The sequence below is a fragment of the Cyclobacterium sediminis genome (assembly GCF_054781075.1).
Genome location: NZ_BAAGVC010000040.1, coordinates 1 through 47826 on the forward strand (window position 1 = coordinate 1; position 47826 = coordinate 47826).

The window sequence follows — 47826 nt, forward strand, 5'->3', positions numbered from 1 at the left end:
AGTTGCGCTGTATCTTTCATAGTATTTTATTCTGCAACCTTAAAATACAAAAAAGAAAACCCCGAAAAAAGCTTTAAACAGCTAAATTCGGGGTTTTTGTGTTATATTTTTGTTAATTATTCCGCTGGTTATCAGGCGATTAATAAATCAGCAAGAAGCCCTAATTATCCTATAATCAAACCTTTATATTATCAGGGCTTTAGGAATTCAACTTAACCTTAATCTTTTTTCCAGTTCTACTTTAGAATTATCAGAAATTGAAATTGTAAAATATTTCATTTCAAATTCCTTGCTCTTTGTCCAATCGGGAACTGGTCTTGGTAAAACCACATGGTTATTTATAATGCTCTCAATAAATTTTAAATTGATGAGGTACTTTCGGTTTAATCGAAAAAACCTATTTTCTAATAAATCCAAGTAATGCGTGAAAAACCCTTCAAGTCCACCATTTTGGGAAAACATGATTGGTGTTTCTACATCTAAATGATTGGCATGAATATAATGGTCATCAACCATTAAATAAATTAAAGTATTTAATTTGAGTTTTTTAAATTGATTTCTACCTGTTTTAACAAAAATAAAGTCATCACAATTAGCTCTAATTAGGGGTGCCTGAAAATTATTATTTCTCATTCGCTGGCAATTGGCATAAAGCAAGGTTCTTTTTAAAGCTTCAGAATCATATGGTTTTTTCAAGAAGGCAATAGGATCAGTCGTCATTGCTTTATAAAACCATTTATCATCCGGCAAGCCAGTAAGATACACAAGGGGGATGCGAGTAGTAGAATTTATTTGCTTCCCAATTTTCAAACCACCTTCAGGTTCGTTCTGCAAGTGAACATCTAAAATTGCTAAATCAGGCTTACTCTTTAATAGCGTTGCTTTTGCTGTATCAAAAGAAAATACAGGTCCCAAAATCTCGAATTCATTATTATAAAATAACTCATTTATGCTAGAAACTAAATCTGCCCCTTGCCTTGGATTATCTTCCACAATTAATAATTTTGCCATTGATTTTTTTTTTAGCTTCGGTAATAATTAATTAAATATCAAGGTATAAACCGCACCATTGTTAGAATCAGATTTTAGTTTCCCATCAATATAACTTGCCAATTCATCTATCAACTTATGGCCTATACCTGTTGTCTTTCCTTCCGGCAAACCTACTCCATTATCTGAAATGGATAATGAATTCAATTTTTTATTCCCCTGTAACGAAATTTTTATCTGCGGCTTTAATTGATCCTCTGAAAATGCATGCTTAATAGCGTTAGTAACTAACTCTGTCACAATTAATCCTATATTAAGTACTTTGTCTTCAGGTAAATAAAACTCAGACCTTGATTCTACTTTGATATTAATATTATTAAAGGTTCCCACATTATGCATTTCCATTAATTTTTCAGCCAATCTATTCAAAAATCGGCTTATTGGTACGCTCTTTTGATCTTCAATACTATAAAGAAATTCTTCCAAAGAGGCGGCTGTCAAAATTACTCGCTGGTTTTCCATTAACTTCTGTTTGGATTCTATGTCCAGCATACCTTTAACAGTTTTACCTAAGTTTCTATAGATAATGGATAGCAAATTATTAGTTCTATGTTTCAATTCCAACTGTTGGGTTTTAATAATTTTATTTTGCCTTATAGACCTTAAGAAGTAATAAATCAAAAAGGCTAATAAAACAACAAGTAGAACAATGCCAATGGCGAGATATAATGAATAAAAAATATTTCTTCGATATTGAATATCTATCAACTCCTTTTCTCTCCCAATCTTCTGATTCTCAAGCTCTTTCTCCCTAAGCAGATATCTGGATTCGACCTCTCTCACCTTTAACTTTTCTTCTTGGAATAATAACGCATTTAGTGAGTCCCATTCTTTATGAAGTGAAAGTGCATTTTGGTAGTCTCCTCTTTTTTCCATTAATACTATTTGGAGTTGAATGTTTTCTGAAAGTAATTTTTTTGAATCAATTATTTGTAATATTTTTTTTGCTGAGTCTAAAAAAATAATTGCTTTGTGATAATTATTTTTCTTCAGATTAAGATCTGCTAGGTTATTGTATGAAATGGCAACTCCTTTAACGTCATTCAATTCCTTATGAAGGATCAGGCCTTCATTCAAAAATCGCCTTGCCTTACTTAAGCTATCAAGGTTTAAATAATTAAACCCAATATTATTGACAGTAGAGGCTAACGAAAGTTTATCTCCCAGACGTCTTTTAATAGCCAGTGCTTTTGTATTAAAATACAAACTACTATCGTACTGATTTCTAAAGGAATATGTAATTGCTAAATTATTAAATGAATTAGCAATCCGCAAGGAATCAGCTAGACCCTCCCAAATTTTCAAAGTTTTGTAATTATAAAAAATGGCCTTTTCTATTTCACCAATTTCTTGATAAGTTAATGCAAGAGAATTAAAAATTTCAGCATAAAGTTTAGGTTCATCCAAGTGGCTTGAAATTGTCAATGCCTCTTTGTATTTTTCCAAAGCCAATGAATACATGCCTTGTTCTCTAAAATTTATCCCAAGGCTTTTTAAGGTTCCAATTTGTTGAATTGTATCCTTCATGGCTCTATTACCCACATTTGCCTTCGTGTAGTAAAAATTACTGCTATCAAATTTTCCCAGATAATAATAGCTGTACCCCAGATCTGTATGAATATCCCTAAGGTTGTGAGTACTTAACTCTTCCTTATTATTTTCAAGTAGTAGGTGAAGTATGGTTACGGCATTTTGGAATTTTGAAGAGTCTAAATAATCATTCACAAGATTCATTAAGGAGTCTTGTCTGACTTTAGCTTGATCCACAATTAGAGTCAATTCAGGGTTCGGCCTCCCAAATGAAAAACTCATACTTTCAAAGGAAGCAATTAAAAACAAAAGTTTGAAAAACCTTCTCACTCCAATTTATTAAAAGGATTTATAACAATCTCAATATATAAAATTTCTATATACTACCATAGAAATCTTCAAAACCAACAAATAACACATTTGCAGAATCTCCATACTATGACTTTTCCAAATATTTCGATGGGAAGACCAACATGTATTATTAGGGATTGATGGTTAAGTAAATCTGTTTTTCCTAAAAACCAAACTTACATTCTTAAGATTATATAAAAAAACGATTGGCCACCCAGTAAATAAGAGAAAAACCTCTTTAAAACCTTACTCTTTGTAAACTTTAAATGATATTAATTCCCCTCCTGCATGAACTTGAAGAAAGTACAGCCCGGAAGGGAGATTAAAATCCATCAGATATTCAATGGCCTGTTCTTGTTTGACAAAGGTTTCCTCCAATTTTCTTTTCCCTGTGACATCAAACAAGCTGATCTTTAATTCACCTAAAAAGTCATTATTGATAAACAGAGATAGCCGATTAGATACAGGGTTGGGGCCTATGCTATATCCTGCCCTGGTATTTGGACTCAGATCACCGGATCCGGATATGACAACCACATCGGAGATACGGTTGCATTGATTGTCAATTACCGCTACTTGATAGGTTCCTTCATCAATGGCTATATAAGACCTGGAAGTGGCATCTGCAATTGGCACCCCATTTCTGTACCACTGATAAGATGCTGCTGGCAATTGAGAACTTAATTGAGAACCATTGACCACAATTACTGGCCTGTCCAAGGTATTGGAAGATACGGATATGCTTTTTTGGAAAGTCTTAATTCCTGAGGGGCCAGCGGCTTCAAGGGTAACTTGATAAGTTCGGGAAAAGTTAAATACAAAGGTAGGATTTTCGAGGTTTGAGGTTCCAAGGCCGGCAAAACTCCAATTCAATGTACTAATATTCCCCTCACTTAAGTTTATAAATTCGGTAATCCCCCCGGCACAATTGAAGCGCACATCAAAGTTTACGAAAATAACATCTTCACAGGAAATATTACTCCAATTTTCGGCATTAACCACTGAAGACTGTGGATCCAGGTTTATGACTGCCTCTCCTAATAAATCCACATTCTCAACACTTAAACCTTCAAAACAATACTTGGTATACACGTCATGGAAAAGAGATGCATTACCGTTTGCAGTAATCAGTGATTTTCCTCCGGGGTTATTCTCATGACTAATATCTTCCAAAACAGAAAAGGTAGCTCCATCATTTAAAGTTAATTGAGCACCCCGTTCCAAAACCAGGCTATTAACAGTCGTGGAAAGCGGTTCTATTTCAGTATGTCCTGAAAGAAACAGATTTTCAAAATCACCAGATGCAAGGATCACCAAATTATCCCCTTTATTGGTAAGGTTGATGCCCGGTAATTTTTGCAGATCCTGATACATGCCATTTGTACCCCGAAAAAGCAAATGTATGGGCTGATTGACCATTGCATTTTCCTCAACCAACCATTGCTCACTAAATACAATTGTAGTTAAACTTCCACTGATTTCAGCCCCTTCCAATAAGCTGAAATCGTTTACAAATACACTGTCGACCAAAAATTCAACTTCCGCAGAATGAATGCTTAAAGCATCCAATTCAGGCAATGCCAATACCTGCCATCTCCCTGCAATGATCTCTACATCCACCTCCGAGAAGATAATTTGACCAAAGTCCACAATACTTTCTTTTTCATCCACTCCTTCCAAAAGTATGTTTCCATTTTTTACCTCCATATTTTGGTTACTAGAGCGGAATCCATTTATTACAATTAAATTTTGCTGGTTTAGATCCAGTACATGGTTTTGATCACCAAAAACATTTAGACTGAACACCTCCGCGTCTTCATTTAACTGTATTACCTCTCCATTATTAGGTTGATCAATCACAACCCGGGTGCCTTCATCAGGTATTATACCTGCACTAGGACCACTTGAAGAAAGGGACCAATTGTCAGGGTTCTCCCATTCCTCATTTCCTCCAATCCAATACAAAGTACTGGTTTGCCCATCGGTAACACCTGCAGAAAAAATCATACTAAAGTCTTGTTGCCCATTGACAAGGTTACCTTTATGATTGATCTGTAAAGTGTATTTCTGAGGGCTAGGGTTTTCAATCAGTATCTGTTCTACGTTGTCTCTGAAATTGTCTCTATCTCTTTCGGCCACTGCCCCTGAACCTTGTGCAGGATTTAATGACCAAGGATAATAAACTATTCCATTTTCATCCACAATTCTCATGTCCAGGTCATTAACCAGCATTAAATTGCCGGGGTTTAGCTGCACAGGTGCTGGGGAGCCTGCAGGATCTGTCCAGGCGATGGTAACCTTTATCGGATCCACCCCATTAGAAATAAATTCTATTTGATAATCCCCATTGTCCTCCAATTGTAATTCTCTCATCACTTTGGAGCTACCATCTTCATTAATGATTATATCTGCAGCGGCTTTTGCATCCAACAAACCCCAACCGAACATATAATCCGGTCCCGGATCAATACCTGCTTCCTTGGTAGTGTGGATGGCAAGTGCTTTGAGAGTGGCTGAACGCATGTACCTACCAGAATTTCTCTGATGATACAATTCCTGCAAAAGCATTAAGGTTCCAGTAACATTAGGTGAGGCCATGGAGGTCCCACTCAAGGTAGCATAACTGTCACCATTTCCGTCATTAGAAACAGCAGAACTAAAAACGTTTACTCCCATGCCTACAAAGTCCGGCTTAATACGACCATCATCTACAGGGCCCCAACTAGAGAAACTACTCATAAAAACATCCGAAGGGGTACTGTAGTCCTGAAGTAAGCTGACTGCACCTACAGTAATATTGTTTTTTGCTACTCCTTCCGGTCCTATCGTATCTTCAGGTCCATCCGAGGGTTTAGAGCCATCTCCCACATCTGAACGATCGTTTCCTGCAGCCCAAACAATGGTGTAATAGGGTTTGGCAAAGGTCAGCTCATCTATCTGTCTGGATTTGGAAGAATAGTAACCAAATCGATAATCCTCTTGGCTACTTACTCCTTCATTTCCTGCCCAACTCCAATTCTGATTATTGTCCCTATACCAACCAATAAGGTTACCATAAGAATGATTGGACACCAAATGTCCGCCGGGGTTAAGCTCAGGGTCATAGCTGTTTTGGGTCATTTTAGATATATCAGCATCCCAATTGAATGCCCAACCTGTCGCTTCTGTTGCCATTCCTTTGGCATTTGGATTGTTCCCTGCCGCCAAAATAGTCCCTGTGACATGGGTCGCATGATTACTTATTTCCTCGGTAGAACCATCTAATTGGGTTACCCTATTCCCAAACTCATTGTGATTGGGTTTAGGTCTAGTTTGATCATAGACCCCAACGATCATGTCCCGACCGGTAAGTCCTAAATTTAGGCTTCCCCCCTCTTGCAATGCATCGGTTTCTGTGGCATTGGCAGCTTTTAGATTAAATGTAGTAAAATATATGGGATGGGAAGTCTCATCTAAGTATTGAAAGGTAGCGGATTGATTATTGGCCAGATTGATCCGAAGTGGGATACCCATGGTCTTTGAAATGCGCTTCTTTTCATCATTAGTGAGGCTATGCCTGCCCACACTTTCCTGTAATTTTTGAAAAACATCGGATCGAACCTTTTGCATTCCCTCATTAGAAAATACCGGGTTTTGTCCATAGGACTCCCATGTTAATAAAAGAAAAATGACTAAAATGATACTCTTTCTCATCCGATTTGCTTTGTTTGATCGGTCACAAGGTTTTACAGAACCTCAATGCCTTTACTGTTTCACACAGTATTTCATCATTTTTTCCCCATCCTTCCACCAGCACAATACCAGGAATACCCGCTTAACCGCTAATGGCCAAGCCAAGGGCAAAGCGCTTAACCTTGCCCTAGAGGTTTAATCCTTTCTATATCCTTTGTCTGTATTTTTAACAAAGAACTCTTCTTTATCACTTCCATAACAATCAATTTCCCGAAGGGGTAAGGGTGGTAATACCACTCAGCTCGGCCACCTCATTTTCCCAACTAATCCTAATGGTTCCATCTGCATCTACCGTACCGGACCCTGTGAATACTGCTCTATCAAACACATTATCCGCTTGCTCTGTCATGGTTATTTCTCCACACAATTCTGAAAATACTGCAGGATTATCATTCTCTCCGTATAATTCAGAATAAACACCACCGGTGATGTCGGATATTCTATAGGTAAATGGCTCTAACTCTGTAATGGTTACTTGATAATTTACTGTTCCATAAGAACCTACAGTGACAGAAGTATAAATTCCGGCAAGGTCAGAAGGACACGAAAGCCTAATTTCTATCGTCAATTGGTGGTAATTGGTACTGATTTTAGTTTCACCTGCATCAATTATGGTCAATACAAGATCTGGTAGTTCATCACTTGCTAAATTTCCCGTAAGAATTTCTATCGGAACATCCACAAAGCTACTATTGGCCGGAATGGTAACTTTATTCGTTTCCAAATTGTAATGTACTCCTTCTATTGCCGTAGATGTAGGGTCCACGCCCAGCTCCACTTCAATTGGAGTATTGACCTGAGCCCCCACCAAGTTAATACGTATTTGCTCTTGGTCCACCTGGTTATCGCTGGACTTGGTTACAATTTTCTGAATGGCATTATTGGGTAATGAAGCCTCGTCAAATTCCACTTCCATCCCCTCCCAGAGGATATTAAAGCCTGAATCTTCCATGCAAGACATATTACTTACCATCAACCCCAGGAACAACGCCCATCCAAACACCTTATACTTTCTATCCTTTTTCATTAGTAGCCGGGGTTTTGTTCCAGTTTTTCATTCAATGTAATTTCATCCAAAGGTATATTCGATAAAATACGATAATCTGTGTAGGGCACATCCAGAAATCCATCATGTTTGGTAATGTCCTTCCCATTTCTCTTCAGGTCAAACCAGCGGTGTCCTTCTAAAGCAAACTCCAATCTCCTTTCCAATAAGATGCGATTGAGCAATGCATCACCAGATAAGAGATTATCAATTGGGCCCAACCCTCGTCTGGAACGCAAGGCATTAATATCTGCCCGTGCTCCGGCTGGATTGGTTTCATGCCTTGCTTCTGCCCTTATTAAATAGAGTTCTGAAGCCCTTAAAATAGGTAGGTTTTCCAAAAAATCTCCTTTATAACCAGTCCATTTCCTACTGGCATACACATCTCCTTCGATGCCCTCCCTAGTGGTTACTGACCAGCAGTTTTTTCGTACGTCTCCTTCTTCGTAGGCAGCCATCAAATCATCTGAAGCTCCAATAATAAACTGTGCTGCAGGCTCATTATCTGAAACTAGGGAGTTCAATGAGCTATTAACACCATCTCCACCTGACCAGTCTACGAGCCTTAATTCTAATTCAAACAAGGATTCCGGGTGGGGCGCTCTGGAAAAACCTTGAACGTATTGGTCAGCTTCCAGCAAACCTTCACCATTGGTAAGTAGGCCCATAATCCTCATCGCATTAGATGCAGCCTCCTCTGCTTCTGCCATTTTCCCCCAGTATAAGTAAAGTCTGGCCAAGAGGGTTAATGCGGCTCCGGTATTCGCATAATATACTCCATCAGAACCGATAGGGACGTACCCCACCAAGGGAATGGCTTCCAATAGATCACTTTCTATTTGTTCGTATACTTCTTCAACTGTTGATCTCGACTGGTACTCATTGGCCTCAGAGGCTACTAAAGTTGGGGTTAATCTCATAATTGGCCCCAAATTGAACCCATTTACTTCCCTACCGGGTTCATATCCATAAACTCTGCACAGGTCAAAGTAAAAAAGTGCCCGCATAAAATAGGCATCTCCCTTAATAAATGACTTCACCTCTTCTTCTCCTGAGACCTCTTCATCATCAATCCCTTCGATAATCAGGTTCGCATCATTTATTCCTCCATAGACAGCCAGTCCCCAAATATTGATATGGTCCCTGTCACTATTGGCCTCTTCTCCCTGATACCTTCCTGTATTGGCTATAGTTTTTAAATTATCCGACAATATTTCGGGGGCAATCATCATGGTTTGGCCATAATATCCGAAACTGGTAGCCCTATTGTACATGGAATTGGCTACAGACTGGTAACCGGATACATCATTTAATGCAATCTCCGGCGTTAGACTTTGCCGAGGATTGGTAGTTAAATCAGTGCACCCAAATAAAAGAAACGCTACTCCCGAATAAACTATTTTATTTATAACCCTATCTAACATCTCAATTTCAAAAGGTTAAGTTGATACCTGCTGTCATTTGTTTGGAGCTAGGGTAAGTCCCATAAGTGGTTCCCAATGAATTCACCTCCGGGTCTAAACCGTTGTATTTGGTGAAGGTCCATAAGTTTATTCCCTGAACGTATACATTTACTTCTTCAATCTTGACTTTGTTCAATAAAGTTTTCGGTAAATTATAATTCAAAGTCACCTGCTTGAGTCTGATATAACTCCCGTCAGAAACAAGTCTGGTTGAGTTCTGTTGGTAACCTGAATGACCGGGTATACGCCCTCCCTCATAAGGAATAGGTACATTGGTTATTTGTCCCGGCTCCCGCCAAAAATACAATTGATCTATCGTTTGGTTATCCTGTCCGAGGGACCCCGCTTGGGCCAAGTTATATAAATCCTGGTTGAAAGCTATATTTCCATATTGGTATTGGAAAAAGACCTCTAAACTCACCGGCCCATATCTAAAAGTATTAGAAAGCCCTCCGTAGGTCCATGGTAGGGTACTTCCCAGGTACTTCAAGTCATCATCTGTAACCAGGTAGGTATATTCACCATTTTCATCATAGTACATTGGGGAACCATTGGCCGGGTTTACTCCTGCATACTCATACCCATATAAAAAGGAAATGGGTTTTCCGACAATCAAGTCATTCCCTATCCTGTCTAAGCCTTCATATAGTTCTAGCAATTCATTGGAGAAAATAGAAGTATTGAAACCTGTGGACCATCTGAACTTACCTATGATCAAATTAGTGGTCTGCATATCAAAATCTATTCCTTGATTACGTAGTTTCCCTGCATTTCTTGTGATGCTTCCAAAGCCTGAATCCAAAGGTAGTCTGGTATCAAAAAGCAGCTTCCGGGAATCCTTTCTCCAAGCATCCAAGGTTACAATTATTCTTCCATTAAATAGGGTTGCATCTACGCCTAAATTAGTGGATACAGATTCTTCCCAAGTTAACAAGTCATTACCCAGTTGAACAAAACTTAAAGCTCCTCCGCCCAGGTATTGTCCTGCTGTACTAAGCAAGGTTCTAGATTCAAAATTGCCAATACTTGAATTACCCGTGACACCGTAAGATGCCCTTACCCTTAGGTTATCCACCCAATCAGCATTCTTCATAAAAGGTTCTGAAGAAATCCTCCAACCTGCAGACACCGCTCCAAAAGTCCCCCATCTGGCATTGCTACCAAATCTGGAAGAGCCATCTCTCCTTATGGTTAGGTCAAAATTATACTTGTCGTCATAATCGTATTTGGCCTGACCAAAAAATCCGGATCTTATGTATTCTGTATAAAATCCACCTACATAAAAAGGCTGGGTCGCATTTTGTAAATACCTTAAGGTAGGGTTGGGAAATCCCCTACCTTCTGCATCATTGGTTTCTTGGGTTTCCTTCTTATACTCATATCCTAATATTCCACTTAGGTATGTGCCTCAAAAAGCGTTTTATTCACATTAAAATTGGCATTGGCATTTGAATTAACAATCCTTCTGTCTGCAAAATATGAGGACCCACCATAACTGGCAAATACAGGTATAGTAGAAGGTCTATTGTTTTCATCCCGATTGTCTGAAAAATCCAAACCGGCAAATCCGGTAAATCCCAGCCAAGGCAATATTTTGTAATTCATATTCAAGTTAGACACTGACTGGTAGCTTGTCCCTCTTTTAAGCTCTTCATTGACACCTTGCACTATATTATAACCGAAAAGGTGTTCTGAAGGGTATTCTGCATACGTTCCATCCTCATTGTAAATGGGGACATTCGGTCTGGCTATATAACCGGCCACAAAGGGGCTGTTAACAAAATTCCCTCTATCAATCGACCCATTGGTTACCTGCTTTGCAAGAGAAAAATTGGCCCCTACGGTGAACTTTTCATTGACCTTGTGTGACAAGTTCATTCTGCCGGTAGATCTGGTATAATCCGACTGAATGATCTGCCCCTGGTGGTAAGTATGTGAACCTGAAATAAAAAATTTCGTGCGTTCATCACCTCCGCTTAAAGAAATATCATAAACACTCATTCGCCCATCTCTGTATAAAGCATCTATCCAATCAGAGTTTTGTAAATCAGCATCACTTGGGCTGCCAAAAATATTTTCTACTGTTCTATAATTGAGTCCTGCATTTATATAGGCCTGACGCTTAATGGATGCAAGTTCAGAGGCATTCATCACATCATAGAAATTAATGGGCTGAACGATCCCTTCTTGGGCTGAAAACCGAACCCTGGTTTTTCCTAGTTTACCTTTTTTTGTAGTGATTAAAACCACTCCATTGGCTGCCTGAGCTCCATAAATGGCAGCAGCTGCAGCATCTTTAAACACTTCAATGGATTCGATATCACTTGGGTTGATAGATGACAATGCATTTTGACTTCCCTGTCCGGAAAGGGCTCCCGAGGCAATCTGAACCCCATCTACGATATAAAGTGGTTCCGTTCCGGCATTAATGGAACCTACCCCTCTCACTTGCACCGTTAAAGTACCTCCCGGCTGCCCTGAACTGGAGGTAACTTGCACGCCGGCTACCCTACCCTGCATGGCCCTATCAAAAGATTGCATAGGTAGATCCTGAAAAATCTCTCCTTTAACTGAGGCTATTGCTCCTGTCACTTCTCTTCTGGTTTGGTCTCCATAGGAAGTAACCACTACCTCTTCTAAAGAGGTGACTTCCGGTCTTAGGCTGACATCAATTTTGCTCCTATTTCCGACGAGCTCCTCCTGGAACTCCATACCTACAAATCGAAAAACAAGCACATTTCCATTGCCTTCAATTGCTAATTGGTAGTCTCCGTCAATATCAGTAACCGTTCCATTCCCTGCACCTTTTACCTGAACAGTAACTCCGGGAATAGGCAAGCCATCTTCAAAAGATGTCACCGTACCACGTATGGTTCTGGTTTGGGAATGGACCAAAAAATTAACGGAAAGAAGGGTAATAACTATAAGTATGACTTTCCTCATATTGTAAAGTTGTAATTAACAATCAATCAATTTTATACAAATTCCTTGAATTTTCCAATCAGATTCCTTAAGCATAAGAAAGGTTAGGCTTATGATCGTCAAATATTAACAATGTAATCAGGATAGAGTTTAAAAAAAATTCCCTTCCTAATTTCTTTTATAGGATATAAACTTCTATTCGTCGGTTCAGTGCCCTATTTTCCTCTGTATCATTGGACTGAATCGGCTCAGTTGATCCCCTTCCCTCAATTTTCAGCCTTGTTGCAGAAATTCCCTCCTTCAGCAAATATTTTTTAACACTTTCTGCCCTACGTAAACTTAACTCTGAATTGTATTCTGAGTCCCCAATATTGTCAGTATGCCCTACAATTAAAAGATTGACTTCGGGATGGGCAAGTAAAAACTTTTTTAGTTTTTTAAGAGAGCTTATGGATGCTTTCTTTAAAATTGACTTGTCAAAATCAAAAAAAATGTTTTCAAAGATGAAATGTTTTCCGGAAGCTATGGGTTCCAGTAAAATCTGAAAGCCAACTTTGTTTCTTAAACTATCCCTATCCACATTATAAATCTTTGGCATGTACCCCTGCTTTTCTACATAGAGCCCCGTTTTTTCTTTGTCCGGATAAATCATGGTAAATGCGCCCTCTTTTCCATCTGATTTAAAACTGTACAAGGTACTGTCCCTTTCAAGATCCACTAATGATAGAATCGCCTCCACAGCCTCTCCTGTTTCTTCATTAATCACTTTTCCTCGAGTGACAACCAATTCATGCCCTAAATCAATTTCCTCGGGAAATTCAAAGCGATAAAGGAAAGAACTGTCCACTTTTCCAAGGTGATAACTGTTCTCTGTATAATAGGCAAAATCTTTTTGGGCTGTAATAAATAATGCCAACTGGTCTTTTTGGTCATTGATAGGAAAGCCCATATTGGAAGGCTTCCCGAAACCTGTTCGACCAATACTACTTCTGTAAATATCCTTTGCTCCAAATCCCGGATGTCCATCAGAAGCAAAAAAAAGAACAGTATTGTTAAAAAATATAAAAGGGGAAACCTCATCCTTTTTGGTGTTAATATTGGGACCTAAATTTTTGGCCTTAGACCAAGTGCCATCATCAAGTCGCTCAGAAACCCAAATATCAATCCCGCCTTCGCCCTCCGGCCTATTGGAAGAAAAGAACAATAAACTCCCATCTGCTGAAAGGGATGGTTGTGATTCCCAAAACCTGGTATTTACATTTCGCCCCATATTTATAGGACTTTGCCAAAGCCCGTCCACTCGTGCGGTGATGTACAAATCACAACTTCCATGGGAAGCAGGGGTATTGCAGGAAGTAAAAATTAAAAGATTTCCATCCGCGGAAATTGTACAGGTGCCCTCATTGTACCTGGTGTTGATTAATTCTGAGATGGACTCAGGACTAGACCAAGTCTCCCCATCGTAATCAGAGAAATAAATGTCTTCATCTTGCTTGGGGGACATGCCATCTCTTTTTGTAAAAAACAAGCGTTTACCATCGGCTGTCAGTACAGGGAAATATTGAAGTTTGAATTGATTTAGAGGATCAGGCAGTCGGTTTTTACTAATGCTTATCGGGTTTTTAATGCCTTCAGCGATGATTTCAAACTGTTGCAATTTTTCTAAATAATCAGGCGACTTCACAAAGCCCTCATCCAGAAAACCACGGTTGGCTTCAAAAGTATCCAAGGCCAACTGAAAATCACCTTGAGCCAAGTAAATCTGGCTTTCGATCCAGGCCAATTTACCTTTAAAAAAATCATTGGTTTTAATCGGAAGTCTTGATTGCCCTTTTTTTGTAACCCGAAGTGCTTCCTCCGGCATACCACTGCTTAACAAAACCTGAGCATGTTTGAGATAGGCCTCATAAAAATCAGTACTCCTTTCGTAGGCTGCTTGGTACTTCTCCCTGGCTTCAGGAAGCTGTTTCCTTTGCAAAAAAGCATTGCCTTCTTCAAAGTACTTTATGGCTTTTTTGTCAATAATAGAAAATTCCTGCCCCGTTGCTTGAAAACATAAACTTACAAACGATATGAGAATGAGGAATTTTCTAAACATGTTGTCCTAAGGTATTTCCATGTATTTATGAGTCTGAAGAGAAACCCTCCAAGCGGGATTTTCCTTCACAAAATCTATGATCAAACTAGTCATCTTTTCCGACTTTGACCATTCCGGTTGCAAGAGTAAATGACATTTCTCATTGACTAAACTGGCATGTTTAAGCGCAAAATCAAAATCACTATTATTGTAAACCACCACCTTTAGCTCATCAGCATGCGCATAAACCTCTGGCAATGGTTGCTTAAATTTCTTGGGTGACAAGCAAGTCCAATCAATTGTACCACTAAAAGGATGAGCACCTGATGTTTCCATGTTTATTTGAAAGCCCTTCTCTTTTAATAGGCGGGTCAATGGCCCTAAATCATGCATCAAAGGTTCTCCTCCAGTGATTACTACCAATCGTGTTGGATAAGAAGCCGCTTCTGCTACAATATCTTCAATGGCCACTTTTGGCCACCTTTCTACATCCCACGAGTCCTTCACATCACACCATACACATCCTACATCGCATCCCCCTAAACGAATAAAATAGGCGGGTTGTCCGGAGAACATCCCCTCACCTTGTATGGTGTAGAAAGCTTCCATCAATGGCAAATATTGTCCATTGGAAAGCATATTATTTTTGTCTTTCATAATTTTTGGTCTAGCGGGTAATTGAACCGCTTTGTTTACATTAATTTAAAACCCTATTGGTAAACTTCCCCTTTGGCTGCCAATAAAGTATTGTACAATAAAGAGGCAATGGTCATTGGCCCTACCCCTCCCGGTACAGGAGTAATGGCTGAGGCTTTGGCGGCGGCCTCTTGGAAATTGACATCACCAACCAACCTAAATCCATTCTTTTTTGAAGCATCAGGGATTCGGTGGATGCCTACATCAATCACTACGGCACCTTCTTTGACCATGTCTCCGGTCACAAAGCCTTCTTTCCCAATGGCTACAATCAGTATATCTGCACTTTGTGCAATTTCCTTTAAGTTTTGCGTCCTACTGTGAGTAATGGTAACTGTACAGTTGCCCGGGTAGGCATTTCTGGCCATCAAAATACTCATTGGAGAACCTACAATATGACTTCTACCAATCACCACACAATGCTTTCCAGATGTCTCTATTTCATACCGCTTCAATAACTCAACAATTCCATAAGGAGTGGCTGCAATATAAGCCGGCCAACCCAAAGTCATCCTTCCAACATTTGCCGGCGTAAAGCCATCTACATCTTTTTCCGGCTTGATCTTGGCCGTAACTTTTTCCACTGATATATGATCCGGCAATGGCAATTGCACAATCAGGCCATCAATGTCAGGGTTGTCATTTATTTTCTCGACCTCATTCAGCAACGCTTCCTCCGACACGGTTTCTTCCAACCTTACCAAGGTAGAACCAAAGCCAACTTTTTCACAGGCTTTTACTTTTGCGCCTACATAAGTTTGGCTGGCCCCATCGTTCCCAACTAGAATTGCGGCCAGGTGAGGTACTTTTTTATTGTTTTTTTTAAGTAAAACTACTTCCGCAGCTATTTCATCTTTAATGGTTGCGGATGTTTTTTTACCATCAATCCTTATTAATCCTTCTCTTTCTTGCATAGGTATTTTTTCTTACAAAATCTCCTAAAATATTAAGTAACTACAGGTTACCCTTTGTAATTTCTTTTTATTGATACTGTCAGTTTAATCCAGTTTAAGCACTGCCATAAATGCTTCCTGAGGAACTTCCACATTCCCTACCTGACGCATTCTTTTCTTACCTTTCTTTTGCTTATCAAGGAGCTTTCTCTTTCTGGAAATATCCCCTCCGTAACATTTCGCCAATACATTTTTTCGCAAGGCTTTCACCGTTTCTCTGGCAATAACCTTGGTGCCTATGGCTGCCTGTATGGCAATTTCAAACATTTGCCTCGGCACCAATTCTTTTAGCTTTTCACAAAGTCGCTTGCCCCATTCGTAGGCTTTGTCTCTATGGACTATCGCTGAAAGGGCATCAACAGGCTCACCGTTTAGCATCACATCCAATCTGACCATATGGGATTGCTTAAACCCTATCAATTCATAATCCAAAGATGCATAGCCTCTCGAAATTGTTTTAAGCTTATCAAAAAAGTCAAAAACGATTTCTACCAAAGGCATATCGAAGGTCAATTCCACCCTGTCTGAGGTCAAATATACTTGATTCTTTATTTGCCCTCTTTTCTCCATGCACAATTGAATAACCGGTCCTACATAATCTGAAGCGGTAATGATGGCCGCTTTAACAAAAGGCTCTTCTATATGCTTGAAAAGGTTTGGCTCGGGCATATCCGAAGGCGCGTTGACTACAGCAAATGTTTCATCATTCAGTAATGCTCTAAATTGCACTGAAGGGACAGTAGTAATGACAGTCATGTCAAACTCTCTCTCCAATCTCTCTTGAATGATTTCCATGTGAAGCATTCCAAGGAAACCACACCTAAATCCAAAACCTAAGGCTGCTGAAGTCTCCGGTTCCCAAACCAGGGAAGCATCATTGAGCTGAAGTTTCTCCATAGAGGCCCTTAGTTCTTCGAAATCCGTTGTTTCGACCGGGTAAATACCCGCAAAAACCATCGGTTTCACATTCTCAAAACCTTGGACTGTATTACTACATGGTCTTTTGACATGGGTAATGGTATCCCCTACTTTGACCTCCTTGGCCACTTTTATTCCTGAAATCAAATAGCCTACATTCCCGGCTTGTAATTCATCTTGTGGTTTTTGTTGGATCCCTAAAATACCAATCTCATCTGCCTCATACTCTCTACCGGTATTGACAAACTTAATTTTATCTCCTTTATTAATGGTTCCATTGAATACTCTAAACAGTACTTCTACTCCTCGGAAAGGATTGTACACGGAATCAAAAATCATGGCTTGTAATGGGGCATCTACATCTCCTTTTGGCGCCGGCACCCTTTCCACAACAGCATTTAAAATGTCTTCAATACCTATGCCTTCCTTGCCCGAAGCCAAGACAATGTCTTCTCGGTCACAGCCAATCATTTCCATTACCTCCTCAGCAACTACCTCAGGTTGTGCTCCGGGAAGGTCAATTTTATTTAAAACCGGAATAATTTCCAAATCATGTCCAATGGCCAGATAAAGGTTAGATATGGTCTGTGCCTCTATACCCTGGGAAGCATCCACAATCAACAGTGCTCCTTCACATGCGGCAATGGACCTTGACACTTCGTAGGAAAAATCCACATGACCGGGAGTATCTATTAGGTTTAAGGTATACTCTTCCCCTTTATATGGGAAATTCATTTGGATGGCATGCGATTTTATCGTAATCCCTCGCTCCCTTTCTAAATCCATACTATCCAATAGCTGGTCTTGCATCTCCCGCTCAGTCACCGTGTTGGTGAATTGTAAAAGTCGGTCTGCTAGTGTACTTTTGCCATGGTCAATATGGGCAATTATACAGAAATTTCTTATTTTATCCATGTTCATACTAAGTGCAAAAGTAGTAAATAGTTAGTGTTTTAATATGTTTTGTCCATATAAATTAGAAGTTTAACACCTGAAGCTTGACAGAGAAGACTTTCAAGCGATTGGGATAATGCTTAAATTTGAAAATAACTGAATATAATGCTTCAAATGAAACTTTATTTTCTTCTCATTACGCTATGGTCCCTTCTGCTTTCGATAAATGAACCTAGGGAGAAAAAAGAGGCTGTAAAAGGTGGTGTGGTTTCCATAAACCCCAATCGACCACTCAATTGGAATGACTTCAAAAAAGTCAATTTAATAGGAAACAGGTCCACAATCAATGCCATAACCCAAAGTACTTGTGAAATTGAAATTGTAAAAATCAATGATCAAGGTGACCATGTAAGTCTGGATATTGAGGTTAAAATAAATCTTCACAAAGAATTGAGCCAAGTGAAAAATGACTTTTTCAAAACTAGGGATGCAGCAACAAAGGAGCGTGTACTGCATCATGAAAATGGACACTATCTAATCGCTCAGATCATAGGCCATCGAATACTCAAAGCAGTAAACAATTATAAATTTGACAAAAAGAATCACAGAACTCAGTTAAACAAGATAATAAAAGAGAATTTTAAAGATTGGAAAAGACTGGATGAACAGTATGACGCTCAGTCTACCAAGCCTCACAACCCTGAAATGCAAGCCAGGTGGGACCGTTTTATCGCATCCGAGCTTCAGGCCTTAAAACAAGATTAGCAGACAAACACATGAAATCAATAGCTGACAAAAAGAAAAAAGAAAATATTATCGAATACATATTGTACTTGTATCGAATGGAAGACTTACTCAGAGCATACCAATTTGATATGAAAGAGGTCAATGAATATGTCTTGGGACACAAAAATGTCCAAGCCGAAGACAAAGAGGAAACTAAGTTATGGCTTTCAGGTATGATTCAGGAAATGGAACAAGAAGGAATTCAGGAAAAGGGCCACTTAAAAAAAACACAAAAACTGGTAGATCACCTAGCTAATATTCACTGGAAACTATTAAAAGAAGAAGCCGAATATGTGGCTGTTTACCGCAAAACCCAGCCCCACTTGCTACAATTAATAGCTGACAGCCAAGAAGCCGTTCCTGAACATGAAATCCAAATATTTATCAATACCCTCTATGGGATTTTGCTTAGTAAATTAAATGGGCTTGAAGTGCCTGAAGATATCATGACTGCAGCTTCAAGTTTCGGAGACACACTGGCTTTGTTAAACCATGCCTATAGGAGTGGTTATAAAGCAAAAATAGAATAAGGGCATTATTGATCCATAAATTCATAGATACTATGGTAAGCACCTTGTTCCTGTACAAAATCTAAGAAAGACTGGTAAAAATCATTGCTGCCTATGGTTGCACTGTCGCCTAAAACAATTAGTTTTCTTTTTGCGCGGGTCAGTGCAACATTCATTCTCCTGGTATCCGCTAAAAAACCGATTTCACCTTGCTCATTTGATCGGGTAAGGCTAATGAGGATAATGTCCCGCTCCTGGCCCTGAAAGCCATCCACCGTACTGATGGTCAAATTTTGATCCATTTGTTTGAGGAATAACCACTCCGAGTCTAAGGCTACCATTTCCTTTAATAGCCTCACCTGTGCACTGTAGGGAGCAATCAAGCCTACTTGCCAAGCCTGGTTTTCATTCTTATTTAACCCTACCCTCTTCAATAAATCCCTTAGTAAGGTAAGCAGCATAAAGGCTTCTTCTTTATTGCTTATGCTAAGGGTTTCCCTATCTCTGAATTCCAAAAACCCACTACCGGCAGTATCTACAAAGGCCAAAGACGCTTCCCCTTCTTCTAAATAATGTTTTTGGGTATTGGCTGCTGCGATAAGTTTATTGTCATAAAATGCAAGGTTTGAAAACCCCATAATTGCCGCTGCCATCCTATATTGTACGGACAATAGCTGGGCTGCTTCAGGTTGATTGGTAATGGCTTTCTCAAAGAGCGTGTTTTGAAGTCCTTTGGCTGCTTCTCTGGATTTGATCGTGGGAGGAAGCTGACAATGATCTCCGGCCAATACTATTTTTTGTGCTTTCGTTACAGGAATCCAGGTGGCCGGTTCCAATCCCTGAGCAGCTTCATCCAGAAATACAACCTGAAAAACCTTACTTTTCAGCAAATTAGATGCTGCACCCACCAGAGTGCAGGCAATCACTTGACAGGAGCCGAGAATGGAATGAGTCATGTAATCATACAACTGTCTTGCTTCTGCTTGACATTTACCGGCCTCATTGTAATTCATTTTCCGCTTCTCCCTTTCAGCATGTCCAAAATTGCGTTTAAACTTATTGGCTTTCCTTCGGTACTCCTCAGCCGCTTTACGTAATTTTTTATATTCTTTATAGGAGGGGTGTGCCAGAATTTTTGCATCCAAAGTTCGCTGAATTATTTTCTCATCTATTCTTGCCGGATGACCTATCCGCAACACATCCAGATTCACGTCACCCATTCTTTCCACCAATAAATCCACCGCCGCGTTACTAGGGGCACATACCAATACCTGGTCATACTTTTGCGTAGCAGAAACGATTGCCTGTACTAGGGTGGTGGTTTTACCGGTACCCGGAGGGCCATGTACTATCGCAAGGTCCTTTGCTTGCTCTATCAACTTCAAAGCCTTATTTTGCCCCTCGTTCAGTAGCTCCGACCCCCTATTTGTTGACGTTGTAAAATCAGGTTTTCGATGCCCCAAAATCACTTCTTTCAAATGGGCCAACCTGTTGTTTTCAGATGCAATAACCGCTTCCATGGTACTTGTCATTACCTTGTAGGTGGTGTCATCAAACATCAGGTTAACCCCTATACCCCCTTCATTTACCCAATCCGGAAGACGCTCGGTGTTCAAACTTAATGTCATCACATTTCCTTTAACATTGTTTACTACCCCATTTAGATAGGTCGTTTGAATGTCATTTTCCTCCACATTAGAAAACAAACTAATGGATTTACCTGAATGAAACCCATGGTTGGACAAAGCTTCTTTGACTGAAATCTCAATCACCAACTGATCTGAAAAAGTCCATTTTATTTTATTCAACTGCACAGGATACCAACAGACCCCTGCCTGTACTTTGTCCTTAATTGATTTTCTAAAGGTCAAACTTCTAAACTGGGCAAGGTCCTCAGCCCATTCCGCTCGTAAAAGTTTTGTGGTATATAATAATTCTTCCCCTATATTTGCCATTTGTTATTTACTGTATGAAGATTCTAGGTTAAGTAAATCATTCCTAAATTTAGTCAATCATTCCTTTTTATTCGCATGAATTTCTTAGCACATGCTTACTTATCCTTTGACCAGCCCAAAGTATTAATCGGTAACTTTATCGGGGACTTTGTAAGAGGGAAAATTGATGAGCAATTTGAAAGAGAAATTGTCACGGGAATCATGTTACATAGAGAAATCGACAGCTTTACAGACAAACATAAGTTGGTAAAAGAAGCCCAGGACATTTTAAAGCCTAAATTTTCAAGATACTCTTCTGTGATAACAGATATGTACTTTGATTACTACTTAGCCGTACATTGGAGAAAGTACAGTAATGTGCCTTTAGAGGATTTTACTCAATCAGTTTATGACTTATTAGAAGCCAACAGATCGATTCTTCCTCAAAAGTTTTTGTTGCCATTCAAGTATATGAAGAAAGAAAACTGGTTGACAGCCTATGGTACTAAGGCGGGAATACAGCGGTCTTTTACGGGACTGTCCTATAGAACATCTTTTGATTCTAAAATGGAATTAGCCCCTCAATTTCTTGAGGAAAACCATGCTGTTTTCGAATCTTATTTTGAGCAATTCTTTTCTGAATTAATAGATTTCTCAAAAAGAAAATTGAAACAATTACAAAATAGAGATGGTAAGTTGTAAACCAAAAAAAAGCACCTACATGTCTTTGGGATTTGTGGTCCTTTTATTGTTCATTGGCTTAAGTTATTTATTGTATGACTTTAACCAGTCACGCGAATTCCCCTTCCTTTTTTACCTGATTGGGAGCACCCTCATTACTATAGTGTTGTTACTTATTTTGGTAAAGATGATGGCCGGCTACAAATTTTTAGCTGCAGGAAAGGACAAGATAGAAATTTGGCTCCCGCTCAAAGGCCAGCGGAAAAAATACAGTGTGACGGACCTATTGGCTTGGCAAGAGGAGGAAGTAGTAGCCAATAAGAAAGTTTTCAAACAGTTAATATTGGTATTTACTGACAAATACTCCTTTTCTATCAGTAACCACGAACACTTGGGCTATGATGACTTGAAAAGGTACTTAGGAAAGAAGGCTTCGAAAAAGAAAGTGAAATCCTAAATCCCAATCACAAAGGTTGAGCAACCCAAACCACTAAGGTTGTCAATATTTCGAAAAAATGTCCCGCATTTAAGAAATACGGGACATTTATAAATTTCAATTTTACCTACGATTGAGCTTTAGCAGATCAATTCATCAGGAGGTTTGAGTAAAGCCAGTGCTTAATGCGACCAATCAAAGCCATCTATTTCTTCCAGGCTTGCTTTAAGAAGCTGAATGCTCGATTGAACATCTTCTTTATTTGCCATTTCAATAACTTGGTGCAAATGCCTTGTAGGAATAGAGATGGCTCCTGCAATGGCTCCTTTTCTTCCCATTCGCTGTACTCCGGCAGTATCTGTACCTCCGGCTGTTAAAATCTCTGTTTGAAAAGGTATGCTATTATTGGCTGCTGTCTTCTTTAAGAAGGCTACCATTCTGTAATCACAAATGGCTGAAGCATCCATGATTTTGATGGCAGTACCTTTGCCCAATTCCGTAATCTTTTCGTGCGCTGCAGCACCCGGAAGGTCAAAAGCAATGGTGGTATCTAGCGCAATGCCAAAATCCGGATCAATGTGGTGTGCCGAAACCTGGGCACCACGTATACCAACTTCTTCCTGAACGGTAAAGGTGGCATATACATCATAGGCAGGAGCTTCCAACACCCTCAATGCCTCCAATAAAATAAAAACAGCAATTCTATTGTCAATGGACTTACAATTGACACAATTCCCCATCTCCACCAACTCTCTTTCACGGGTAATGGGGTCGCCTACTTCAATCCATTTCTCAACCTCTTCCTTATCCATCCCAAGATCAATAAAATAATCTGAAATTTTAGGCAGCTTGTTTTTTTCTTCAGGGGTCATCACATGTATAGGCTTGGTACCCATCACACCCATTATATCCTTTTCTTTCCCATGGATAATTACCCGCTGCGCTGTGAGGGTTTTTGGGTCAAAGCCACCAAGGGTATGAAATCTCAAAAAACCATTGTCATCAATATGGGTAACAATAAAACCTATCTCATCCATATGAGCAGCCACCATTACTTTCTTCCCCTCAGGGTTTCTCTGCCCTTTCTTTATTGCAATGACATTTCCTAAATTATCTACAGCTACTTCGTCCACCAAGCCTCTGGCTTTTTCTACGATAAAATCTCTTATTTTTTTCTCAAAACCAGGAGCACCGGGTAATTCACAAATCTCTTTTAATAAAGCAACATCAATCATTTATACTTTGGTTTAATACGCCCTTTCTTCTTTTCCTTCCATATAATTAACAAAGGCCTTTTTCACTACACGAATTCCACCCTTGGTAGGGAAATTCCCTGTAAAATACCAGTCCCCACTATGGCCCGGGCAGGACGAATGAAGATTATCTACCGTTTGGTAAATTACATGAACGCCTGCCTTGATGTTTTCGGAAGTAATAATTGAAGCAATTTTATCGGAAATTTCCTGATCTGTAAAAGGTGCATAAATCTCTTTTACATAATTTTCATCTGACTCAGGGTTAGCTACACATTTGTCATAAACCCTTTCTAAAAGATTGTCCATCCCATCTTTGTCCTCTATCAATTGTACGGCAGCCCTAAAAGCGATAAAATCTTTCATCCTGGACATGTCAATACCATAGCAATCAGGGAATCTTATTTGGGGAGCAGAAGAAACAATTATTATACGCTTTGGCTCAAGCTTATCTAAGGTTGTGAGGACACTTTTTTCAATGGTGGTTCCTCTCACTATACTGTCATCAATTAAAACAATGGTATCTATCCCTGATCTGATTACCTCATAGGTTGTGTCATATACATTCGATACCATTACATCTCTATCAGAGTCATTGGTGATAAATGTTCGCAATTTGACATCCTTGCTAACCAGTTTTTCGACTCTCGGCCTGAAGTTTAACAACTCACCCAGATCATCCAAATGCGGTTTACCTTCTATCAAAATCTCCTTTCTTTTGGCACTGAGGTAATCTTCAAGCCCTTCTATCATCCCATAATAAGCAGTTTCAGCCGTATTGGGTATATAGGAAAAAACGGTATTCTTAAGATCAAAATCAATGGCTTTCAATATCTGAGGAACCAAAGCCCGCCCAAGATTTTTCCGCTCTTTATAAATATCAGGATCAGTTCCTCTTGAAAAATAAATCCTCTCAAAACTACAGGATTTTTTCTCCTTTGGAGGGATAATTTCAAACTCACCATACGACCCATCTTTATTAAAAATAAGCGCATTGCCAGGTTGAATTTCCTTTATCTGCTTGTAATCTATATCAAAAGCAGTCTTAATAGGTGGTTTTTCCGAGGCCACCACTACGATTTCATCATCCGCATAATAATAGGCCGGCCTAATTCCTATGGGATCTCTAACCACAAAGCCAGCACCATTTCCTATCAGCCCTGCCATGGCATATCCTCCATCAAAATCCCTACAACTTCGCCTCAATATTCTGGCAACATCGAGTTCTTGTTCGATTACTTCTGTAACTTCTACATTAGAAAATTTGTCTTTATACTTATCAAAAATCCTCTGATTTTCTTCATCGAGGAAATGACCAATTTTCTCCATTACCGTTACGGTATCTGTTTTTTCTTTGGGATGCTGCCCCAAATTTACAAGGATATCAAAAAGTTCCTCCACATTGGTCATATTGAAATTACCGGCCATGACCAAATTCCTACTTCTCCAATTATTTTGCTTCAAAAATGGATGACAGGTTTCAATGCTATTTTGCCCATGTGTACCATACCTAAGGTGTCCCAGCCAAACTTCTCCTGAAAAAGCCGAATTGTTTTTCACCCATTGCGCATCCATCAAATCTTCAGGTGATCCAAGCTTTTTGGCCTTCTTGTATTTCTTATTGATTTTTTGAAAAATCTTGGTAACTGCCTCAGGTTCTACTGACCTGTATCGGCTGATGTATCTTGTACCAGGAGGGGTATTAATTTTTATATTTGCCAATCCGGCGCCATCCTGCCCACGGTTGATTTGTTTCTGCATCAAAACATACAACCTATTGGCGGCATAAAACGGGGTATTGTATTTGTCAATATAATATTGCAATGGTTTTCTAAGCCGAATCATTGCAATCCCACACTCGTGTTTGATCTGGTCACTCATAACATTCTAAAGGAGTAAAATATGAACCAAAGTTACGTCTTTTTTTAAGAATTAGTTCCCCAAACTGCTCAAACTTAGACCGAGTATAAATTAGCTAAAAAATTTTAACCCAACGCATAAAACAATATAAACGTCAAAAAAAACTTACTCCCACAAAGGAAATTTTTGAAGTTTTATCTGTTTACCAAAGAAAAGCTTGGTGGTTTCCTCAAAAGAAACTGTGTAATCGGAAACCAAAAACTTGTCTTTTTGTCCTGAAATACGCTCAGCCAAAAGCTTGTTCTTTCGGAGTAAATTTTCCACCGACTTTGCTACGGTTTCTGATGCATCTATAATTTGAATCTTTCCCTCATAAAATTCCATTATTTGATGCTTGATCAAAGGGTAATGGGTGCAACCCAAAACCAATGTTTGAATTTCCTTTAATTCCGCCCGGTTTAAATAAGAAGCAATAATATCTTTACTTATATTTTGTAAATGAAAACCCTCCTCAATCATTGGAGCAAGCAAAGGAGTGGCCAATGATTTTATTTTTATTCCTTTACCAAGACCATTTACTTTTCGTAAATACACACCGGAAGTCACCGTCTGCTTGGTACCAATCAATCCCACATTTTCGCCTTTATGATTGTGGCCAAGAAAATCAACAACCGGATCAATAACATTCACAACCAAAGCTTTAGATGCTACATAAGCCTTTACTAAATCATAGGCTGCAGCGGAGGCAGAATTACAGGCAATTAAAATCATTTTGCAATTCTCCTTCAGTAAGGCATCAGCAATTTTTACGGAGTAGGCTTGAATAGCCGCCGTACTTTTATCTCCATAAGGCAAATGAGCTGTATCACCAAAATAAACGATTTGCTCATTTGGAAGCATTTTTTTCACTTCCTTGGCTACAGTCAACCCTCCTATTCCACTGTCAAAAATCCCTATGGGCGATTGTGCAACGATGGCCATAATTACTTAGAATTTTAAAAGCTTTTTATAGAAAAATAAATTCCCCGGATTCACGCACCCGGGGAAATGCAAGCGAAGGGTTAAACTAATTTAAAACATTTTGCACGCTAGCCATGGATTAAATCCCATGCACAAAGCATGCATAACAAAGTTAGTAAAGTTTTTCATTTCCCACAAGGGTTGTTTGAGGTCAGCAGTATGGGTACATTATACACAAAAATTTTCTGCAAAACACAAACCTTTCTACGCACTAAAGTTGGCACAATAAATGCATTAAAACCTCAATAACCTTTGGATTATGAGACGTGAAATTATTGCAGGGCTGGGAGTTGGTACATTGTTCATTTTATTCATATTCTCCATACTATTTAAATTTCAATGGAATAGCCATGAAATATTTAGGAACAACAAAGACAACCATCCAATTGAATCCTCCGTATACAGTACAACAAGCAGTTTGTATGCAGATTCTGTAAATATTGCTGTGGCCGATTTACCCCTGAATATCCAAAGGGTTATTCAGACTGACAGTTTAATTAACGATCTAGAAATACGAACAGTAACAAAAATCTCACAAAACGATGATGATTTCTACGATGTATGTTTTAAAGATGCCGATTATTTTAATATAATGGTGCTCTATGACGAAAATGGAATCATTGTTTCACAATAAAAATATAAAAACAGCTAAGCCAACGGTTACCTAAAAGCACTGATTGTGAAATCGGTGCTTTTCCTTTATATTTAAAATCTAATGCGTATTAATTATATATGTCAAAAATTCTTTTAATTGAGGATGACCTTACCTACTCTAAAATCATTAGCAAATTTTTAGAGAAAAATGGATATGAGGTAATGAATAGCACCAAAGTGTCGGAAGGCCTGAGCTATTTTGAAAAGCATCAAGTTGATTTAATCATTACTGATTACCGCTTACCTGATGGGACCGGTATGGAAATTCTTGATCAGGTGCTCAATGAACAACCGGAATTCCCCGTCATTTTGATTACCAATTATTCTGACATTAGAACGGCAGTCAAGTCCATGAAAATGGGCGCTTTTGAGTACATCACCAAACCCATTCAACCGGACGAATTACTCCTCACTGTACAACAAGCTCTAAAGAAGGAAAACAAGCAGCGGAAACCTTCCCTACAAGTAAATAAAAATGAACAGTCTGCAAATAAACTTTCTGAACTGGATTACCAAATTGGAAAAAGTAAAGAAGCCTTGCAAATTGAAGAACATATTGGCCTGGTGGCCCCCACCGATCTAAGCATTATCGTATTGGGAGAAAGTGGTACAGGTAAAGAATACATCTCCAAGCGGGTACACCAACAATCCAAACGATCTAAAGGTCCTTTTGTGGCTGTGGACTGCGGAGCCTTGTCTAAAGAACTTGCCGGAAGTGAACTATTTGGGCACGTTAAAGGGGCTTTTACCGGAGCCATAGACCATAAAACAGGACATTTTGAGAATGCGAATGGGGGAACAATCTTCTTAGATGAAATCGGGAATTTAAGTTATGAAATTCAAATCAAGCTTCTCAGAGCCATACAAGAGCGTAAGATCAGAAAGATCGGTGCCAATAAAGACATCTCCGTGGATGTTAGAATAATTGCTGCAACAAATGAAGATTTACAAGACCTCTCCAGGCAAGGCTTATTTAGAGAAGACCTTTTCCATCGGTTAAATGAATTTAGCTTAAGGGCCCAACCGTTGAGAGAAAGGCGGGAAGACTTAATGTTTTTTTCCAATCTATTTTTGTTAAAAAGCAATGCCACACTTGAAAAAAATGTCTCAGGTTTTAGTCCGGAGGTGGTCAAGATCTTCGAAGAATACCACTGGCCGGGAAATTTGCGTGAACTAAAAAACATTATCAGGCGAGCAGTATTGCTGACCGGAGAAGGCCAAATTCAATCCAAAGTAATCCCTTCTGAGCTCCTGGATCACGAACCTTTTCAGCCCGTAGACATTAGCTCTGCCAAGGATCTAAAAACCTCCTTTGAGGATCAAGAAAAATCACTTATCATAAAAACATTGGAGGAAATGCGATTTAACAAGTCCAAAACCGCAAAAGTATTGAATATGGACAGGAAAACACTGTACAATAAACTTGAAAAATACGGTCTGGATTAATCCACCATTTCGTAGCCGAATTTTAAGGCTAAATCTTCCAATAGGGTGTTGATTTTCTCCGTCAAAGTCCACACTTTTTCTTGAATGTCTTGGGTGTTATTCCTTTTCAGATCAATCTCAATTTCTTTTGCGAGATCTTTGTATTTGAATTGTAATTGCCCCAACCGACTGGAAAGCTGGTGTGCAATGGACTGTATGGTTTCATAATCTTCTTCATCGCAGGCTTTATTCATCATGATTAAATCCAAGCCAGTTTGAGTATAAAAACCCTCTAAGACCTCCTTAAACAATGCTTCATCTCCCATGCAAAATTTCCTGATATCAATTAAGCTGTAATCAGAGGCAGGCTCACTGCCCTCATCTTCATTGGCCAGGTAGCGACTTAATTTTTCAGGTGATGCAAGAAGCAGCACTTCTTCTTTGTGAGGCTTAACAAATTCCACAATGATTTGAACAAGTTCTGCTTCATTAAACGGTTTCAATAATACACCATCGAAACCTTCATTGATCATGCTTTCCCTATCTTTTGTAAAAACATTCGCAGTCATGGCCACAATTGGCACCTTTTGGTATTTCTCTTTTGACCTTAAAGACTTAAAAACCTGATAACCATCTATTTCAGGCATTTGAATATCCAGCAAAACCAGATCAAAATCTTCCTCCACAAAATTATTCATAAATTCAATTCCTCCGGAATAGGCAACAACCTCCGCCCCCAGACCACTAAACAACAGGTTTGTGAATTTCAACCCCATTTCATCATCGTCCACTAATAGCACCTTCAAATTTCCCACAACATTGGCGTCCACTTCAGGAATAGCACTTTCCTCTTTCTTGTCTAGGAGGGTTGCCGGTATTGAAACAGTGATCTTGGTTCCTTCTCCGGTCTTGCTTGCTACAGCTATATTTCCCTCCTGTAGATCTACAAGCTTTTTAATAATTGCCAGACCTAAACCCGTACCACCATATTTTCTGGAAATGGTTCCATCTCCCTGGCTGAATTCTTTAAACAAATTGGCTTGAAGGCTTTCATCCATTCCCATACCTGTATCTGAAACTTCAAGCACCAAATTATCCGCAGTATCCATGAAAACCCTAACCGAAACTTTCCCTTTTTCGGTAAATTTCACTGCATTGGATAGCAGGTTATTCATGATCTGATTGATTCTTAAATCATCTCCCAAAAGGTATTTATTTTTTGGGAGCAATACCGAAAACTCCAATGAAAGTCCATTGTCAATAGCTTTTTGCTTGAAAAAGGAATGTATGTCTTTAAAAAATGAATCGGGATCAATGATCGCTTTTTCGATTTTTATTTTACCCGCTTCCAGCTTCGAAAAGTCGAGAATATCGTTAACAATCCCCAAGAGCGTTCCTGAAGCAAATTGTATCATTCTCACATATTCAGTCTGGGCTTCACCCAGATTGGTTTTTAGCAAAGCTTCATTATAACCTTGAATTACATGAAGGGGATTCCGTATTTCATGGCTCATGCTGGCTAAGAAATCTTGCTTGGTTTTGGCCAGGTTATCTGACCTTCTTTTGGCCTCAGCTAGTTTTTCCTGATAAGCTTCTGCCTTTTTAATTTCTCGAATAATACTATAAATAAAACCCGAAGAACCAACTACCCCAACAGCTATCAAAACGCCAAGTAAAATTGAAAGTTTGTAGGTCAATTCATATGCTGAATCATTTTCAGCCTTAGATCTTAAAAGTGATTCATTTTGCAAAGAAGTGACCACGCTTTGAATATTCATGATCAACTCCCTGTTTTTTTCATTGAGCTCTTGTTCCAACTCACTTAGCCTGGACCGAAGATACTGTTCTTCGTTATTGATATCCAATACCATTTGCCTGACAGTATAAATGATGGAATCTGAATTTACAGGCATGTCATCGTCTACAGGGTTCAAGCGGTTAAGGTTAAGCCTTAATGTGCCCTTGATCTTATCCATGTCTTCTTTTCCGTCTCCGGCCAAGGTCCCTGAAGAAGTTACATCTTTGTTTATTGATTTGGGTGATTTATCTACGCTTTGATTTTGGTCTTTAAGCGCTGAAGGGTCAATTCCAATCCTTATTTTCCCTAAATTCTGTAGTCTACTTAGCTCTTCTTTCCTTTTAATTTTTCTTTCAATATTGTATAAGGCCTCATTGCTAAAATTCCTGTTATAAAGACTCTTCTTTACATCTTCCAGACCTTTATAAACCACCATCAACTCATTGACACTATAGCTAATCCCTTTCAGTTTTTTTAATTCTGTAGAATCCGAAACAATGGCTTCAAGTTTTTTTATCTCATTTTGTATCTGATTGTAATAATCTAGATTATGGCTGGTATCCTCTTCCACAAACACACTTCTAGACTTGTCCAGTTGGTAGATATCTGCCAAAAGTTGATTGAGGTTTCTCAGTTTTTCGTTAGGCTCGGAAAGGGATTCGACAGAGGCCAATAGTTTGGTCACGCTAAAATAGGTTATTGCCCCTACCCCCACTATTAAACAAATCCCCAAGAAAAAACCGAGGATTACCATTATTCTTGCATTGAATCTCATAATCAAGGTTGGTTTTTAAACCTGAAATATACAATAGACCTCCTTTTACAAACTGAAATCATCTCAAAATAAGCCTCTTCGTTTCTGTTTTCGATTTTTCCATAGCCATGCTAAGCTAAAATCTCTTAAGAGCCTATTTCTTTTGATTGCAATCCTACCTGATAAAGCTCAGGAAACCCTATTACATATTCCAGATAAAATGAATTCATAGCAACAATTCAGTTCTATTGAATAATTTACACTTAAATGCAAAGTACGCCTTTAAACCTTTGAAAATGAAGGGCTTTTTAAAAAAATTGGCGATTAACCTTAAAAAAAACCTATTTGGTGTTAAAACCCTATTCTTCGTCAATGGGAAGACCAAGATTTAAGCTTTCGAAAACATGATAAATGGCATAGTAGGTTAAAGGTATGGTAACCACCAACCCGATTCCAAATAGCAGCCCACCAATTAAATTCATCAGCGCCAAAACCAAACCAAAAAGGAAAAATTTAGTCCATTTTTTGTGAATAATTTTTCTGCTGTATTCCAACGAATTCCAAAAATCCATTCCTGAAAAGATGGTGATCAATATGCTAAACATATACCCGACCATAAGGTAGATACCTGGAAGAATCAAAGCAAAAATACCTAGAACGGTGATAACTTGACCGACTATCCAAACCAAAACCACTGGCAAGTAATAATTGAAACCTTTAAAGAAATCGGGATAAATTACCTGCTCTCCATGGCTGATTTTATTCGCTACCAAATAAAAACCCGCGAATAGAGGTCCTGCAAGAAAAAATGAATACACGAATAGAAAGTTCTCCGCGTAATACATAAACAAAAACTGAAGAGAAACGATCAAAAGGGTAAAGGAGATAGAATAAATGGCCACTTTTTTATAAGTTTCCCAGCCACTTTCTATGGCTTCCCTGATATCAAAATCAAAATCTCCTTCTAAGATCAGGTCCAAATGTTTTTTGTCCATAATTAGTCTGCTATTCTATTTCTCTTCTTGGAATATTATTTTGTAATTGCTGCCAAAATATCGTGTTTGGTTACGATATGAACCCGATGATTATCGTCCCGTACCAAAACTGCTTTTTCTCTCTCTACCATAGAGGACAATACATCTAAAGTGCTGTCCAAGGCAACAAATTGCATGGAATCTTCCATTACCTCGGAAACGTTGGCATCTTTCAGTTCAGGATTCTCAATGATTTTAAGCAATAGCTTATTGTCAGTAAGGCTTCCTATGACATGTTCCCCTTCCATCACAGGGATTTGGGAAACACTTTTATCGTTCATAATGGCAATGGCCTCCTTGATCTTAGTGGTTTTATTCACTACTACCAATTGATAGCCATCCTTCCTTGATAAAACGATATCCCTTGCGGTGCCGTAGGCCTTATCTTCCAGAAATCCGTGGTTTCGCATCCAATCATCATTGTAAACTTTACCTAGATAACGGGTCCCATGATCAGGAAGTAAAATTACCATTCGATCTCCTTTTTTGAGATTTTCTTTGGCATATTCCAAAGCACCATGTACTGCCGATCCACAAGACCAACCCACGAAAAGACCCTCTTCTTTGGCCAACCTCCGGGTCATGACTGCCGCATCCTTATCGGTAACTTTAATAAAATGGTCAATCACTGAAAAGTTGACGTTTTTCGGCAAAATATCCTCTCCTATCCCTTCAGTAAGGTAAGGGTAGACTTCATTTTCGTCAAACTCTCCTGTTTCCTTGTATTTTTTAAAAACCGAGCCATAGGTATCAATACCCACAGCTATTAGGTTTTCTGATTGTTCTTTTAAAAACTTTGCCGTCCCTGACATAGACCCCCCAGTACCTACTCCTGCGGCAAAATGAGTGATTTCACCTGCTGTGTCTCTCCAAATCTCAGGGCCTGTGGTTTCATAATGCGCTTTCCAATTGGAAGGGTTATCGTATTGGTTGGGATAAAAAGAATTGGGAATGTCTTTATTTAGTTTTTGGGCTACCGCATAATAGGACCTTGGGTCGTCAGGAGCTACATTGGTAGGACAGACGATAACCTCAGCTCCTACAGCCTTCAAGATATCAATTTTTTCTTTGGACTGCTTGTCAGCCATCGTAAAAATGCATTTATACCCTTTTGATATGGCTGCTAAGGCCAGTCCCATACCGGTATTGCCACTGGTGCCTTCGATGATGGTCCCTCCCGGTTTCAATATCCCTTCCTTTTCGGCATCCTCCACCATTTTAACAGCCATTCTATCTTTCATGGAATTGCCCGGATTAAAATATTCTACTTTAACCAGTATTTCTCCTTCAATCCCCTTATTTAAATTATTTAATCTAATCAAAGGGGTGTTTCCGATAGTTTCAACAATTGAATTGTATATCATGGACTTATTTTTAAAACATTTTAAAATGATAGTTTAAGGAAGGCTTCCAGTAGAGCCCTCATTTAACACCTGCAAGCAAATACAATACCGCCATTCTAATCGCCACACCATTTTCTACTTGTTGAAGAATAATGGCATGTTCTGAATCTGCAACATCAGAATTCAACTCTACACCTCTATTGATTGGACCCGGGTGCATGATTACAATTTCTTTATCTAGTCTGTTTAATAATTCCCTATTGATCCCATAAAAAAGGGAGTATTCTCTAAGGGAAGGGAAATATTTAATTTGCTGTCTCTCCAATTGAATCCTGAGAACATTGGCCACATCACACCATTGCAAAGCCTTGAACACATCATGTTCCACCTTCACACCTAAATCGGCAATATACTTCGGCAATAAGGTCACTGGTCCACATACCATCACTTCTGCTCCAAGTTTTTGAAGGCAGAAAATATTCGATAAAGCAACCCTGGAATGCAAAATATCACCGATTATGGCAACTTTTTTACCTGCTACATCCCCGAGTTTTTCCCTGATAGAAAAAGAGTCAAGCAAAGCTTGGGTGGGGTGCTCATGCGTGCCATCCCCCGCATTGACGATATTGGCGTCAATATGCTTGGATAAAAAATGAGGTGCTCCCGGACTGGAATGTCTCATAACAACCATGTCAACTTTCATGGCCAAAATATTATTGACTGTATCGATCAGCGTTTCTCCTTTTTTTACAGAACTACTTGCCGACGCAAAATTGACCACATCTGCCGATAGTCTTTTCTCTGCCAATTCAAAAGAAAGCTTTGTCCTCGTAGAGTTCTCAAAAAAAACGTTGGCAATGGTTATATCTCTAAGAGAAGGGACTTTTTTAATTGGCCTGTTCAATATGTCTTTGAAATTGTCTGCTGTTTCAAAAATCAATTGAATATCTGCAGGGCTCAGGTCTTTTATCCCCAATAAATGTCTGGTACTAAGCTGCTCCATTGCTATTCGTTACTTTCTTTTTCAGTGATCCAAATGGCATCCTTCTCAAAGCCTTTATTTTGCCACTCAACGCTTACATACTGGCTTTCCAGGGTATTGACCTGCCGCCCGCAGTAATCCGGCTGAATAGGGAAATCTCTGGTGAATTTACGGTCAATAAGTATCATCAACTCCACTTTTTGAGGTCTTCCAAAAGCTATCATTGCATCCATTGCTGCCCTAACAGACCTGCCCTTGTAAAGTACATCGTCCACCAAAACGACTTTTTTATTTTCAATTAAAAAATCAATTTTAGTTTCATTTGCCCGTAAAGGAAGGTCTCTCCTTCTAAAATCATCTCGATGAAAGGTCGCATCCAAATACCCATATTCCAGAGTTATATTTTGGATTTCCTGCATCCGCTGAATGATTTTATCCAGCACCAATGCTCCTCGCGGTTGGAGACCTAAAAGAACCGTATTATCAAAATCATCATGGTTTTCTATCAATTGATGACAAAACCTACTGATGGTAAGTGATATCTGGGTTTGGTCAAGAACAAGTCTTTTTTGCATGATTAAAATTTGAGGCAAATATATAAATTATTTATTGGGGCTTAATGGCTCTATATAAAATCATCCACTTTTATTTTAGTAAAAAAATTGACCTCCCTGCTTTTCTCCCGGCCATCTTCACCTTGGTACCTTATCCTTTGCTTACCACTTAAAAGATAATAATTGTCATACCACCAAATAAGCTGCAAACTATTCTCTCTAGTCTCGGAGATTCTTTCATTTTCATTGACTAGTTCAATTTCAAAGGGTTCATTTTCCATGACAATATCCCCCTCTTTTATCTGGCTAAGCATCAATTCTTTTTCCTTAAGAAACATATAAAATAAATTACTTCCATCAAATACCAATTCCCCATACTTCATCGGGTCATTCTTTCCCGAATTGTCCAGATCTATGGCATTTTCCCAGAGTATATCCCCTTCTGCATTTAGTAAAATAAATTGTGCCGACAAAAACTTATATTGGTCTACTGTCTGTGCCCCCCTGAACCGCGGATCTAACCACAATGGATTGTAAAGGCCTCCATAACCTCCCATCATGGGGTTTAGTCGATAAAAATTACTTACATACATCCCATCTCTTGGCGCATACCTTGAGGAAGTAGAAATAAAATGATCATTGTAAACCAAGTATAGTCCATTTGAAGACTGAATTTCTCTTGTCACGACCACATTTCTGATGGGGTTATTTTTGCCCTTTTCAGCTCTTCTTTCTATGCGCTTCCACTTCTTTTCACGGGCTTTTTCCGGGAGGTAGTTGTAAAAATTTTCAAAATCAGTGATGTCATAAAACCTATTGGTATACTCACCAAATTCGTTGATTTTCGTGAAGTACAAACCTTGATAGGCTTCTTTTTTCTTCAAGCCATAGGGCCCGATCAAAGCCTGCTTATAATTGTTTGAGGAAGTCAGTAGCCCCTCAACAATCTCCATAGATGGGTCGCCCAAATCATCAATTTTCACCTCCCTAAGCTTATTCCCATCGGTGTCGTAGGTCAATATAGATACTATTTTATTTTTGAAGGCATCCCTTCGCGTCATCACCACATCAAATACATTCAACTCAGGATCCTTCCTCATTTGTAAAATCTTGGCATCTTTTTCAAAAAGACCGGGCACCGTTACCACTTCCTCGGTTTCAATATCGAATATCTGGATCACAGGGCGGTAATCGTACTTCCCCATAAAAACTGCCTTTTTGTTAAAAACCAAAAAGTCCTGTAATTCCATTTCTAAAATACTGGCAAGTTCAAGTTCTTTAAGCTTTCGGCTTTCGATATCTATTTCAAAAATAGCTTTTTCATCATCATATTGAGAACCTTTATCGAACAGGACATACAATAAGTCCCTATCAAGATCAAAGCCCACCAATTCATAGAAATCATCTAACTCTCTTTCAAGTGGCTTTTCTGCATTCAATTGAAAATCTGCGGTAAAATATTGAAACCGATCTTTTCTTCCGAAAGAATTTTCAGCTTTCATTCGAAATCCCACAACTCCTCTTTCGGTAGGCAATACATAAAAATCATCGTCTGCCCAGTGAGATTCTACCTCAAACCTTTGCGTAAATTGAACTTGCCCAACAGCTATTCCCAGTAAAAACAAGTAGAGTACAGTGGTCAATAGGGTTTGTTTTGACATTCCTTCAGGGTTTTATTTTCTGTTCACCTACCAAACTTTGCCTACATGCTAATTGTTCCAATAAGCCAACGCTATATCCTTTCTTCTTGCGCTTAATTAAGCGATGCTTGTGGCCTTTCAATTATTAACGGCAATCCTAATCCATCCTTCCTACTAATCATTTCTCAGTAAGTAGCCTACAAATGGGTGTTTTGGTAGTAACGGTTGATCAACTATATCCGCTGATACTTTGATTTACTCCATAAGATAAGACTTATGATTTTATTTTGAAACAATTATTTAGGACATTTGTCGGGTACACAACAGATCTCAAAACACCTTGGATAATAAACAAATTGTCAAGACCCTTAAATTAACCTTGCAATTGATGGAATTGCATGGAGAAAATGCATTTAAAATCAGGGGCTATCAATCTGCCATCAACAGTATTGAAAGAGAAGGCAAGCCACTTGCTAACCTAAACCTGGACGAACTACAAAAGCTCCCCTCTATTGGTAAAGGTATCGCTGAGGCCATTCTCTCTATTCAAGAGGCCGGTAGCCATGAGCTTTTGGATAAACTTATGGAGCAAACGCCTAAAGGAATTTTAGAAATTCTGGAAATAAAAGGCCTTGGTCCTAAAAAAATAAAAACGCTGTGGAAAGAACTTGACATCACCTCCACCCATGAATTGATGGAGGCCTGCCAATCCGGACAGGTGGCAAAAATCAAGGGCTTTGGACAAAAAACCCAAGACAGCATTATTCAAGCCCTAGAATACAAAGCTTCCAACCAAGGGAAATGGTTGTACGCAGATATAGAACAAGCGGCTAAAGCCCTTTATAATAGACTTTCTGAAAGCTTGGCTAAAGACAAGGTTGCCATAGTGGGGAGTTTTGAAATGGAAGCAGAAATAATAGCGGGCCTTACATTTCTAATTGGATCGAATGATCCAAAAGAAAGCCTTGCTACCATAAATAAAGTCAATGGGATAAAACAAGAAAAGTCCAAAATGAGTCCCTACCGTTGGGAAGGACAACTGGAGGAACCCGAAATCCATCTACTTATCACCATCGTACCGACAAAGGATTTTATTAAACAAAAACTTTTAAAATCTGCTTCCAAAGCCCACTTATTATATCCTACAGAAAATGGGCTGCCCCTTGGCGAATTGTTTTACAAGGAAAAATTTGAAACCGAGGAGCAGGCTTATGAAGCCGCAGGCCTCCCTTATATTCCCGCAGCTTTGAGGGAAGGCACCGGGGAACTCGACTGGGTAAAAACACATTCTTTGGATGAACTACTGACCCTCGAAGACCTAAAAGGTCCTTTACACAACCATTCCACTTACAGTGATGGAAAAAACACGCTGATGGAAATGTCAGCATTCTGCCAATCAGAAGGATTTGAATATTTCGGCATTGCTGATCATAGTCGCTCCGCATTTTATGCCAATGGCCTGGATGAAGACCGCATTTACAAGCAACACCAAGAAATTGACGGTATCAATGAATCATTGAAGCCCTTTCGCGTTTTTAAAGGAATAGAAAGCGACATCCTTACAGATGGGAGCCTGGATTATTCAGATGAGGTGTTGGCCACATTTGATTACGTGGTGGCTTCTGTTCATTCCGGCTTGAGTATGGATATTAACAAGGCTACTGCACGCTTGCTCAAAGCCATTGAAAACCCCTATACCACGATTTTAGGCCATCCCACAGGTAGACTTCTTTTACGCAGAGAAGGCTACCCGATCGATCATCGTGCGGTCATTGATGCCTGTGCAATGCATGATGTGGTCATAGAAATTAATGCCAACCCTTGGAGATTGGATCTTGATTGGCGATGGGTCAGGTATGCTATGGATAAGGGAGTGCTTCTCTCTATCAACCCTGATGCACATGAAAAAGCCGGTGTAGCCCATATGAAATTTGGCGTTATTGTAGGTAGAAAAGGAGGGTTGACCAAAGCGATGACCTTAAATACAAAGAGCAGAGAAGAATTGGCCAGCTATTTTGGGGACAGGAAAAGAAAAAAACAATGAACATACATCAAAAAGGGACTGAGGACTTGTTAAAGCTGTCCTTCCAATCCGGAATGGCGGGCATACTTTTTGGATTGATACCCTTGGTAGTTAAGGCATTGTTACAGCCTACCATGGCTTACGCGGGCTGGTTTGCCGGCCTGGCCATAGGCCTGCAGTTGCTGGGCTTAAGCCTTGCGGTGCTGGTGCTTCGCAGAAAAAAAATAAGTGCTCCACAAAAAGAAAAAGCCAAAAAGATGACTTTAATTTTGGCCGTATCCTTGCTCTTTTTCATGCTGGTATGAAAACCAAAAAACTAAGAACAGGACTACTAATCCTCTTTCACTTCTGTTTTTTAAGCGCATATAGTCAAGAGCCATGGAGAGATTGGAAAGTAGGGGATATTTTATTTCAAAATGGAGATTGTGGAGATTTTTGTGAAGCAATCAAAAAAGTGACCTCCGGGTATGAAGGGCACCCCTTTTCTCACAATGGGATTTTGATCGGAACAAAAGGTGAATGGATGGTCCTGGAAGCCAACAGCCAGGGGGTTATAGTCACCCCTTTAAAAGAATTTTTATACCGTCACACCAATACGAAGGGAGTCCCAAAGGTACATATTGGTCGATTGAAGCCCGAATACCAGCAGCTAATCCCGGAAGCCGTTCGATACGGGAAAACCCTGATCGGAAAGCCTTATGACAATGCCTTTGATTTGGCAAATGATGCCTATTATTGTTCAGAACTTATCCATTTTTCTTTTAAGAAGGCAAATGGAGGCGAACCGATTTTTGCAACCCCTCCCATGACCTTTAAGGATCCTGACACAGGACTACTATTCCCTGTGTGGGAAAAGTATTTTGAAGCATTGAATTTATCAATACCTGAAGGTGAGCCGGGGCTAAATCCCGGTGGCATGAGCCTTTCTCCTGCTTTAGAAATGATCCATGATTTTGAAAAGCCATAAGTTAAAGGAAAAATTATTGATACAATGAGGGCAAAATAGTACCTTGTCTAAATAATCACACATTCAAATAAGCCCCAAATGAACAGAAGATCTTCCGTAAAGAAAATAATGGCTGTAGCAGGAACAGGTATATTAACTCCACAATTAGGCATTTTAAAAAACCTATTGCCGGAGGCTAAGAAAGCAGCAGCTCCAGCACCTTTTTACCTATTCACAAAAGCCCTCCAATGGCTTCCTTTGGAACAGGTGCCTGAAACGGTCAAATCTTTAGGCTTTGACGGAATTGATTTACCTGTAAGGAAAAATGGTTTTTTTAATACGGATGAAATAAAGCAAAAGCTGCCCATAATTGTCAGAAAGAGTGAAACTTTGGGCTTAAAGCGGCCTGTACTAACCACTGAAATGAACCTCAATCAAATGGCTGATATGGATGAATTCCTTAGGACCATTTCCGGCGAAGGAATCACCGATTACCGCATGGGCTATCTTCCATTTACCACCAAAAATATCATCAAGGAATTAAAATCCCTCAATGCTTCCATGAAGCAATTGGCAGAATTGCACGAGAAACATGGGGTAACGGGCCATTATCAGAACCATGCCGGAAGGCGTATTGGAGGTTCTGTTTGGGAAATTTACCATTTATTGAAAGACATCAATCCTGATCACATTGGGGTGCAGTTTGATTTGCGTCATGCCTCTGTAGAAGGCTATCAATCTTATGAAAATGTTTTCCACATGATCAGTGATCAAATAAGAAGTTTTGATCTAAAGGATTATGTCTGGGGGAATGTTGATGACAAAGGTGACAGGCCGATTAATGTTCCCTATGGAGAAGGAAATGTGAAATTTGAACTTTTACAAGAGCATGCGGGATTTATGGGCAGCCTTCCTAAAATCCTACATTGTGAGTACGACTTAGGAGGAGCAGAGCATGGCCACAAGCACCCAACCATGAGTAAAGAGGCCATACTTTCTGCCATCGCTAAAGATGTAAAAGTTTATAAAACAGCAAAATACAAATAAAGCCTAAGCCAAAGCCTTGTTGATCAAAGCCAATGCTCGCTCTGAGTGGTTTAAAGACAAGGCTTTTTCATGGCCTTTTGGAGACATCTTTTTCCAGGTTTTCTGTAAGATGTCAATGAGTTTTTCTTCCTCATTTTCGTGCTTCGCAATGAAGTCATCAAAATAGTATTTTAAAAACACCAGACATACTACATCCTCCAGCGCCTGTGTCTCAGGGTCTGATTTCAATCTGCGTTTATTAATTAAATCATCAATTTTTTGTAAATCGGAAGCGTCATAACCGCTGCTTTGCAAGATTTCCTTGGCAAGGTTGGCATGAAACCCCTTGAGGTTGGTTCTCCATAGCAAATAGCCTTTTCGATCCATAGGATAGGAGTCCCTTGGGATTTCCCAACGCCGAATATGCTGACTTCTCGCAGCTAGCTTTAATACTTCATTTGCTTCCGGGTAAGTTTCTTCCATCATGTCGGCCATCCGCTTCCCATACAACAGTTCTTTGGGTACATTCTCTCCTTTTACTTCTTCAAGGTTCGGATCTTCTGCGTTGGCGGCATCAATTTTTGTTACTGCTGCACCATAGTCCCCGTTTTCAACATTTCTCATAACGCTTTCTTTTACCAATAAGCTGTTTACTTTATAAAATTTAAATCCGGTTTATACCACAGGAATCGTAATAAGTGGGGAAACCCTCAAGGAAATCTCCCATTAGCGATAGCGCTTTATTTTGAATTGGTTTTGCCATGTATTTGATAGCCTATTGTATTGTTCGGATTTATCCCAAAAATAGTTGAAATATCATCCTCATCAAATAGGTAACAGCGGTAAAAGACACCCGATTTCAGGTATTATTGCTTTCATAAGGGGGACAAAATGGTTAATTGTTAATGGGATATTTATTAATGGTTAATGGTTAATTCAATAATTGTTAATGGGCTAATGGTTAATTGTTAATTGTTAATTGAATAATTGTTAATTGATAATTGATAATTGATAATTATTAGTAGAGAGATTCGTATACTTCACCCGGAACTGAGCTATTACACGTTGCAAATTCGCCTTATCAGGGTGTTTGATGCGACTTGTTTACCTTGCGTTTTACTCCACCCTTAGTTGCCGGGTGACGGTGCCATTGCGGTGGTCCAGGTGGACGACATAGACACCGGGCCGGAGGTGGCTGATGTCAAGCCCATAGCTGCTGTCCGAAGGAGGGGCTTCTACACAGATCCTTTCCGCCCCCGTCAGGTCAAAAACCCTAATGCGCTGGGTAGGGCTGTCGAAACTGTACTCCTGGTATTCCCTGCTGGTTTTGTTTTCGGACTGAAGAATGGCTTTTGCGGATTCATCCAATGGCATTTCGGTAAGTGCTATGTTTACCCTGTCGTTGGCGGGGTTGGGATTGAGGCTCATGGTATAGTACGAACAGCCATACACATTGATATATACGTTCTGAAAGGCACCCTGACCACAAGAATTGACAGCGCGCACCCTTACGGTGTACATATTCGGTGTTGTAAACCAGCAAGCCAGCACCTCATTTCTGGTACCTGCGGTAAAACAACTGACTCCGGCAGGCTGCTGCCAGATAAAGTTGGTAATGTCAGCATCTTTATTGCCTTCAGGGTTGGTATTATAGGGGTCATAGAAGGGGTTGATATAGGTGTATTCGTTCAGGCAGACGGGGTAGTAGTTGGCATCCACCTGCATGCTCGTGTTGGGTACGCCCACCCAGATCTCCCGGCTCAGCTCGTATTCCCCACAGTCCGTATCCACGGTGTAGGTAAGGGTGGCTGAACCACTGACAGATGTAAGGTGGCGGTAGTTCCCGTACCTGTTCTTCCTGTGGAGGGAAAGAGGTAAGTAGGGGATACCGCCCAGGTCACCGTCTGGCCTGCTGGAACATTTTGGAGAGTGAAGTTGGTATTTGTGGTGCAGATGCGGTCGGGGCCTGAAATTGGGTTTGTGGAAATATATGCCTCGTGTACGGCCCGACAAGCATTTGCTCTACCTGTTCCCAGCTCGTCGCTTCTGCCATTCACGTAATTATACCCCCCAACCTCATCAGCAGAGTTCATTATTATATTGAAAACTTGCTGGTGAGTAAGGTTTGGATTTATTGCGAGTACCAAAGCTGCTATTCCGGAAATTTGTGGAGCTGCTGCAGAAGTACCTCCAAAGCGACCAGTATATGAGAAAAAATTAATACCCACATTGGGAAGCTACTCTCCAACCGGCGGAGGGATAGGTAAATCTGGATCATTAGGCCATGGATTATATCCATTATTTCCTGGAATATCGATCGTCCAGACCTCCAGAGTTTCTCCTATTATACCTGCCGGAGGTGGGTAAGCCCGGTGTGAAGGAGCAACAATAGCTATAATCTGATTGGTTGGGACATTGGGATTACTAGTTGGGCTATAATCAGCTTGTAGGTCATCCCTGTCCGAAGCTCCGACGGTGAATACCCCAGGAATGTTTACATTCGAAGGAAATAAAACAAACCCCGGCATATTTTGATTGTGACTTGCTGTGTTCCCTGCTGCAAACACGACTACAGCACCTAAACCACCTCTACCTTGCGTTACCGCATATTGGATGGCACTTACGATAACCGGAATAAAATTCGGATTATCAGAAGGGTAACCCCAGCTGGCAGAAATAACGTGAGCTCCGTTGTCAGCGGCAAATAGAATGGAAGAAGCGGTATTTGCAATTGTTGCGTCGAGCATCCTAACGGGCATTATCCGTACGTTGGGAGCAATACCTGAAATGCCTTGCCGATTATTCCCTGTTGCAGCTATAATTCCTGCGCAGGCATTTCCATGATTTTCATTGCCAACTGGCGAAGGATCATTGGCATTTCCTCCTACAAAATTGCTGCCGTTCAAACGGATCTGCCGTGCGTTGGGAAGATCGGGATGATTAGCGGTTACACCTTGATCGAGAACAGCTACTACAATTTCATTGCTGCCCATGGTGACATCCCAAGCACCCAGTACGCTTATGTCAGCACCGGCTGTCCCCGCATGGTTTTCTACAGGATTAAAAACCTAACCGAGAAGAAAACCTGTAAACTGTGAAAATGAAGATCAATGTAAATTTCAGCTTCTATCCCTAATTACTTCTAGGTCTGCAGTATTCACAGCCCAATCAATTTTTTGTAGCCTCAATCCCTTTAGGAGTTTTTTGTCACCCGTCCAAAAAGAAGCTCCTAACGCTAAGCTCAATGCAACAAATGGAGTATCAAACTCATCTATTGGAGTGGTCATCTTAATTGCTTTCTTCCAGAAGAGATCGCTTATCAATTCCAAATCAATAAATTCATTTTTTTTAAAACCATTCTTTTCATGAAAGAAAGGTCTTGTTCAGAATAGGCTGAAAATTTTAAAAGTTTCTGATGATGGTGTGCCAATTCTTCCAGTAAAAAAGTGGGCGTGAAGAAATCAAAAGTTCCAGATGAATTTAGCAGAATATCACTAATTGACCCATTTGGTGTCAGGAGAGCACTGAAAACAAAATTGGTGTCAACAACAACTTTCACTTGAGGAATTTTTCCTTATTTTGATCCCACCAAGATGATTTTGAAACCATATCCAGTTTATCAATTTGTATTTGACTAGCTTTACTTTTTGATGCGATTTCCCTGAACCTAATATAGTCCAAAATGCGTTGTAAGCCCACCAGGTCAGTTTCTGAGGGAACCCGAATCAAAATCTCTTCATTTGTTCTTTCGATCTGCATATTTAAATATACTCAAAATCTTTAAATAAAGTTTTTATTTTTAAATTGTTTTGTTAATGGGGTAATGGTTAATTCAATAATTGTTAATGGTTAATGGGATAATTATTAATGGGTAATTGTTAATGGGGCAATTGTTAATTAACAATTGATAATTAATAATTACCCATTAAAATAAACGGTTGATTTGGCGGAAGTATTGAAATGCCACACAAAGTCCATTTCTTCTATTGGGTACAAGCAAAAAATATTAGTTGTGAATTGAACTGCGTAAAATCAAGAATTCATGTGGATGTTCAATAAATTTGATTAATTTTGCCCCAATTTAGCCAATAGTAAACTATTTCAAAAATCATCAAGCATGCCAAAAGACAGTAGCATCAAACATGTACTTATAATCGGAAGCGGCCCTATTGTAATCGGGCAGGCTTGTGAATTTGATTATGCAGGATCTCAAGCTTCCCGATCATTGAGGGAGGAAGGAATTAAAGTTACCCTTATCAATTCCAATCCTGCAACCATTATGACCGATCCGGTGACTGCAGACAATGTATACCTTTTGCCACTTGAGAAAAAATCAATTGTAAAGATTTTAACAGAGCATCCGGACATTGACTGTGTACTTCCCACCATGGGAGGACAAACCGCCCTTAACCTGGCAATTGATTGCGACAAAGCGGGGATATGGGAAAAGTTCAACACCCGCATGATTGGGGTGGACATTGATGCCATAGAGACAGCAGAAAACCGAGAAAAATTTAAGGTTTTACTGGAAGAGTTGGGAGTTGGTGTATGTGTCGGACGTACGGCTACTTCTTTTTTACAGGGCAAAGAAATCGCACAAGAAATTGGATTTCCACTGGTAATTAGACCATCCTACACCCTTGGTGGGTCTGGTGGTGGATTTGTAGACAGCCCTGAAAATTTTGAAAAAGCATTAAGTGCAGGACTTCAAGCCTCACCTACACATGAAGTATTGATCGAACAAAGTATTCTTGGATGGAAAGAGTACGAATTAGAGGTTCTCAGAGATAATCTTGGCAATATGGTGGTCATTTGTTCCATAGAGAACTTTGACCCAATGGGGGTTCACACCGGGGACTCCATCACTGTGGCCCCTGCCATGACTTTGCCGGATCCTGTTTTTCAAAAAATGAGAAACATGGCCATCCGCATGATGAATGGCATCGGTAATTTTGCCGGGGGATGTAACGTACAGTTCTCTGTAAGCCCTGACAACCAAACCATCATAGGTATAGAAATCAATCCAAGGGTATCAAGATCTTCCGCTTTGGCCTCTAAAGCTACAGGTTATCCGATTGCCAAAGTAGCAGCAAAGCTAGCTGTAGGCTACAATCTAGATGAATTAAAGAATTCCATTACCGGCAGCACGTCGGCCTTCTTTGAGCCTGCCATTGATTATGTTATAGTTAAAATACCTAGATGGAATTTTGACAAATTCAAAGGCTCTGACAGAAAACTAGGCCTATCAATGAAAGCCGTTGGAGAAGTTATGGGAATAGGCAGAAACTTTCAGGAAGCCCTACAAAAAGCTTGTCAATCCCTTGAAATCAAGCGAAATGGCCTTGGTGCTGATGGCAAAGAGCTTAGAAACCAAGAAGAAATTCTGTACAGCTTGGCCAACCCTAGTTGGAACAGACTTTTCCATATTTATGATGCTTTCAAATTAGGCATTTCATTCAGAACCATTCAAGATCTGACAAAAATTGACAAATGGTTTTTGAAGCAGATCGAGGAATTGGTACACCTGGACAACACACTTGCCAAAGAAACACTGGAGAGCATCCGTAAAGAACTCATGCAAACGGCCAAACATAAAGGCTATGCCGACCGGCAAATTGCCCACCTATTGGGATGTTTGGAAAGTGAAGTTTTCAATAAGAGAAGAGATGAAATGGGAATCAAACGAGTGTTTAAACTCGTAGACACCTGTGCAGCAGAATTTGAAGCGCAAACACCTTATTTTTACTCCTCCTTTGGAGATGAAAACGAATCCATTGTTTCTGACAGAAAAAAAATAGTGGTCCTTGGATCCGGGCCCAACAGGGTTGGTCAGGGAATTGAGTTTGATTACTCTTGTGTTCATGGGGTCTTGGCAGCCAAGGAATGTGGCTATGAAACCATCATGATCAATTGTAACCCTGAAACAGTTTCTACAGATTTTGACATTGCGGATAAATTGTATTTTGAACCTGTATTCTGGGAACATATCTATGAAATCATCCTGCATGAAAAACCTGCAGGAGTGATCGTTCAGCTGGGAGGACAAACAGCACTTAAACTGGCAGAGAAAATGGACAAATACAATATCCCAATTCTCGGCACTAGCTACAGAGCACTGGACCTGGCAGAAGACAGAGGCAGATTCTCCCAGCTCTTGAAAGAAAACAATGTTCCTTATCCTGAATTTGGAACTGTACATAGTACAGACGAAGCTCTTGAACTTTGCAAAACCATCGGCTTTCCATTATTGGTAAGACCATCTTATGTCTTGGGTGGACAGGGAATGAAAATTGTTATCAATGAAAAGGAACTTGAAGAGCATGTAGTAACCGTTCTCCGGGACATTCCAAACAATGAAATATTGCTTGACCACTTCCTCGAAGGTGCCATTGAAGCAGAAGCAGATGCCATTTGTGATGGAGAAAATGTTTATATCATTGGTATCATGCAACATATAGAACCTGCGGGCATTCACTCAGGAGATTCTTATGCGGTATTGCCTCCCTATAATCTTGGAGACCTGGTTATTCGACAAATCGAAACAATCACTGAGAAGATAGCAGTGGCCTTAGAAACCAAGGGGCTGATAAACATTCAGTTTGCCATCAAAGATGACAAGGTGTATGTGATTGAAGCCAACCCTAGAGCATCCCGTACGGTACCTTTTATATGTAAAGCCTACCAAGAGCCTTATGTAAATTATGCGACTAAAGTGATGTTAGGTGAGAAGAAAGTGACTGACTTTAATTTCGCTCCAGTGAAAAAAGGTTATGCAATCAAAGAACCTGTTTTCTCTTTCCACAAATTCCCGAATGTAAATAAGGAATTGGGGCCTGAAATGAAATCTACAGGCGAGGCCATCTATTTTATAGATGACTTGATGGACGATTATTTTCTAAAAATATTTGCAGAAAGAAACCTTTATTTGAGTAGATAAAAGACCTAAATCAATAACTTACCCGGCTTGGATTTCAAGTCGGGTATCTTTATTCTGTCTCCTTTACAACAGTTTAGATTGGTTTTTGTATTTTTTTTCCATTAATATTGAATGCTAAGTGGTGATTTTCCGTTAATGGATTAAGCACTTTGTTGTGTTTGAACAGAATTAGTGAGCTTTCAAAATTGTAGATCATGATTTTCAAAATAATAATATTCTTTATTGCACTGGGTTGGGTTTTTTCTAGTTTATTTAAGTTTTTCCTAAACAGTAAGCTTAAAAAGTTTGCTGATCAGGTAAAAGAAGCCCAAAGAGAAGAGACAAAAAAAAGAAACAAACCTAAAGATGGCAATGTGAATGTTGATTTTATACCCAAGAATGGTAAAAACGGTTCTTCCAGCACCATTTCAGGAGGAGACTATATTGACTATGAGGAAGTAAAAGATTAAAACTACACTAAAACGTTGCCCTACCCTTTTGATGCGCTTTTTAATAAGGGCTTGTTGGAAAATTCGATAAAATTTGACCACGTAAGTATAAACTAATCCCTTCGTGGTTATTTTGTGTGTTTATCTTCTGATCAGCAGTACAATTCGACTA

Annotated in this window: 39 protein-coding genes and 1 pseudogene; 13 read left to right on the forward strand and 27 right to left on the reverse strand. The window is 39.5% G+C overall.

Features of this window, described 5'->3' with window-relative positions:
- The coding region (locus tag ACYVHJ_RS19575; RefSeq protein WP_460518222.1) for a hypothetical protein at positions 1 to 216 on the forward strand (216 nt) is incomplete at its 5' end.
- Here ACYVHJ_RS19575 and ACYVHJ_RS19580 read toward each other — a convergent pair.
- From ACYVHJ_RS19580 to lepA, 11 genes are all read right to left on the reverse strand, one after another.
- Complete coding sequence (locus tag ACYVHJ_RS19580; protein WP_460518225.1) at positions 208 to 1011, reverse strand: LytR/AlgR family response regulator transcription factor; 804 nt, start codon at positions 1009 to 1011, stop codon at positions 208 to 210. The two genes, ACYVHJ_RS19575 and ACYVHJ_RS19580, sit on opposite strands and share 9 nt — an antisense overlap.
- A 27-nt stretch (positions 1012 to 1038) precedes the next feature.
- Entirely contained in the window at positions 1039 to 2889 is a 1851-nt protein-coding gene (locus ACYVHJ_RS19585) for a tetratricopeptide repeat-containing sensor histidine kinase (RefSeq protein ID WP_460518228.1), read from the reverse strand.
- Positions 2890 to 3177: 288 nt separating this feature from the next.
- A complete protein-coding gene (locus tag ACYVHJ_RS19590) occupies positions 3178 to 6624 on the reverse strand; it encodes a S8 family serine peptidase (protein ID WP_460518231.1) in 3447 nt (1148 codons plus the stop codon).
- A 241-nt stretch (positions 6625 to 6865) separates the two neighbouring features.
- Positions 6866 to 7690, reverse strand: a complete 825-nt coding sequence (locus ACYVHJ_RS19595; protein WP_460518234.1) for a DUF4843 domain-containing protein — start codon at positions 7688 to 7690, stop codon at positions 6866 to 6868.
- Positions 7690 to 9132: a RagB/SusD family nutrient uptake outer membrane protein gene (locus ACYVHJ_RS19600; protein ID WP_460518237.1), complete on the reverse strand. Its 1443-nt coding sequence runs from the start codon at positions 9130 to 9132 to the stop codon at positions 7690 to 7692. Before ACYVHJ_RS19600 ends, ACYVHJ_RS19595 begins: the two co-directional genes overlap by 1 nt.
- Positions 9133 to 9139: 7 nt before the next feature.
- Positions 9140 to 10561 carry a SusC/RagA family TonB-linked outer membrane protein gene (locus ACYVHJ_RS19605; protein WP_460518299.1) on the reverse strand — a complete coding sequence of 474 codons (1422 nt, stop codon included), beginning with the start codon at positions 10559 to 10561 and terminating at the stop codon, positions 9140 to 9142.
- Positions 10562 to 10566: 5 nt separating this feature from the next.
- Positions 10567 to 12114 (reverse strand): SusC/RagA family TonB-linked outer membrane protein, encoded by a 1548-nt coding sequence (locus tag ACYVHJ_RS19610; RefSeq protein ID WP_460518240.1) that lies wholly within the window; start codon positions 12112 to 12114, stop codon positions 10567 to 10569.
- 157 nt (positions 12115 to 12271) lie between these two features.
- Complete coding sequence (locus ACYVHJ_RS19615; RefSeq protein WP_460518243.1) at positions 12272 to 14191, reverse strand: OmpA family protein; 1920 nt, start codon at positions 14189 to 14191, stop codon at positions 12272 to 12274.
- 6 nt (positions 14192 to 14197) lie between these two features.
- On the reverse strand, positions 14198 to 14827 hold the full coding sequence (locus tag ACYVHJ_RS19620) for a 7-carboxy-7-deazaguanine synthase QueE (protein ID WP_460518246.1): 630 nt from the start codon (positions 14825 to 14827) through the stop codon (positions 14198 to 14200).
- Positions 14828 to 14880: 53 nt separating this feature from the next.
- The gene (locus ACYVHJ_RS19625; protein WP_460518249.1) at positions 14881 to 15780 is read right to left on the reverse strand and encodes a bifunctional 5,10-methylenetetrahydrofolate dehydrogenase/5,10-methenyltetrahydrofolate cyclohydrolase; all 900 of its coding nucleotides are present in this window, start codon (positions 15778 to 15780) and stop codon (positions 14881 to 14883) included.
- 84 nt (positions 15781 to 15864) lie between these two features.
- Positions 15865 to 17658: an elongation factor 4 gene (gene lepA, locus ACYVHJ_RS19630; RefSeq protein ID WP_460518252.1), complete on the reverse strand. Its 1794-nt coding sequence runs from the start codon at positions 17656 to 17658 to the stop codon at positions 15865 to 15867.
- A gap of 147 nt (positions 17659 to 17805) precedes the next feature.
- On the opposite strand from lepA, the gene ACYVHJ_RS19635 reads away from it, so the two are divergent.
- A complete protein-coding gene (locus ACYVHJ_RS19635; RefSeq protein WP_460518255.1) occupies positions 17806 to 18396 on the forward strand; it encodes a DUF922 domain-containing protein in 591 nt (196 codons plus the stop codon).
- A gap of 11 nt (positions 18397 to 18407) precedes the next feature.
- Positions 18408 to 18947, forward strand: coding sequence for a DUF4924 family protein (locus ACYVHJ_RS19640; protein ID WP_339903168.1), 540 nt, complete (start codon positions 18408 to 18410; stop codon positions 18945 to 18947).
- A gap of 5 nt (positions 18948 to 18952) precedes the next feature.
- Here the strand turns inward: ACYVHJ_RS19640 and ACYVHJ_RS19645 are convergent, their stop codons facing one another.
- Positions 18953 to 20881, reverse strand: a complete 1929-nt coding sequence (locus ACYVHJ_RS19645; protein WP_460518258.1) for a DEAD/DEAH box helicase — start codon at positions 20879 to 20881, stop codon at positions 18953 to 18955.
- 75 nt (positions 20882 to 20956) lie between these two features.
- On the opposite strand from ACYVHJ_RS19645, the gene ACYVHJ_RS19650 reads away from it, so the two are divergent.
- Both ACYVHJ_RS19650 and ACYVHJ_RS19655 read left to right on the forward strand, forming a co-directional pair.
- Positions 20957 to 21562 carry an acyl carrier protein phosphodiesterase gene (locus ACYVHJ_RS19650; RefSeq protein ID WP_339903170.1) on the forward strand — a complete coding sequence of 202 codons (606 nt, stop codon included), beginning with the start codon at positions 20957 to 20959 and terminating at the stop codon, positions 21560 to 21562.
- Between the two features lie 19 nt (positions 21563 to 21581).
- Positions 21582 to 21998, forward strand: coding sequence for a hypothetical protein (locus ACYVHJ_RS19655; RefSeq protein WP_460518262.1), 417 nt, complete (start codon positions 21582 to 21584; stop codon positions 21996 to 21998).
- 161 nt (positions 21999 to 22159) lie between these two features.
- Here ACYVHJ_RS19655 and ACYVHJ_RS19660 read toward each other — a convergent pair whose 3' ends face one another.
- The 3 genes from ACYVHJ_RS19660 to murI all read right to left on the reverse strand — a co-directional run bounded on the left by ACYVHJ_RS19660 (position 22160) and on the right by murI (position 26071).
- Complete coding sequence (locus tag ACYVHJ_RS19660) at positions 22160 to 23212, reverse strand: M42 family metallopeptidase (RefSeq protein WP_339903172.1); 1053 nt, start codon at positions 23210 to 23212, stop codon at positions 22160 to 22162.
- A 12-nt stretch (positions 23213 to 23224) separates the two neighbouring features.
- Positions 23225 to 25111, reverse strand: coding sequence for an amidophosphoribosyltransferase (locus ACYVHJ_RS19665; protein ID WP_339903173.1), 1887 nt, complete (start codon positions 25109 to 25111; stop codon positions 23225 to 23227).
- Between the two features lie 144 nt (positions 25112 to 25255).
- Entirely contained in the window at positions 25256 to 26071 is an 816-nt protein-coding gene (murI, locus tag ACYVHJ_RS19670; protein ID WP_339903174.1) for a glutamate racemase, read from the reverse strand.
- A gap of 298 nt (positions 26072 to 26369) precedes the next feature.
- Here murI and ACYVHJ_RS19675 point away from each other — a divergent pair, with 298 nt between their 5' ends.
- Together ACYVHJ_RS19675 and ACYVHJ_RS19680 are read left to right on the forward strand one after the other, a co-directional pair.
- A complete protein-coding gene (locus tag ACYVHJ_RS19675) occupies positions 26370 to 26744 on the forward strand; it encodes a hypothetical protein (RefSeq protein ID WP_339904272.1) in 375 nt (124 codons plus the stop codon).
- Positions 26745 to 26842: 98 nt separating this feature from the next.
- Positions 26843 to 28210, forward strand: coding sequence for a sigma-54-dependent transcriptional regulator (locus ACYVHJ_RS19680; RefSeq protein ID WP_339904274.1), 1368 nt, complete (start codon positions 26843 to 26845; stop codon positions 28208 to 28210).
- Here ACYVHJ_RS19680 and ACYVHJ_RS19685 read toward each other — a convergent pair.
- The 6 genes from ACYVHJ_RS19685 to ACYVHJ_RS19710 form a co-directional block, all read right to left on the reverse strand.
- Complete coding sequence (locus ACYVHJ_RS19685; RefSeq protein WP_460518268.1) at positions 28207 to 30762, reverse strand: ATP-binding protein; 2556 nt, start codon at positions 30760 to 30762, stop codon at positions 28207 to 28209. The two genes, ACYVHJ_RS19680 and ACYVHJ_RS19685, sit on opposite strands and share 4 nt — an antisense overlap.
- Before the next feature lie 338 nt (positions 30763 to 31100).
- Entirely contained in the window at positions 31101 to 31736 is a 636-nt protein-coding gene (locus ACYVHJ_RS19690) for a DUF2189 domain-containing protein (RefSeq protein WP_339904278.1), read from the reverse strand.
- A 35-nt stretch (positions 31737 to 31771) separates the two neighbouring features.
- A complete protein-coding gene (locus tag ACYVHJ_RS19695; RefSeq protein ID WP_460518271.1) occupies positions 31772 to 33139 on the reverse strand; it encodes a cystathionine beta-synthase in 1368 nt (455 codons plus the stop codon).
- Between the two features lie 58 nt (positions 33140 to 33197).
- On the reverse strand, positions 33198 to 34121 hold the full coding sequence (locus tag ACYVHJ_RS19700; RefSeq protein WP_339904104.1) for an aspartate carbamoyltransferase catalytic subunit: 924 nt from the start codon (positions 34119 to 34121) through the stop codon (positions 33198 to 33200).
- Between the two features lie 2 nt (positions 34122 to 34123).
- The gene (gene pyrR / locus ACYVHJ_RS19705) at positions 34124 to 34675 is read right to left on the reverse strand and encodes a bifunctional pyr operon transcriptional regulator/uracil phosphoribosyltransferase PyrR (protein ID WP_339904105.1); all 552 of its coding nucleotides are present in this window, start codon (positions 34673 to 34675) and stop codon (positions 34124 to 34126) included.
- Positions 34676 to 34725: 50 nt separating this feature from the next.
- The gene (locus ACYVHJ_RS19710; RefSeq protein ID WP_339904107.1) at positions 34726 to 36315 is read right to left on the reverse strand and encodes a transcriptional regulator; all 1590 of its coding nucleotides are present in this window, start codon (positions 36313 to 36315) and stop codon (positions 34726 to 34728) included.
- 367 nt (positions 36316 to 36682) lie between these two features.
- Here ACYVHJ_RS19710 and ACYVHJ_RS19715 point away from each other — a divergent pair, with 367 nt between their 5' ends.
- The 4 genes from ACYVHJ_RS19715 (at position 36683) to ACYVHJ_RS19730 (ending at position 40310) form a co-directional block, all read left to right on the forward strand.
- Positions 36683 to 38338, forward strand: coding sequence for a helix-hairpin-helix domain-containing protein (locus ACYVHJ_RS19715; RefSeq protein ID WP_460518302.1), 1656 nt, complete (start codon positions 36683 to 36685; stop codon positions 38336 to 38338).
- Positions 38335 to 38622 carry a hypothetical protein gene (locus tag ACYVHJ_RS19720; RefSeq protein ID WP_303615283.1) on the forward strand — a complete coding sequence of 96 codons (288 nt, stop codon included), beginning with the start codon at positions 38335 to 38337 and terminating at the stop codon, positions 38620 to 38622. The genes ACYVHJ_RS19715 and ACYVHJ_RS19720 overlap by 4 nt, the downstream gene beginning before the upstream one ends.
- The gene (locus tag ACYVHJ_RS19725) at positions 38619 to 39284 is read left to right on the forward strand and encodes a C40 family peptidase (protein ID WP_460518277.1); all 666 of its coding nucleotides are present in this window, start codon (positions 38619 to 38621) and stop codon (positions 39282 to 39284) included. The genes ACYVHJ_RS19720 and ACYVHJ_RS19725 overlap by 4 nt, the downstream gene beginning before the upstream one ends.
- A 78-nt stretch (positions 39285 to 39362) precedes the next feature.
- The gene (locus ACYVHJ_RS19730) at positions 39363 to 40310 is read left to right on the forward strand and encodes a sugar phosphate isomerase/epimerase family protein (protein ID WP_460518280.1); all 948 of its coding nucleotides are present in this window, start codon (positions 39363 to 39365) and stop codon (positions 40308 to 40310) included.
- A 3-nt stretch (positions 40311 to 40313) separates the two neighbouring features.
- Here ACYVHJ_RS19730 and ACYVHJ_RS19735 read toward each other — a convergent pair whose 3' ends face one another.
- The 6 genes and pseudogenes from ACYVHJ_RS19735 to ACYVHJ_RS19760 all read right to left on the reverse strand — a co-directional run bounded on the left by ACYVHJ_RS19735 (position 40314) and on the right by ACYVHJ_RS19760 (position 44048).
- Positions 40314 to 40913, reverse strand: coding sequence for a DUF4202 domain-containing protein (locus ACYVHJ_RS19735; RefSeq protein WP_460518283.1), 600 nt, complete (start codon positions 40911 to 40913; stop codon positions 40314 to 40316).
- Positions 40914 to 41405: 492 nt separating this feature from the next.
- On the reverse strand, positions 41406 to 42035 hold the full coding sequence (locus tag ACYVHJ_RS19740) for a T9SS type A sorting domain-containing protein (RefSeq protein ID WP_460518286.1): 630 nt from the start codon (positions 42033 to 42035) through the stop codon (positions 41406 to 41408).
- A 14-nt stretch (positions 42036 to 42049) separates the two neighbouring features.
- Positions 42050 to 42517, reverse strand: coding sequence for a S8 family serine peptidase (locus ACYVHJ_RS19745; protein ID WP_460518289.1), 468 nt, complete (start codon positions 42515 to 42517; stop codon positions 42050 to 42052).
- Between the two features lie 9 nt (positions 42518 to 42526).
- The gene (locus ACYVHJ_RS19750) at positions 42527 to 43282 is read right to left on the reverse strand and encodes a S8/S53 family peptidase (RefSeq protein ID WP_460518292.1); all 756 of its coding nucleotides are present in this window, start codon (positions 43280 to 43282) and stop codon (positions 42527 to 42529) included.
- Between the two features lie 126 nt (positions 43283 to 43408).
- Positions 43409 to 43848: pseudogene (locus ACYVHJ_RS19755) on the reverse strand (PIN domain-containing protein).
- Positions 43845 to 44048, reverse strand: a complete 204-nt coding sequence (locus ACYVHJ_RS19760; RefSeq protein WP_303615278.1) for a hypothetical protein — start codon at positions 44046 to 44048, stop codon at positions 43845 to 43847. The pseudogene ACYVHJ_RS19755 and the gene ACYVHJ_RS19760 overlap by 4 nt, the downstream one beginning before the upstream one ends.
- A 358-nt stretch (positions 44049 to 44406) precedes the next feature.
- Here ACYVHJ_RS19760 and carB point away from each other — a divergent pair, with 358 nt between their 5' ends.
- Entirely contained in the window at positions 44407 to 47226 is a 2820-nt protein-coding gene (gene carB / locus ACYVHJ_RS19765; protein WP_460518296.1) for a carbamoyl phosphate synthase large subunit, read from the forward strand.
- 194 nt (positions 47227 to 47420) lie between these two features.
- Positions 47421 to 47675 carry a DUF4834 family protein gene (locus ACYVHJ_RS19770; RefSeq protein WP_339902771.1) on the forward strand — a complete coding sequence of 85 codons (255 nt, stop codon included), beginning with the start codon at positions 47421 to 47423 and terminating at the stop codon, positions 47673 to 47675.
- Positions 47676 to 47826: the final 151 nt, after the last annotated feature.

Excerpts from the sequence above, each read along its gene's own strand:
- ACYVHJ_RS19580 (WP_460518225.1), bottom strand. The coding sequence starts at position 1,011 with ATGGCAAAATTATTAATTGTGGAAGATAATCCAAGGCAAGGGGCAGAT.
- ACYVHJ_RS19590 (WP_460518231.1), bottom strand. The coding sequence starts at position 6,624 with ATGAGAAAGAGTATCATTTTAGTCATTTTTCTTTTATTAACATGGGAG.
- ACYVHJ_RS19595 (WP_460518234.1), bottom strand. The coding sequence starts at position 7,690 with ATGAAAAAGGATAGAAAGTATAAGGTGTTTGGATGGGCGTTGTTCCTG.
- ACYVHJ_RS19600 (WP_460518237.1), bottom strand. The coding sequence starts at position 9,132 with ATGTTAGATAGGGTTATAAATAAAATAGTTTATTCGGGAGTAGCGTTT.
- ACYVHJ_RS19610 (WP_460518240.1), bottom strand. The coding sequence starts at position 12,114 with ATGAGGAAAGTCATACTTATAGTTATTACCCTTCTTTCCGTTAATTTT.
- ACYVHJ_RS19615 (WP_460518243.1), bottom strand. The coding sequence starts at position 14,191 with ATGTTTAGAAAATTCCTCATTCTCATATCGTTTGTAAGTTTATGTTTT.
- ACYVHJ_RS19620 (WP_460518246.1), bottom strand. The coding sequence starts at position 14,827 with ATGAAAGACAAAAATAATATGCTTTCCAATGGACAATATTTGCCATTG.
- ACYVHJ_RS19625 (WP_460518249.1), bottom strand. The coding sequence starts at position 15,780 with ATGCAAGAAAGAGAAGGATTAATAAGGATTGATGGTAAAAAAACATCC.
- lepA (WP_460518252.1), bottom strand. The coding sequence starts at position 17,658 with ATGAACATGGATAAAATAAGAAATTTCTGTATAATTGCCCATATTGAC.
- ACYVHJ_RS19635 (WP_460518255.1), top strand. The coding sequence starts at position 17,806 with ATGAAACTTTATTTTCTTCTCATTACGCTATGGTCCCTTCTGCTTTCG.
- ACYVHJ_RS19640 (WP_339903168.1), top strand. The coding sequence starts at position 18,408 with ATGAAATCAATAGCTGACAAAAAGAAAAAAGAAAATATTATCGAATAC.
- ACYVHJ_RS19645 (WP_460518258.1), bottom strand. The coding sequence starts at position 20,881 with ATGGCAAATATAGGGGAAGAATTATTATATACCACAAAACTTTTACGA.
- ACYVHJ_RS19650 (WP_339903170.1), top strand. The coding sequence starts at position 20,957 with ATGAATTTCTTAGCACATGCTTACTTATCCTTTGACCAGCCCAAAGTA.
- ACYVHJ_RS19655 (WP_460518262.1), top strand. The coding sequence starts at position 21,582 with ATGTCTTTGGGATTTGTGGTCCTTTTATTGTTCATTGGCTTAAGTTAT.
- ACYVHJ_RS19660 (WP_339903172.1), bottom strand. The coding sequence starts at position 23,212 with ATGATTGATGTTGCTTTATTAAAAGAGATTTGTGAATTACCCGGTGCT.
- ACYVHJ_RS19665 (WP_339903173.1), bottom strand. The coding sequence starts at position 25,111 with ATGAGTGACCAGATCAAACACGAGTGTGGGATTGCAATGATTCGGCTT.
- murI (WP_339903174.1), bottom strand. The coding sequence starts at position 26,071 with ATGGCCATCGTTGCACAATCGCCCATAGGGATTTTTGACAGTGGAATA.
- ACYVHJ_RS19675 (WP_339904272.1), top strand. The coding sequence starts at position 26,370 with ATGAGACGTGAAATTATTGCAGGGCTGGGAGTTGGTACATTGTTCATT.
- ACYVHJ_RS19680 (WP_339904274.1), top strand. The coding sequence starts at position 26,843 with ATGTCAAAAATTCTTTTAATTGAGGATGACCTTACCTACTCTAAAATC.
- ACYVHJ_RS19685 (WP_460518268.1), bottom strand. The coding sequence starts at position 30,762 with ATGAGATTCAATGCAAGAATAATGGTAATCCTCGGTTTTTTCTTGGGG.
- ACYVHJ_RS19690 (WP_339904278.1), bottom strand. The coding sequence starts at position 31,736 with ATGGACAAAAAACATTTGGACCTGATCTTAGAAGGAGATTTTGATTTT.
- ACYVHJ_RS19695 (WP_460518271.1), bottom strand. The coding sequence starts at position 33,139 with ATGATATACAATTCAATTGTTGAAACTATCGGAAACACCCCTTTGATT.
- ACYVHJ_RS19700 (WP_339904104.1), bottom strand. The coding sequence starts at position 34,121 with ATGGAGCAGCTTAGTACCAGACATTTATTGGGGATAAAAGACCTGAGC.
- pyrR (WP_339904105.1), bottom strand. The coding sequence starts at position 34,675 with ATGCAAAAAAGACTTGTTCTTGACCAAACCCAGATATCACTTACCATC.
- ACYVHJ_RS19710 (WP_339904107.1), bottom strand. The coding sequence starts at position 36,315 with ATGTCAAAACAAACCCTATTGACCACTGTACTCTACTTGTTTTTACTG.
- ACYVHJ_RS19715 (WP_460518302.1), top strand. The coding sequence starts at position 36,683 with ATGGAATTGCATGGAGAAAATGCATTTAAAATCAGGGGCTATCAATCT.
- ACYVHJ_RS19720 (WP_303615283.1), top strand. The coding sequence starts at position 38,335 with ATGAACATACATCAAAAAGGGACTGAGGACTTGTTAAAGCTGTCCTTC.
- ACYVHJ_RS19725 (WP_460518277.1), top strand. The coding sequence starts at position 38,619 with ATGAAAACCAAAAAACTAAGAACAGGACTACTAATCCTCTTTCACTTC.
- ACYVHJ_RS19730 (WP_460518280.1), top strand. The coding sequence starts at position 39,363 with ATGAACAGAAGATCTTCCGTAAAGAAAATAATGGCTGTAGCAGGAACA.
- ACYVHJ_RS19735 (WP_460518283.1), bottom strand. The coding sequence starts at position 40,913 with ATGAGAAATGTTGAAAACGGGGACTATGGTGCAGCAGTAACAAAAATT.
- ACYVHJ_RS19750 (WP_460518292.1), bottom strand. The coding sequence starts at position 43,282 with ATGGGCAGCAATGAAATTGTAGTAGCTGTTCTCGATCAAGGTGTAACC.
- ACYVHJ_RS19760 (WP_303615278.1), bottom strand. The coding sequence starts at position 44,048 with ATGCAGATCGAAAGAACAAATGAAGAGATTTTGATTCGGGTTCCCTCA.
- carB (WP_460518296.1), top strand. The coding sequence starts at position 44,407 with ATGCCAAAAGACAGTAGCATCAAACATGTACTTATAATCGGAAGCGGC.
- ACYVHJ_RS19770 (WP_339902771.1), top strand. The coding sequence starts at position 47,421 with ATGATTTTCAAAATAATAATATTCTTTATTGCACTGGGTTGGGTTTTT.